General features: G+C 72.4%; 50 protein-coding genes (2 of these 50 cut by a window edge). 17 read left to right on the forward strand and 33 right to left on the reverse strand.

Going from position 1 to position 56993, the window contains the following annotated elements; all coding sequences use genetic code 11:
* The 3 genes in view from ACZ5NW_RS30940 to ACZ5NW_RS30950 are tightly spaced (at most 49 nt apart) and all read right to left on the reverse strand, a layout consistent with a single transcriptional unit that may run on beyond the window.
* On the reverse strand, nucleotides 1-518 hold the 5' portion of the coding sequence (locus ACZ5NW_RS30940) for a Zn-dependent alcohol dehydrogenase (RefSeq protein ID WP_468747352.1). Its footprint begins 532 nt before the window's first position; 518 of the gene's 1050 nt are visible here — the first part of the coding sequence; its start codon is at nucleotides 516-518; the stop codon falls past the left edge of the window.
* Nucleotides 519-532: 14 nt separating this feature from the next.
* On the reverse strand, nucleotides 533-1672 hold the full coding sequence (locus ACZ5NW_RS30945) for an acyl-CoA dehydrogenase family protein (protein ID WP_468747271.1): 1140 nt from the start codon (nucleotides 1670-1672) through the stop codon (nucleotides 533-535).
* Between the two features lie 49 nt (nucleotides 1673-1721).
* Complete coding sequence (locus ACZ5NW_RS30950; RefSeq protein ID WP_468747272.1) at nucleotides 1722-2639, reverse strand: SDR family oxidoreductase; 918 nt, start codon at nucleotides 2637-2639, stop codon at nucleotides 1722-1724.
* Nucleotides 2640-2725: 86 nt separating this feature from the next.
* Between ACZ5NW_RS30950 and ACZ5NW_RS30955 the strand changes: the two genes are divergently transcribed.
* Entirely contained in the window at nucleotides 2726-3652 is a 927-nt protein-coding gene (locus tag ACZ5NW_RS30955) for a cyclase family protein (RefSeq protein WP_468747273.1), read from the forward strand.
* Nucleotides 3653-4062: 410 nt separating this feature from the next.
* On the opposite strand, the gene ACZ5NW_RS30960 is transcribed toward ACZ5NW_RS30955, so the two are convergent.
* From ACZ5NW_RS30960 to ACZ5NW_RS30975, 4 genes are all read right to left on the reverse strand, one after another.
* Nucleotides 4063-4572 carry an ATP-binding protein gene (locus ACZ5NW_RS30960; protein ID WP_468747274.1) on the reverse strand — a complete coding sequence of 170 codons (510 nt, stop codon included), beginning with the start codon at nucleotides 4570-4572 and terminating at the stop codon, nucleotides 4063-4065.
* A 430-nt stretch (nucleotides 4573-5002) separates the two neighbouring features.
* Nucleotides 5003-5881, reverse strand: coding sequence for an acyl-CoA dehydrogenase family protein (locus ACZ5NW_RS30965; protein WP_468747275.1), 879 nt, complete (start codon nucleotides 5879-5881; stop codon nucleotides 5003-5005).
* A gap of 6 nt (nucleotides 5882-5887) precedes the next feature.
* Nucleotides 5888-7006: an acyl-CoA dehydrogenase family protein gene (locus ACZ5NW_RS30970; protein WP_468747276.1), complete on the reverse strand. Its 1119-nt coding sequence runs from the start codon at nucleotides 7004-7006 to the stop codon at nucleotides 5888-5890.
* Entirely contained in the window at nucleotides 7006-8202 is a 1197-nt protein-coding gene (locus tag ACZ5NW_RS30975; protein WP_468747277.1) for an amidohydrolase family protein, read from the reverse strand. Before ACZ5NW_RS30975 ends, ACZ5NW_RS30970 begins: the two co-directional genes overlap by 1 nt.
* 110 nt (nucleotides 8203-8312) lie before the next feature.
* Between ACZ5NW_RS30975 and ACZ5NW_RS30980 the strand changes: the two genes are divergently transcribed.
* Nucleotides 8313-9824 carry a class I adenylate-forming enzyme family protein gene (locus ACZ5NW_RS30980; protein ID WP_468747278.1) on the forward strand — a complete coding sequence of 504 codons (1512 nt, stop codon included), beginning with the start codon at nucleotides 8313-8315 and terminating at the stop codon, nucleotides 9822-9824.
* On the opposite strand, the gene ACZ5NW_RS30985 is transcribed toward ACZ5NW_RS30980, so the two are convergent.
* Complete coding sequence (locus ACZ5NW_RS30985; RefSeq protein WP_468747279.1) at nucleotides 9803-10315, reverse strand: EF-hand domain-containing protein; 513 nt, start codon at nucleotides 10313-10315, stop codon at nucleotides 9803-9805. The genes ACZ5NW_RS30980 and ACZ5NW_RS30985 overlap by 22 nt on opposite strands.
* 129 nt (nucleotides 10316-10444) lie before the next feature.
* Nucleotides 10445-10819, reverse strand: a complete 375-nt coding sequence (locus ACZ5NW_RS30990; RefSeq protein WP_468747280.1) for an STAS domain-containing protein — start codon at nucleotides 10817-10819, stop codon at nucleotides 10445-10447.
* Between the two features lie 291 nt (nucleotides 10820-11110).
* On the opposite strand from ACZ5NW_RS30990, the gene ACZ5NW_RS30995 reads away from it, so the two are divergent.
* Both ACZ5NW_RS30995 and ACZ5NW_RS31000 read left to right on the forward strand, forming a co-directional pair.
* Nucleotides 11111-11692, forward strand: coding sequence for a sigma-70 family RNA polymerase sigma factor (locus tag ACZ5NW_RS30995; protein ID WP_468747281.1), 582 nt, complete (start codon nucleotides 11111-11113; stop codon nucleotides 11690-11692).
* Nucleotides 11689-13128, forward strand: coding sequence for a zf-HC2 domain-containing protein (locus ACZ5NW_RS31000; protein WP_468747282.1), 1440 nt, complete (start codon nucleotides 11689-11691; stop codon nucleotides 13126-13128). The genes ACZ5NW_RS30995 and ACZ5NW_RS31000 overlap by 4 nt, the downstream gene beginning before the upstream one ends.
* Before the next feature lie 158 nt (nucleotides 13129-13286).
* On the opposite strand, the gene purU is transcribed toward ACZ5NW_RS31000, so the two are convergent.
* Together purU and ACZ5NW_RS31010 are read right to left on the reverse strand one after the other, a co-directional pair.
* Complete coding sequence (gene purU, locus ACZ5NW_RS31005) at nucleotides 13287-14171, reverse strand: formyltetrahydrofolate deformylase (protein WP_468747283.1); 885 nt, start codon at nucleotides 14169-14171, stop codon at nucleotides 13287-13289.
* Nucleotides 14172-14218: 47 nt separating this feature from the next.
* Nucleotides 14219-14719, reverse strand: coding sequence for an SCO4402 family protein (locus tag ACZ5NW_RS31010; RefSeq protein ID WP_468747284.1), 501 nt, complete (start codon nucleotides 14717-14719; stop codon nucleotides 14219-14221).
* Between the two features lie 117 nt (nucleotides 14720-14836).
* Between ACZ5NW_RS31010 and ACZ5NW_RS31015 the strand changes: the two genes are divergently transcribed.
* Nucleotides 14837-16153, forward strand: a complete 1317-nt coding sequence (locus tag ACZ5NW_RS31015; RefSeq protein WP_468747285.1) for an ABC transporter substrate-binding protein — start codon at nucleotides 14837-14839, stop codon at nucleotides 16151-16153.
* Between the two features lie 12 nt (nucleotides 16154-16165).
* Here ACZ5NW_RS31015 and ACZ5NW_RS31020 read toward each other — a convergent pair whose 3' ends face one another.
* Both ACZ5NW_RS31020 and ACZ5NW_RS31025 read right to left on the reverse strand, forming a co-directional pair.
* Nucleotides 16166-17947, reverse strand: a complete 1782-nt coding sequence (locus ACZ5NW_RS31020; protein WP_468747286.1) for a hypothetical protein — start codon at nucleotides 17945-17947, stop codon at nucleotides 16166-16168.
* A 167-nt stretch (nucleotides 17948-18114) separates the two neighbouring features.
* Nucleotides 18115-19500, reverse strand: a complete 1386-nt coding sequence (locus ACZ5NW_RS31025) for a transcriptional regulator (RefSeq protein WP_468747287.1) — start codon at nucleotides 19498-19500, stop codon at nucleotides 18115-18117.
* Nucleotides 19501-19754: 254 nt separating this feature from the next.
* On the opposite strand from ACZ5NW_RS31025, the gene ACZ5NW_RS31030 reads away from it, so the two are divergent.
* From ACZ5NW_RS31030 to ACZ5NW_RS31040, 3 genes are all read left to right on the forward strand, one after another.
* On the forward strand, nucleotides 19755-20417 hold the full coding sequence (locus tag ACZ5NW_RS31030; protein WP_468747353.1) for a bifunctional DNA primase/polymerase: 663 nt from the start codon (nucleotides 19755-19757) through the stop codon (nucleotides 20415-20417).
* A gap of 93 nt (nucleotides 20418-20510) precedes the next feature.
* Nucleotides 20511-21281 carry an ABC transporter ATP-binding protein gene (locus ACZ5NW_RS31035; RefSeq protein ID WP_468747288.1) on the forward strand — a complete coding sequence of 257 codons (771 nt, stop codon included), beginning with the start codon at nucleotides 20511-20513 and terminating at the stop codon, nucleotides 21279-21281.
* Nucleotides 21278-22867 (forward strand): transporter, encoded by a 1590-nt coding sequence (locus ACZ5NW_RS31040; protein WP_468747289.1) that lies wholly within the window; start codon nucleotides 21278-21280, stop codon nucleotides 22865-22867. Before ACZ5NW_RS31035 ends, ACZ5NW_RS31040 begins: the two co-directional genes overlap by 4 nt.
* A gap of 61 nt (nucleotides 22868-22928) precedes the next feature.
* On the opposite strand, the gene ACZ5NW_RS31045 is transcribed toward ACZ5NW_RS31040, so the two are convergent.
* Nucleotides 22929-23897, reverse strand: coding sequence for an alpha/beta fold hydrolase (locus ACZ5NW_RS31045; protein WP_468747290.1), 969 nt, complete (start codon nucleotides 23895-23897; stop codon nucleotides 22929-22931).
* A gap of 432 nt (nucleotides 23898-24329) precedes the next feature.
* Nucleotides 24330-25022 (reverse strand): metal-dependent transcriptional regulator, encoded by a 693-nt coding sequence (locus ACZ5NW_RS31050; RefSeq protein WP_468747291.1) that lies wholly within the window; start codon nucleotides 25020-25022, stop codon nucleotides 24330-24332.
* 288 nt (nucleotides 25023-25310) lie between these two features.
* Here ACZ5NW_RS31050 and ACZ5NW_RS31055 point away from each other — a divergent pair, with 288 nt between their 5' ends.
* Nucleotides 25311-26066, forward strand: a complete 756-nt coding sequence (locus ACZ5NW_RS31055) for an SIS domain-containing protein (protein ID WP_468747292.1) — start codon at nucleotides 25311-25313, stop codon at nucleotides 26064-26066.
* Nucleotides 26067-26092: 26 nt separating this feature from the next.
* On the opposite strand, the gene ACZ5NW_RS31060 is transcribed toward ACZ5NW_RS31055, so the two are convergent.
* Genes ACZ5NW_RS31060 through ACZ5NW_RS31070 form a run of 3 tightly spaced genes read right to left on the reverse strand, consistent with a single transcriptional unit; the run spans nucleotide 26093 to nucleotide 28538 of the window.
* Nucleotides 26093-27529, reverse strand: a complete 1437-nt coding sequence (locus tag ACZ5NW_RS31060) for a PAS domain-containing protein (protein ID WP_468747293.1) — start codon at nucleotides 27527-27529, stop codon at nucleotides 26093-26095.
* A gap of 21 nt (nucleotides 27530-27550) precedes the next feature.
* Complete coding sequence (locus tag ACZ5NW_RS31065) at nucleotides 27551-28087, reverse strand: GNAT family N-acetyltransferase (protein ID WP_468747294.1); 537 nt, start codon at nucleotides 28085-28087, stop codon at nucleotides 27551-27553.
* Nucleotides 28088-28136: 49 nt separating this feature from the next.
* Entirely contained in the window at nucleotides 28137-28538 is a 402-nt protein-coding gene (locus ACZ5NW_RS31070) for a RidA family protein (RefSeq protein WP_468747295.1), read from the reverse strand.
* 83 nt (nucleotides 28539-28621) lie between these two features.
* Here ACZ5NW_RS31070 and ACZ5NW_RS31075 point away from each other — a divergent pair, with 83 nt between their 5' ends.
* Both ACZ5NW_RS31075 and ACZ5NW_RS31080 read left to right on the forward strand, forming a co-directional pair.
* Nucleotides 28622-29536: a LysR family transcriptional regulator gene (locus ACZ5NW_RS31075; RefSeq protein ID WP_468747296.1), complete on the forward strand. Its 915-nt coding sequence runs from the start codon at nucleotides 28622-28624 to the stop codon at nucleotides 29534-29536.
* A gap of 511 nt (nucleotides 29537-30047) precedes the next feature.
* The gene (locus ACZ5NW_RS31080; RefSeq protein ID WP_468747297.1) at nucleotides 30048-31076 is read left to right on the forward strand and encodes an isopenicillin N synthase family dioxygenase; all 1029 of its coding nucleotides are present in this window, start codon (nucleotides 30048-30050) and stop codon (nucleotides 31074-31076) included.
* A gap of 79 nt (nucleotides 31077-31155) precedes the next feature.
* Here the strand turns inward: ACZ5NW_RS31080 and ACZ5NW_RS31085 are convergent, their stop codons facing one another.
* The gene (locus ACZ5NW_RS31085; RefSeq protein ID WP_468747298.1) at nucleotides 31156-32256 is read right to left on the reverse strand and encodes a citrate synthase 2; all 1101 of its coding nucleotides are present in this window, start codon (nucleotides 32254-32256) and stop codon (nucleotides 31156-31158) included.
* Nucleotides 32257-32590: 334 nt separating this feature from the next.
* Here ACZ5NW_RS31085 and pdxH point away from each other — a divergent pair, with 334 nt between their 5' ends.
* Complete coding sequence (gene pdxH / locus ACZ5NW_RS31090; RefSeq protein ID WP_468747299.1) at nucleotides 32591-33283, forward strand: pyridoxamine 5'-phosphate oxidase; 693 nt, start codon at nucleotides 32591-32593, stop codon at nucleotides 33281-33283.
* A gap of 9 nt (nucleotides 33284-33292) precedes the next feature.
* Here the strand turns inward: pdxH and ACZ5NW_RS31095 are convergent, their stop codons facing one another.
* From ACZ5NW_RS31095 to ACZ5NW_RS31140, 10 genes are all read right to left on the reverse strand, one after another.
* Nucleotides 33293-33922 carry a TetR/AcrR family transcriptional regulator gene (locus ACZ5NW_RS31095; RefSeq protein WP_468747300.1) on the reverse strand — a complete coding sequence of 210 codons (630 nt, stop codon included), beginning with the start codon at nucleotides 33920-33922 and terminating at the stop codon, nucleotides 33293-33295.
* Entirely contained in the window at nucleotides 33910-34644 is a 735-nt protein-coding gene (locus ACZ5NW_RS31100) for an enoyl-CoA hydratase family protein (RefSeq protein ID WP_468747301.1), read from the reverse strand. Before ACZ5NW_RS31100 ends, ACZ5NW_RS31095 begins: the two co-directional genes overlap by 13 nt.
* On the reverse strand, nucleotides 34641-36206 hold the full coding sequence (locus tag ACZ5NW_RS31105; RefSeq protein ID WP_468747302.1) for a 4-coumarate--CoA ligase family protein: 1566 nt from the start codon (nucleotides 36204-36206) through the stop codon (nucleotides 34641-34643). The genes ACZ5NW_RS31100 and ACZ5NW_RS31105 overlap by 4 nt, the downstream gene beginning before the upstream one ends.
* A gap of 30 nt (nucleotides 36207-36236) precedes the next feature.
* The gene (locus ACZ5NW_RS31110) at nucleotides 36237-37367 is read right to left on the reverse strand and encodes an acyl-CoA dehydrogenase family protein (protein ID WP_468747303.1); all 1131 of its coding nucleotides are present in this window, start codon (nucleotides 37365-37367) and stop codon (nucleotides 36237-36239) included.
* 82 nt (nucleotides 37368-37449) lie between these two features.
* The gene (locus ACZ5NW_RS31115; RefSeq protein WP_468747304.1) at nucleotides 37450-39294 is read right to left on the reverse strand and encodes an acetyl/propionyl/methylcrotonyl-CoA carboxylase subunit alpha; all 1845 of its coding nucleotides are present in this window, start codon (nucleotides 39292-39294) and stop codon (nucleotides 37450-37452) included.
* Between the two features lie 11 nt (nucleotides 39295-39305).
* Entirely contained in the window at nucleotides 39306-40904 is a 1599-nt protein-coding gene (locus ACZ5NW_RS31120; RefSeq protein ID WP_468747305.1) for an acyl-CoA carboxylase subunit beta, read from the reverse strand.
* A complete protein-coding gene (locus ACZ5NW_RS31125) occupies nucleotides 40901-42661 on the reverse strand; it encodes an acyclic terpene utilization AtuA family protein (protein ID WP_468747306.1) in 1761 nt (586 codons plus the stop codon). The genes ACZ5NW_RS31120 and ACZ5NW_RS31125 overlap by 4 nt, the downstream gene beginning before the upstream one ends.
* The gene (locus tag ACZ5NW_RS31130; RefSeq protein ID WP_468747307.1) at nucleotides 42658-43452 is read right to left on the reverse strand and encodes a TIGR03084 family metal-binding protein; all 795 of its coding nucleotides are present in this window, start codon (nucleotides 43450-43452) and stop codon (nucleotides 42658-42660) included. Before ACZ5NW_RS31130 ends, ACZ5NW_RS31125 begins: the two co-directional genes overlap by 4 nt.
* Nucleotides 43453-43621: 169 nt before the next feature.
* On the reverse strand, nucleotides 43622-44560 hold the full coding sequence (locus ACZ5NW_RS31135; RefSeq protein ID WP_468747308.1) for an EamA family transporter: 939 nt from the start codon (nucleotides 44558-44560) through the stop codon (nucleotides 43622-43624).
* A gap of 165 nt (nucleotides 44561-44725) precedes the next feature.
* The gene (locus ACZ5NW_RS31140; protein ID WP_468747309.1) at nucleotides 44726-47605 is read right to left on the reverse strand and encodes an FAD-binding and (Fe-S)-binding domain-containing protein; all 2880 of its coding nucleotides are present in this window, start codon (nucleotides 47603-47605) and stop codon (nucleotides 44726-44728) included.
* Nucleotides 47606-47718: 113 nt separating this feature from the next.
* Here ACZ5NW_RS31140 and serC point away from each other — a divergent pair, with 113 nt between their 5' ends.
* Nucleotides 47719-48837, forward strand: coding sequence for a phosphoserine transaminase (serC, locus tag ACZ5NW_RS31145; protein ID WP_468747310.1), 1119 nt, complete (start codon nucleotides 47719-47721; stop codon nucleotides 48835-48837).
* 51 nt (nucleotides 48838-48888) lie between these two features.
* Here serC and ACZ5NW_RS31150 read toward each other — a convergent pair whose 3' ends face one another.
* Both ACZ5NW_RS31150 and ACZ5NW_RS31155 read right to left on the reverse strand, forming a co-directional pair.
* Nucleotides 48889-50409, reverse strand: coding sequence for a cellulase family glycosylhydrolase (locus ACZ5NW_RS31150; protein ID WP_468747311.1), 1521 nt, complete (start codon nucleotides 50407-50409; stop codon nucleotides 48889-48891).
* A 186-nt stretch (nucleotides 50410-50595) separates the two neighbouring features.
* Nucleotides 50596-51579: a WD40 repeat domain-containing protein gene (locus tag ACZ5NW_RS31155; RefSeq protein ID WP_468747312.1), complete on the reverse strand. Its 984-nt coding sequence runs from the start codon at nucleotides 51577-51579 to the stop codon at nucleotides 50596-50598.
* 76 nt (nucleotides 51580-51655) lie between these two features.
* On the opposite strand from ACZ5NW_RS31155, the gene ACZ5NW_RS31160 reads away from it, so the two are divergent.
* The 4 genes from ACZ5NW_RS31160 (at nucleotide 51656) to ACZ5NW_RS31175 (ending at nucleotide 54701) form a co-directional block, all read left to right on the forward strand.
* A complete protein-coding gene (locus ACZ5NW_RS31160; protein ID WP_468747313.1) occupies nucleotides 51656-52333 on the forward strand; it encodes a GDSL-type esterase/lipase family protein in 678 nt (225 codons plus the stop codon).
* 96 nt (nucleotides 52334-52429) lie between these two features.
* Entirely contained in the window at nucleotides 52430-53017 is a 588-nt protein-coding gene (locus ACZ5NW_RS31165; protein ID WP_468747314.1) for a Uma2 family endonuclease, read from the forward strand.
* A gap of 17 nt (nucleotides 53018-53034) precedes the next feature.
* Complete coding sequence (locus tag ACZ5NW_RS31170) at nucleotides 53035-53706, forward strand: maltokinase N-terminal cap-like domain-containing protein (RefSeq protein ID WP_468747315.1); 672 nt, start codon at nucleotides 53035-53037, stop codon at nucleotides 53704-53706.
* 5 nt (nucleotides 53707-53711) lie between these two features.
* Nucleotides 53712-54701: an aldo/keto reductase gene (locus ACZ5NW_RS31175; protein ID WP_468747316.1), complete on the forward strand. Its 990-nt coding sequence runs from the start codon at nucleotides 53712-53714 to the stop codon at nucleotides 54699-54701.
* 199 nt (nucleotides 54702-54900) lie between these two features.
* Here the strand turns inward: ACZ5NW_RS31175 and thpR are convergent, their stop codons facing one another.
* Both thpR and ACZ5NW_RS31185 read right to left on the reverse strand, forming a co-directional pair.
* Nucleotides 54901-55473 carry an RNA 2',3'-cyclic phosphodiesterase gene (gene thpR, locus ACZ5NW_RS31180; RefSeq protein ID WP_468747317.1) on the reverse strand — a complete coding sequence of 191 codons (573 nt, stop codon included), beginning with the start codon at nucleotides 55471-55473 and terminating at the stop codon, nucleotides 54901-54903.
* A gap of 305 nt (nucleotides 55474-55778) precedes the next feature.
* Nucleotides 55779-56993: the 3' portion of an MFS transporter gene (locus tag ACZ5NW_RS31185; protein ID WP_468747318.1), read on the reverse strand. The gene runs 156 nt beyond the window's last position; only the last 1215 of its 1371 coding nucleotides appear in the window; its start codon lies off the right edge, out of view — the gene reads right to left on this strand; the stop codon is at nucleotides 55779-55781.

A 56993-nucleotide genomic window follows, 5' to 3' on the forward strand; every position in this document is an offset into this window, starting at 1 on the left:
CCGACCCGCGCCCGGTTGAGCACGGCCCCGACCCCCGTCAGCACCCCGCACCCGATGAGCGCGGCGGACGGCAGCGGGATGTCCTTCGGTATCCGCACGGCCTGTACGGCCTTGACAAGGGTCCGTTCGGCGAAGGCGGAGTTCGCGGCGAACTGGTACAGCGGCCGCCCCGCCCGGGAGAACGGCTGCCCGGGCCGCCCGATGGACCGCCGGCACATGGTCGGCCGCCCCCGGTCGCACTCCGGGCACGCCCCGCAGTTGGCGAGCGTGGACATCGCGACATGGTCGCCGGGCGCGACATGCGTGACCCCGGCCCCGACGGCCTCCACGACGCCCGCGCCCTCGTGCCCGAGCACGACGGGCACGGGGAAGGGGATCGTCCCGTCGACGACCGACAGATCGCTGTGGCACAGCCCGGCCGCGACGACGGCGACGAGCACCTCCCCGGGCCCCGGCTCCCGTACGTCGAGATCGGCCGCGACCTCGACCCGCCGCCCGTCGAACACCACGCCTCGCATCACGGCCTACTCCCTCATCTCCTGGGCTGTCTGGGCAGACCGAGCACGCGCTCGGCGATGATCGTGCGCTGGATCTGGTCCGAGCCGCCGTAGATGGTGTCGGCCCGGGAGAACAGGAACAGGTGCTGCGCGTCGTCGAGTTCGTACGGTGCCGAGGTCCCCCAGTCCACCGGTCCGACCGCGCCGGCGGCCCCGCGCACCCGCAGGGCGACCTCTCCGAGCCGCTGATGCCACCCGCCCCACAGCAGCTTGGCGACACTGGAGGCGCCGCCGGCGTCCTGCGCCCCACCCAGGGTCCGCAGCGCGTTCCACCGCATGACGCGCAACTCGGCCCACAGCCGCACGAGTTCGTCCCGCAGAAGCGGATCCCGGTCGACCCCCGTCTCCACGGCGAGGCGGACGACCCGGCCCAACTCCTCTGCGAATCCCACCTGTTGGGCGAGCGTCGACACGCCGCGCTCGAACCCCAGCAGACTCATGGCGACCCGCCACCCGTCCCCCTCCGCCCCGACGACCTCCTCCGCGCGGGCGCCGTCGAAGAAGACCTCGTTGAAGTCACTGGTGCCCGTCATCTGCCGGATCGGCCGTACGTCGATCCGTCCCGGCTGGTCCATGGGCACGAGCAGGAAACTCAGCCCGTGATGACGTACGGACTCCGGATCGGTCCGGGCCAGCACGAAACACCAGTCGGCCTCATGGGCGAGGGAGGTCCAGATCTTCTGCCCGGTCACCCGGAACCCGTCCGCCCCCCGCTCGGCACGCGTCCGCACCCCGGCGAGATCGGACCCCGCCCCGGGCTCGCTGTACCCCTGACACCACAGCTCGGCCCCGGCGGCGATGGGCGGCAGATAGCGGGCCTTCTGTTCGGCTGTGCCGTGGACGAGCAGGGTGGGCGCGAGCAGGTTCTCCCCGATGTGCCCGGAGCGGGCGGGCGCCCCGGACCGCGCGTACTCCTCGGCCCAGACGACCTGCTGGGTGAGCGACCCGACCCGATTCCCGTAGCCGCCCTCCGACCACCCGAGCCCGATCCATCCGGCGGCCCCCAGCACCCGCTCCCACGCCCGCCGGTCGCAACCCTGGGACGCGTGAGCCCCGAGCCACTCCCGGACTTCGGCACGGAACAGGTCGTCGTCGGGGCTGTCACCGAAGTCCACGGCCACTCCTCACCACGAACCCGCGCCCGACCACGCCACAACGCCCTGCTCATCCCTGGGCATTCGGCCGCTCCCCACTCCGCGCGGCCCTCTCCATCGCCGCCAACTCCCGCAGCATCGGCATCGGATCGACCCCCACCGCCCCCGGCAGGAACTCCGCGATCGCATCCGGCGTCCACCCCCCGGGGGCGTACATCGCCCGCAGTTCCCTGGGCTGCGCCCACACCGCGATCTTCGGCCCCGCGACCGTGTAGACCTGCCCGGTGATCTCCCGCGCCCGCTCGGAGAGCAGGTAGACGACCATCGCGGCCACGTCCTCCGGCTCCCCCATCTCGGCGAGCTGCATCGGCACGCCCGCCGACATCCGCGTACGGGCCACGGGGGCGACCGCGTTCGCCGTGACGCCGTACTTGTGCAGCCCGAGCGCCGCGCTCCGGACGAGCGAGATGATCCCGCCCTTGGCGGCGCTGTAGTTGGCCTGTGCGACGGATCCCTGGTGATTGCCGCTGGTGAACCCGATCAGGGTTCCGGCGCGCTGCCGGCGCATGACGGCCGAAGCGGCGCGGAACACGGTGAACGTTCCCTTCAGATGAGTGGCGACCACCGGATCCCACTCCTCCTCGGTCATGTTGAACAGCATCCGCTCCCGCAGGATCCCGGCGACGCACACCACCCCGTCGAGCCGCCCGTACGCCGAGAGCGCCGCGTCCACGACGCGCTGTCCGCCGGCCATCGTGGAGATGTCGTCGGCGACGGCGACGGCCCGGCCGCCCGCCGCCTCGATCTCCTTCACGACGCCCTCGGCGATCTCACTGGTGGGCGAGGCCCCGTCCACGGAGACCCCGTAGTCGTTGACGACGACGGCCGCCCCCTCGGCGGCGGCCGCGAGCGCGACCGCCCGCCCGATGCCGCGTCCCGCGCCGGTCACGGCCACCACCCGCCCGGCCAAGAAGTTCCCGTTCCCCACGTCCGGCCCCTTCCCGGAGAATCTGACGGACCGTTAGATTTTATGACCGGGCAGACGGGCGAGGACAAGCCCCGGGGAGGCACGGGATGGCACTTCCGGACGAGTTCCACGAGCGGGCCAAGCGCGTCAACAACTGGGGGCGCTGGGGAGCCGACGACGAGATCGGCACCCTGAACCTCATCACGGACGAGGTGGTCCGGCGGGCGGCGGCCGAGATCCGCACGGGCCGCCGCGTCCCCCTCGCGCTGCCGCTCCAACAGGACGGCGTGCAGACGGGGATGATCCCGGGCCGGGTGAACCCGCTGCACGCGATGGTGCAGATCAACCAGGAGCTGTTCGGCCCGGGCACGGTCGCGTGCAGCGACGACGTCGTGACCATGGGCCTCCAGGCGGGCACCCACTGGGACGCCCTGCCCCATGTCTCGCACTCGGGCAAGCTCTACAACGGCCGCCCGGCGACCAGCGTCACGGCGCACGGCGGCGCCGCGTTCAGCGGCATCGACAAGCCCCGTCACATCGTCTCGCGCGGTGTCCTGCTGGACGTGGCCCGCGCGCGGAACGTGGACCGGCTGGACGGCGGCCACGCGGTGACGCCGGAGGACCTGGAGGCGGCGGAGGAACTGGCGGGAACGCGGGTCCGGGCCGGCGACATCGTCCTGGTCCGCACCGGCCAGATCCAGCTCTGCCTGTCAGGGGACCGGCACGCCTACGGCTATCCGTCCCCAGGGCTGTCGATCCGCACCCCGGAGTGGTTCCACGCGCGCGACGTCGCGGCGGTCGCCAATGACACCCTCACCTTCGAGATCTTCCCGCCCGAGATCGAGGACCTGTGGCTTCCCGTGCACGCCCTCGACCTGGTGGAGATGGGCATGCCGCAGGGGCAGAACTGGAACCTCGAAGACTTGTCCACAGCCTGTGGAGAAACAGCCCACTACGCCTTCCTCCTCTCGGCGACCCCCGAGCCCTTCACCGGCGCCACGGGCAGCCCGGTGGCACCGGTGGCGGTTCTGTAGGGGCCCTCTGCAGGGAGTCCTCGGTTGGGAGTCCTCTGTAGGAGGCCGACCGAATCCCCCCGTCGAGCAATCCGGTTGGCGGCGCGCCGCTGTCCGCCCCGAGCGCGGCACCGCGCGCCGCCATCCGGCTCCGGCGCAACGTCCCCGACCCCCCTCGGCCCTTGACGGGGAACGGCCGCCGAATCCGCGACCCACACTCGGCGAGGGCTTCCGTCACCGCCCTCGTCGTCCCCTCGCGGCGAATCGCTGACCACAAGCGTGATCAAACGGACACCTCACGTCAACACCTGATCGGGGATTTATTACTTACGCCCCTTTTGCGATGGGCGCGCACGGAAGCACACCCCGGGGCACGGAGCTGACCGACCGACAGGGACGAGAGCGCTTTCTGCCTCCGTGCACCGGCCTCGTCACACCGCCTCGTAGGCGAACCCCTCGTACGACTCGTACGCCCCGTACCCCGCGCCCTGGCGCCCCGTGCTGTCCGCCACGGCCGCCTCGGGCTCCGTACAGCGGTCGAGTTCGCACCAGATGCGCTTGCCCGCACCCTCGACGCTCCAGCCCCAGCGGTCCGCGAGGCCGTCGACGAGGGCGAGGCCCCGGCCGCCGGTCGCGTCACCGTCCGCGCACCGGGGCACCGGCACCCGCTCGCTGCGGTCGGCCACCTCCAGCCGGACGGTGAGGGGACCGGCCGCCGGTTCCACGGCCGCCGCCGGCAGGGTCAGCAGGAGCACGGCCGGGCGGCCGGTGTGCACCACCGCGTTGGTGACCAGTTCGGACACGAGCAGGACGAGCGTCTCGGCCAGCGGCTCGTCGCGCTCTATCCCGGACCCGGCCAGGCGCGAACGGGCCCACCTCCGGGCGCGCCCCACTTCAGCGGGGTCGGGCCGGATCTCCAGCTGCACTTGAAGCACCTGCACCGCTCACACCATCCGAACCGGCGGACACATGGCCGCACGCCACGCGGACACCGCGCGACACGCGAGCACCATGACGACGAGGGCCACGATCGTAGCCATTTTCCGCATGACCAGAACAACAGCCATGGGCAGGGTGACGGACCGTGAATCCGTTACAGGACAGCTTGATTGACGTACAGTCACCTCAACAAGCGCTTCGGGCATATTCCAGCGCGAAGGAGTACCCGTGCGGCATACTGTGCGACGCTCTTCAGGGGGAGTCGAACAGGCAACAGCCGCATCGCGGTCACCGCTTTCCACTCCCATTCCCCAGACGGTACCGGAGCGATTCGCCGACTCCGGGCCGTGACGGGGCGGGGGAAAGACACAACCCGATATCAACGCTCCGTGACAGCCGAATGCCACGATCCGCGACACCGTTGGCCCGAGCTCAGGCCGCTCCCCCGGTCCCGGCGAGATCGGCGGCGAGCAGCTCCTCACTCCCCGCGCCCCCACCCGTACGCCGTGCGCGCACCCAGGCCCGCTTGAGGTGCAGGTGCACCTCGGCCTCCCAGGTGAACCCCATCCCCCCGTGCACCTGCACACAGTCCCGGGCACCGCGCACGGCCGCCTCGTCGGCGAGGAGCCTGGCGGCGGCGATGTCGGCGGGGTCCTCGGTGAGGGCGGCGGCGTACACGGCCACGCGGGCGAGCTCCACGCGCGCGTACAGGTCGGCGCAGAGGTGCTGGACCGCCTGGAAGGACCCCACCGGCCGACCGAACTGCTCCCGCGTGCACGCGTGTTGCACCGCGAGCTCGCACACCCGCCCGGCGGACCCGAGCTGCTCGGCGGCGGTGAGGAGGGACGCGACGGCGCCGGGGACGGAAACGGGACCCTGCCCGGGCGGCACCGGCACCCGATGCAGCGGCGTCAGCGGATCCACCGACCGTACGGGTACGGCCCCCGAGGCGTCTCCGAGCACCACGTCCGCCTCCGCGAGCCACTCCACGAGGCCCCCGTCGACCGCCGCCACGACGACCTCCCCGCTCGCCGCGCCCGGCACGGTCCCCGCCGCGAGATGCGTGGCCACGAGCGGCCCCGGGACGAGGGCTCGTCCCGTCTCCTCGAACGCCAACACGGCCTCGGCCGGCCCCAGTCCGACCCCACCGTCCGCCTCGGCCAGCCGGAGCGAGAAGAAGCCCAGCTTCCCGAGCGCCCCCCACAGCTCCCGATCCAGACGGGACGCGTCCGCCGTCGGACGACGACGCCCCACAACACCCCGCACCGCCGCCCGCAACGCCCGCTGCTCCTCGGTCAGTCGGAACCGCACCGCAGCTCACCTCCCCTTCGGCAGTCCCATGATCCGTTCCGCGACGATCGTCCGCTGGATCTGGGAGGTCCCCGCCGCGATCGTGTACGAGAGCGACGACAGCCGGTCCAGCACCCACGGCCGGTCCAGGTCCAGTGACGCGTCCCCCGCGACCTCCGCGGCCGTGTCGTAGAGGTCCTGGCGGGCGTGCGAGTAGCGGAGTTTGAAGACCGAGCCGCCGACCCCGGGCGCCCCGCCGCTGACGTTCCACTGCGTGAGCCGCCACAGGGCGCGGAACTCGGCGTTCAGACGGCCCAGCCGGCGGCGCAGCGCCGGGTCGTCCCAGCGGCCGTTGCGCCGGGCCTCGGCGGCGAGTTCGGTCAGCACGCGGCGGCAGGCGACCACCTCGCCGGCGAACGCCGTCCCCCGCTCGAAGGACAGCGTCACCATCGTCACCCGCCAGCCGTCGTTCTCCTCGCCGACCCGGTTGGCCACCGGCACCGGCACCTCGTCGAGGAACACCTCGGCGAACTCGGCCGACCCGGCGAGCGTCCGCAGCGGTCGTACGGTGATGCCGGGCGCGTCCATGGGCATCGCGAGCCAGCTGATCCCCCGGTGCTTGGGTGCAGCCGGGTCGGTCCGCACCAACAGCTCGCACCAGTCGGCGACTTCGGCGTGCGAGGTCCAGATCTTCGAGCCGGACACGACATAGACGTCGCCCTCCCGTCGCGCGCGCGTGCGCAGGGAGGCGAGGTCCGATCCGGCCTCGGGCTCGCTGAAGCCCTGGCACCACACCTCCTCCCCGCGCAGGATCGGCGGCAGCCAGCGCGCCCGCTGTTCCTCGGTGCCCTCGGCGGCGATGGTGGGCCCGGCGTGCAGCAGCCCGACGAATCCGGCGCCCACGTAGGGTGCGCCGGCCTTCTCCGTCTCCTCCAGGAAGATCAGCCGTACGGTCGGCGAGGCGCCCCAGTGGACGTCCCCGTACCCGGCGTCGTACAGCGTCCGCTGCCAGCCGAGGTCGTACGCGCGCCGCCCGGGCCAGTCCTCGGGCGAGGGCTTGGGCGGCAGCGTCGGCAGTGTCTTGCCGAGCCACTCCCGCAGCCGCGCCCGGAATTCCTCCTCCTCGGGGGTGAGGGCGAGGTCCATCACCTGTCGAGGTCCAGGTCCAGCATGCGGATGGCGTTGCCCCGCATCAGCTTGTAGACCGTCTCGTCGTCGAGGCCCTTCACATGGTCGAGGGCGACCTCCTTGGTGTGCGGGAAGGTCGAGTCGACGTGCGGATAGTCGGTCTCGAAGGTCGCGTTGTCGCGGCCGACCACGTCCAGGGACGCGACGCCGTGCTTGTCGCGGAAGAAGCAGCAGAAGATCTGCCGGTAGTAGTACGTCGACGGCGGCTCGGGGATCAGGTCCCGCACCCCGCCCCACGCGCGGTGCTCCTCCCAGACGTCGTCGGCGCGCTCCAGGGCGTACGGGATCCAGCCCATCTGGCCTTCGGAGTAGGCGAGTTTGAGCGTCGGGTGGCGCACGAGGACCCCGCTGAAGAGGAAGTCCATCATCGAGGCCATGGCGTTGTTGAAGCTGAGCGAGGCCTGGACGGCGGGCGGTGCGTCGGGGGAGGCGGCCGGCATCTGGGAGCTGGACCCGATGTGCATGTTGATCACCGTGCCGGTCTCCTGACAGACCGCGAAGAAGGGGTCCCAGTAGCCGGAGTGGATGGACGGCAGTCCGAGGTGGGTGGGGATCTCGGAGAAGGTGACGGCCTTCACCCCGCGAGCGGCGTTGCGGCGGATCTCCGCGACGGCGAGGTCGATGTCCCACAGCGGGATCAGGCACAGCGGGATGAGCCGGCCGCCGCTGTCGCCGCACCACTCCTCGACCATCCAGTCGTTGTAGGCGCGCACGCAGGCGAGCGCGACCTCCTTGTCGTGCGCCTCGGCGAAGGTCTGGCCGCAGAAGCGGGGGAAGGAGGGGAAGCACAGGGACGCCTCGACGTGGTTGAGGTCCATGTCCTCCAGGCGGGCCTTGGGGTCCCAGCACCCGCGCCGCATCTCCTCGCGGGTGATGCCCTCCAGGGTCATCTCGTCCCGGTCGAAGCCGACGGCGGCGATGTTGCGCTTGTACGGGAACTTCAGGTCCTCGTAGATCCACCAGTCGGTGGGCGGCCCCTCGGGGTCCATCGTGATCTGGTATTTGCCGCCGATGTAGGCGAGTTCGCCGATGCCGGCGGTGAGCGGCTGGGGTCCCCGGTCGCGGTACTTGGCGGGCAGCCAGGTCGAGAAGAGGTGCGCGGGTTCGATCACATGGTCGTCGACGCTGATGACGCGCGGCAGTTCGGTCTCCATGGTGGCCTCCTGGTGGCCCTCCGCCGGACGGTGTGCATCTGATGGGTGTATCTGATGGGTCGTCAGATAGCATGTCACCTGACGAGTCGTCAGCCAAGCAGGGGGCACCCGTGAACGAGACCCCGCACTCCCTGAGCTCCGCCCGCACGCTGTGGGAACTCCTCGACCGCCGCGCCGCGCTCACCCCCGACCGCCCCGTCCTCCTCCAGGGCGACCGCTCCCTGAGCTTCGGCGGGCTGCGCGAGCGCGCCGAGCGCGTGGCGGCCGGTCTGTACGACCGGGGCGTACGCCCCGGCACGGTCGTCGCCTGGCAGCTGCCCACCCGCATCGAGACGGCCGTCCTGGCCTTCGCCCTGGCCCGCCTGGGCGCGGTCCAGTCGCCGGTCATCCCCTTCTACCGGGACCGCGAGGTCGGCTTCGCGCTGCGGGAGTCCAGGGCCGAGTTCTTCGCGACACCGGGCGTGTGGCGGGGCTTCGACCACTCCGAGATGGCCCGGCGTCTGGGCGCCAAGGGCGTCTTCGAGGCGTACGACGACCTGCCCGAGGGCGACCCGCACCGGCTGCCGCCCCCGCCCGCCGACGGCACCTCGGTGCGCTGGATCTACTGGACCTCCGGGACCACCTCGAACCCCAAGGGCGTTCTGCACACCGACCGTTCGCTGATCGCGGGCGGCTCCTGCCTCGCGCACGCGCTCCACCTGTCCGCCGACGACGTGGGCTCGATGGCCTTCCCCTACGCCCACATCGCCGGCCCCGACTACACGGTGATGCTGCTGCTGTACGGCTTCCCGGCGGTGATGTTCGAGCACTTCGCGCTGCCGGACGCGCTCACGGAGTACCGGCGGCACGGGGTGACGGTCGCGGGCGGCTCCACCGCCTTCTACTCGATGTTCCTGGCCGAGCAGCGGGCCCTGCCGGACGGCGAACGGCTCATTCCCTCGCTACGGCTCCTCGCGGGCGGCGGAGCGCCCAAGCCACCGGAGCTGTACCACGCCGTCGTACGGGAAATGGGCGTGCGGCTCACCCATGGATACGGCATGACCGAGGTGCCGATGATCACCATGGGCGCCCCCGACGACACGGCCGAGAACCTGGCGACGACCGAGGGCCGCCCGCCGGACGGCATGGAGATACGGATCGTGGACGGCGAGGTCCGGCTGCGCGGAGAGGCGGTGTGCCGGGGCTATCTGGACCCGGCGCAGACGGCCGAGGCGTTCGACGCGGACGGCTTCCTGCGCACCGGCGACCTGGGGTTCGTGAAGGACAGCGGCCATCTGGTGCTCACCGGACGGCTCAAGGACGTCATCATCCGCAAGGGCGAGAACGTGTCGGCGAAGGAGATCGAGGATCTGCTGGCCGCCCACCCGGACGTCGGGGACGTGGCGGTGATCGGCCTGCCGGACCCCGAACGCGGGGAGCGCGTCTGCGCGGTGGTCGAACAGCCGCCGGGGGCGCGCGAGCTGACGCTGGCGGCGCTGACGTCGTATCTGCGCGCGGAAGGGCTGTCCGTGCACAAGCTGCCGGAGCAGCTGGAGGTGGTGGACGCCCTTCCGCGCAACGAGACCCTGCGCAAGGTGCTCAAGTACAAGCTGCGCGAGCGCTACTCGGGGACGGTGAAGTAGCGGGCGAACGCCGGCACGACGTCCTGCTCGCCCACCTGGCCGTCGCCGTCGGCGTCCAGCGCGGCGGCCGTCGTGGAGGCGACGCCCTCGGGGACGCCGAGCGCCCGCAACGCGCGCGCCGTGTCATCGACGGTGGCCGCTCCGTCCCCGTCGCCGTCGGCGATGGCGAGGGCCGCATGCAGGAAGGGCCGGGCGATCTCCGCGAACCGCTCCGGATTGTCCCGCAGCCGCTTGACGGCGCCGCCCACGAACTCGTCCCGGGTGATGCGCTGATCGCCGTCCCGGTCCGCTATCCCCGCCATGCCCTGCCAGAACGCCTCGGCGCCGGCGTACAGCGCCTGCCCCTTGTCCGACCGGGCCGCGACGGCGAACTCGGCGAGCAGCGCCTTGGCCGCGCCGCTGAAGTCCTCCCGGTCGATCCAGCCGTTGTGATCCTGGTCGAAGGTGGCGAAGCGGTCCGCGATCCGCCGCTCGTACTCACTGCTGACCATGTGCCTCGGTCCGCCTTACATCATCACGTGGGGGTATGTCTGCGAGGAGCGTACGACGCCGATGACGCGGGGGAAGCCAGAAGACGAACCTGGGGCAACGAAAGGGAGCGGGGCGGTATCGCCATCGCGCTACGCGGACAACGGCTCGGAACTAACCGCGTCCTCGAGGTCCCCGTACACATCGAACAACCGCCGCACCCCGAGCGCCCCGAACACCCGGTTCACATGAGACTCCTCCACGGCTCCCCGAGCGGGCAGCACCAGCCGCAGCCGCCCCTGGCAGCTCCGCAGCAACCGCCGCGCGGCGATCAGCACCCCCACCCCGCTGGAGTCGCAGAACCTCACCTCGGAGAGGTCGAGGACGAGCAACCGCCTCCCGTCGGCGACCGCATCGTGCACCCGTTGTCGCAGCGCGGGCGAGGTCACCAGGTCCAGTTCCCCCGACACCTGGAGCACGGCCCACTCCCCGCGCTCGCCGCCGGTCACTTTGAACGCCACCACCACGCCCTTCGCTCGCTGGAACGGAAGCCGGCCCTTCGCTTCCTTGCAGCGCGGCTGCCCAGCGGCCGTTCCCCGAAACACCGGCCCAAAAACAGAAAGCAAAGGAAAGAGGCTTGTTTCGGTCGCATTCGATCCGATTCGATCGTGGTGCGTGTGTCCGGCCGCCAATACCACCCTGGGTTCCGCCGGGGGCGCACATTGCGACAAAGGAGCGTGCGGTGTCAGACATGCCGACTACATTCGATGAGACGGTGGACGCAGGCTGGACTCGGACACAGGGGTGAGGGGGCCCATATGGCGAAGAAGGACGCACCGCCCCGCTGGGACCGCAGGATGCAGCAGCGGCTGGCCCGCGGCGAGGCGGCGGCCCTCGGCGAGCTCTACGACCGTTTCGCTTCGCTCGTGCACGGACTCGCCCACCGCGTGCTCGGGGACGAACGGGCCGCCGACGGCATCACCCGCGAGGTCTTCACCCACGTCTGGGAACACCCCGACGCCTACGACCCGAAGACCGGACCCCTGCGCACCTGGGTCGCCACCCTCACCCACCGCCTCGCCGTCCAGCGACTGCGCGCCACCGAGACCGCCGCGCTCGCCCGGGGCGGCCCCGGCACCACCGAGGACCTGGAGCTGAAGGTGCGGCACGCCGCGGTCGCCGCCCGCGCCGACTACATCGTCCAGCAGATGCCGTCCCCGCTGCGGGCCGCCCTGGAGCTGGCCTACTTCCAGCGCCGCGACTACCGGCAGGCCGCCACCGACCTCAGCATCACCGAGGACGAGGCCCGCCGCCGGCTCCGCCTCGGCCTCCAGCTGCTGTCCACGGCCCACGACACGGCCGCACCGGGCGCCCCGCCCGGATACGGGGGTGCGGCGTGAGCGACGCGCACCGGTCCGAGGCGTTCGACGACGGAGAGGAGCCCGAGGAGCAGAGCGAAGCACCCACGGGCCACGGAGAGTACGACGGCGGTGCTTTCGGGGACGACGGTCCCCGGGGCCCGCGCGGAGGCGACGGAAGCGGCCCCGACCAGCCGCCCCGGCCGCCCCGCATACCGATGCCGCGTACGTCCGTGGAGGACAGCGGGCTGCCGCTGCCCGAGCCGCACGACGACCAGGGGGAGGACGCGCCCGGCGTGAACGACCAGGGGGACAAGACAGACAGAGGGGACACACAAGCCAAGGTGGACGAGGCGGACACCGCCGAGCCGCCGGCGCTGGACCACCGGGTGCTCAAGTCACTGCTGGGCGCCTGGGCCCTCGCGGCCTGCTCGGCGCGGGAGACCGCCGCCGTCGAGGAGCACCTGGGCGGCTGCGGCGCCTGCGCGGAGGAGGCACGCCGGCTGCGCGAGGCGGTCGGCCTGCTCCAGAAACCGGAGAGCCTCGACCTCGACCCGGGCCTGCGCACCCGCGTCCTGGACGCCTGCCTGGACCGGCGCGCGCCGCGCATCCCGGTACCCGAGTGGGCGGCGCCGTACGACGCGGAGACGGCCCGCCTGGACGCGCTGCTCCAGGACTTCGGGGACGCCGAGTGGCACGCCCCGGTGCGGCTGCGGTGGTTCGAGGGCGAGGCCACGCGGAACCGCCGTACGACCGTCGCCGGGGTGATCGCCCATCTACTCGCCGTCGACGGACTCGTCGCCCTGGCACTGGGCCTGGAGGATCCGCTCGGCGAGGCCGGGGACGCGCCGAGGGGCCCGGCCGACCGCACCGACCGGTACTGGCGCGACGCCCGCTTCCCGCCCACCCGGACCGTACGGGCGCCCTGGCGGGAGCAGAGCCACGGCATCGTACGGAGCGTGTCCTTCACGGGCGGCACCGGACGGCTGGGCGTACCGTACGGCGACGGCGTGGAGCTGCCGCTGCGGGACGCGATGCTGGACCGGGCGTTCGAGTGCTGGGTGCACGCGGAGGACATAGCGGACGCCGTGAACTATCCCTACACGCCGCCCGCGCCCCGCCACCTCCACCAGATGATCGACCTGGCGGTGCGGATGCTGCCGGACGCCCTGGCGAACCGCCGGCAGGCGGGCCTGGCCGCGCCGGTGCAGGAGCTGGTGGCGGCGGGCCGACCCGGCCGCACCCTGCGCCTGGAGATCGAGGGCACGGGCGGCGGCGAGTGGCTGATCCCCCTGGACTCCCCGGCGGCGGTGGGCTCCGCCGCGCACGAGGTGGCCCACGTCGCCCTGGACGACGTGGAGTTCTGCCAGCTGGCGGCGGGCCACGTGGCTCCTGCGGAGGCGGCAGCGGGGCAGGTCGGTGATCGTGAGGCGATTGGTGATGTGCTGTTGGCGGTGGCGTCGATGAGCCGTATGTAGGGGGCGGTGGCGGATTCGCGGGCGGCTGCGGGTAGTCGTTGGCTTGTCGCGCAGTTCCCCGCGCCCCTTAATCTCACGGTGAGATCAAGGGGCGCGGGGAACTGCGCGAGCAACCACGAACCACCCGCAGCCGCCCTCGAACCGAACCCCCCGTGCTCCTAGGCGAACACCACCGTCCGCCGCCCATTGAGAAGAATCCGCCGCTCCGCATGCCACTTCACGGCCCGCGCCAGCGCCTGGCACTCCACATCCCGGCCTATCGCGACGAGCTGATCCGGCGTCACACCGTGCCCGACCCGCTCGACCTCCTGCTCGATGATCGGCCCCTCATCGAGATCCGCGGTCACGTAATGCGCCGTCGCCCCGATGAGCTTCACCCCTCGCGCATGCGCCTGGTGATACGGCTTCGCACCCTTGAAGCTCGGCAGGAACGAGTGGTGGATGTTGATGATCCGCCCGCTCAGCTGCTTGCACAGGTCGTCGGAGAGGACCTGCATGTAGCGGGCCAGCACGACCAGCTCGACGTCGTTCTCCCGGACGATGTCGAGAAGCCGCGCCTCGGCCTCCGCCTTGGTGTCCTTCGTCACCGGGATGTGGTGGAAGGGGACGTTGTACGACCCCACCAGCTCGGCGAAGTCGGTGTGGTTGGACACCACCGCCGCGATCTCCACCGGCAGCGCGCCGATCCGGGCGCGGAAGAGCAGGTCGTTGAGGCAGTGCCCGAACTTGCTGACCATCAGGACGATGCGCATCCTGTCGTCGGCCCGGTTGAGCTGCCAGTCCATCTGGAACGAGTCACCGATCGCCGCGAAGCTCGCCCGCAGCTTCTCCACGGTCAGCGGCGCCTCGGCCGAGAAATGGACGCGCATGAAGAACAGCCCGGTGTCGTGATCACCGAACTGCTGACTGTCCTCGATGTTGCATCCGGTCATGAACAGGTAGCTCGACACGGCGTGCACGATGCCCTGCTTGTCCGGGCAGGACAGGGTGAGGACGTACTGATCGGCGGGGTTCGCCGCGGCTCGCTTGGTCTGCTCGGTCATGCACCACAGCGTCCCATACGGACCCCCTCCCCCGGCAGGCCGTCCCGCTACGCGGACCTCGTCAGGATCCGCAGCACCTCCAGGGTGCGCGGCGCCGCCTCCGGGTCCTCACCGTCGCTCACGGCCATCCGCACATGCGCGTCCCGCGCCGCCCGCACCGCCTCGGGCCACGCCTCGTGGTCGAGGTAGGCGGAGACCGGCGCGTCCGGGCCGACCTGGTGCATGATCCGCAGCACCCGCAGCACCGCGGTGTCCACCAGGGCCGCCTCCTGGGAGTCCCGGAAGATCGTGCCGACGTACTTCTCGGCGGACCAGTTGTCCAGCCAGGTGTCCTCGACCAGGCGGTACACGGCGTCGGTGACGTCCCCGTACCCGTCGAGGCCGGCCAGCCAGACGTCCCGCTGGAACACCGGGTCGGAGAGCATGTGCAGCGCGGAGCGCACATTGCTGCGCCAGCGCCACCACGGCATGTCGTTGAGTGGCATGCCGCCCATGGTGGATGAGCGACGGGCACGACGTGAAGAGTTCTCCGGAGCTTGCACGGTCATTGATCGTACGATCCGCGTCACATCGGTCGCACCGGACCCCGCAATTCACCTCCCCGTCACCGTTCGTTGACCAGGGGTCACTTTCGGGTTAGTGGTGTGACGGAATCGTGCATGTCCATGACCGGCAGGCGACGTACACGAAGCGACCTCCTCCCCCTGTACACCCGCTTCACCCGGCAGGCCAGAGCCCATGCCCTGCGGGCAGGGGTGCTGGCGGCCTGTTCGTCGCTCGCTGTCGGTTGCGGGGTCCTCCCCGGTACCACGGGGGGTTCCGGGGACTCCCCGATCGTCGTCATGACCTGGGCGCCCGAGGACACGGCCGCCACCAACAAGCCCGGCATGCCCGCCTTCGCCCGCGCCTACGCCCGCTGGATCAACGACCACGGCGGGATCAACGGCCGCGATCTGAAGGTCCTGACCTGCAACGACCGCAATGACACGGTGGGCGCCGCGACCTGCGCCCGGCGCGCGGTCAAGGAGGGCGCCGTCGCCGTCGTCGGCTCCTACAGCCAGTACTCCGACTCCTTCCTCCCGCACCTGGAGGGCTCCGGCGTCCCCTACATCGGGGGCTACGGCGTCACCAACCAGGAGTTCACCAGCCCGCTGTCCTACCCGGTCAACGGCGGCCAGCCCGCGCTGCTGGCCGGCCTCGGGCGGGAGCTCGCCGAGGTCTGCGGCAAGGTCGCCCTGGTCCGCCCGGACACCATCGCGGGCGACGCCCTGCCCAGCATGCTGGACTCGGGCCTCACGGCGGGCGGCCACGACGCCGCGTCCGACCAGCGCGCCGCCGAGGACGCCACCGAGTACTCCGCGCAGGCCGCGCGGGCCTTGGACGCGGCCGACGGCCACGGCAAGGGCAAGGGCTGTGTGGTGCCCGCGCTCGGCGACCGCACCAGCACCTTCATGGACTCCTTCCGGCGCAGCGGCGAGGACACCGGCGCCGTGCGCACCGCGACCGTCCTCGGCAGCGTCGACCAGACGGTGATCAACTCCACCGGCGGGGCGAGCAGCCCGTACGAGGGCTCGTACGTCACCGGCTGGTACCCGGTCTCCAGCGACGGCCGCTGGAAGGAGATGAAGCAGATCATCAAGGAGGAGGCGTTCACCGACAACCGGATCGACGCCGACGACACGGGTGTGCAGACGACGTACATCGCGTACACCGTCTTCAAGAAGGCCGTGGAGTCGCTCGGGGGCGGCGAGGTGAGCGCCGACACGGTGCGCGGCGCCCTCGACGACGGGCTGAAGGTCACCACGGGCGGGCTCACGCCGACGCTGCGCTGGCAGTTCGCCGACCGTCTCGGCTCGGTCGGCCTGCCCCGTCTGGTCAACGCCGACGTGACCCTCCAGGTGGTCCGCAAGGGCCGGCTGGTGGCGGCCAAGAACGGCTTCGTCGACGTGACGAAGACCCTGGAGTCCGCCAACCTCGACTGAGCCGGGGCCCGGCTACAGCTGGGTCGGCTGGCGCTCCGTCAGTTCGTACTTGCGCGCGATGGAGTTCCACAGCGGCGCGGCCTTCGCCTTCTGGTTGCTGGCGGTGCCGCTGGAGCGGTTGCCTGCCTGGGTCTCCGGCGTGTTGCGCGCCTGGCCCTTCTTGCAGAACGCCTTGCGGTTGCCGGCGACCTGGTCGGCCCAGGCCGCGTAGTGGTTGTCGGCCGCCGCGGACGCCTGCCACGCCTTGGTGAGGGCGGCGGTGAGCGCGCCGTGGTCGGGCAGCTTGTCGACGCTCAGACCGGACAGCCGGGTGACGAGCTCCGTGCGCTGCTGGGCCGCGGCCCGCAGGTCGGTCGCGGCCTGCGCGAGGTTGCCGCACGACTTCACGTCGGCCACCGCGCTGATCACGCTGGCCCGGCTGTCGCCGCTGTCCGCGAGCAGCTTGTCCAGCTCGACGGCCTGCGCCTTGGCGGCGTCGGCCGAGGCCGGGGAGGAACCGGAGGTGGCGGGCTCGGAGGCGGCGACGGTCTTGTTGTCGTCCCCGCCGTCACCACCGCCGCCGAGGAGGGCTCCGGCGCCGATGCCCACGACGGCGAGGGCCACGCCGATCGCCGCGAACAGCGGCACGCGCGAGCCGCTCCGGCCGCTGCCGCGGCGTCCGTGATCGTCGGCGTCGTCGTGCACGGCGCGGCCGGCGCCGGGCGGTATGAAGGAGGACTGCGCCGGCCGCCCGACCCCCTGAGCCCCGTGCGCCCCATGCGTGCCATGCGTGCCATGGGTGCCGTGGAGCCCCTGCACCTGCGGTCCGTCGATGCGGGGCAGCTGCTGGGTGGAGCCGGCGGGCTGATCGGCACCGGTGCGGAAGAGGTTGTCGAACTCGGCGGGCGTGTGCCGCGCCTCACCGCCCGGGCCGCCGTACGGCCCCTGCGCGCCGGTCACCGGCGGGATGTACTGGGTGGCCTCGGCGTCGGAGCCACCGGCGCCGGGCATCGGCCCCGGGCCCGCCGGGGCGGCCTGCGCGTGCGGGGCGGTGCGGCCGAGGAACCGCGTGGCCTCGGCCGGGCTCTCGGGCGGCAGCGCACCGGGCACGACCGGCGGGATCAGCTGCGTCGCGCCGTCGTCCGTCCCCGGCGCGGGGGCGGTCACCGGCGGTATGTACTGCGTGGCCCCGTCGTCCATGGTCGGCGCGGCGGCGACCGGGGGGATCAGCTGCGTCGCGCCGTCGTCGACGGGCGGCAGGGCACCTCCGTACGTCGGCGGCTGCGCGGTCTCCGGGGGCAGGGGGCCGGGGCCCGGCTGCGCGGGGATGCCGTTCGCGGGCTGCGGTACGGAGCCCTGCTGCGGGCCGCTCCACGGGTCCGGCGCGGCCGAGCGGGACGCGTCCCACCGCTGGTCCGGGGGCAGCGGCCAGGCGCTCTGCTCCGGCTGCGGCGCGGGGGCCTGGTGCGGCGCGGGGGCCTGCTGCTGGGCCGAGCCCTGCTGCGGGTCCGGGCCCCAGGGCTGGCCCCAGGTCTGGCCGGCGGCCGGCTGAGGGCCGGGGCCGGCGTAGGAGCCGCCGGGCTGCGGGCCGCCGTACGGGCCGGGCTGCGGGGCGTTGCCGTACGCGCCGTCGTACCCGCCGGGGGCGCCCGGGGCGCCGTAGGAGCCGTGGCCCGTCGCGTCACCGCCGTAGGAGCCCGCCGCGGGGGCGCCTGTCATGCCCGGCAGCAGCGGTTCGCCGCCGTCGGAGGGCAGCACGATGCCTTCGCGCGCGGGTCGCGCCGAGGGCTCCTCGCCCTGTCCACTCTGCGTCACCAGGACTCCTACTAATGGGGGACCTTCGGAATCGTCGGCTCACGCTACCGGGTACCCGGAACCCCGTGCTACGCAGCTCAGGACGTGACCTCCTTCCCTGTGACCTCCCTAACAGATCGTCGGCCCGTCCGGAGCGCCGTCCATCGGCCTAACGGCGCCCCGGTGTCTCACGCGGCGGCCTGGAGTTCCAGCCGCGCCCCGAACTCCCGCACCACCGCCTCCTCCCGGAAGGGTTCGAGCCGCTGCTGGAGGTCCTCCAGATAGTCCGCGCCGCGGTTGGAGCGCAGTGTCTCCAGGAGCTCGACCGCCTTCAGGCCGGTATGGCAGGCCTGTTCGATCTCCCGCTGCTGGACCTGCGCCGTGGCCAGCAGGACGTACCCGATGGCCCGCCTGCGCGCCCTGGACGGCGGATGCCCGGCCAGCGACTGTTCCGCGCAGCGCGCCGCCGCCTCGGCCTGCCCCAGGTCGCGGTGGCAGTGCGCCAACTCGTCCGCGAGATACGCCTCGTCGAAGTGCGCGATCCACGCCGGATCGTCCCCGGCCGCCGGATCGGCCGACTCCAGCGCGGACACCGCCCGCCCGGACGCGGCCTGCGCGGCCCGTACGTCCCCCATGAGGGCGTGCCCGCGAGCCTCGGCCGCGTAGAACATCGCCTCCGCGCGCGGGGTCACGCGCCCACGCGCCCCCTCCTGCGCCGCGCGCGCCAACTGCGCGATCTCCCGCGGGTTTCCGAGCTGCGCGGCGAGATGGCTCATGGACGCGGCGAGGACATAGCCGCCGTAGCCGCGGTCCCCGGCCGCCTGCGCGAGCCGCAGCGCCTGGATGTAGTACCGCTGGGCCAGGCCCGGTTGACCGGTGTCGACCGCCATGTACCCGGCGAGCTCGGTCAGCCGGGACACCGCGGCGAACAGATCGCGGCCCACCGCCTCCCGGTAGGACCCGGCGAGCAGCCCCGAGACGACGCTGTTGAGGTAGTGCACGACGACCGGGCGCACATGCCCGCTGCCGTACTGGTGGTCGAGGTCGACGAGCGCCTGCGTCATGGCCCGTACGGCCGCCACGTCGGACTGCCCGACCCGGGGACCCGCCGAGCGTGCCACCTGGGCGTCCGGCGACGAGATCAGCCAGTCCCGGCTCGGCTCGACCAGCGCGGACGCGGCCACGGACGAACCGGAGAGGAAGTCGCGGCGCCCCACGTCGCTGCGCCACAGCTCGCAGACCTGCTCGATGGCCCCCAGTACCGTCGGCGAGAACTGGAGACCGACCCCGGACGCGAGGTTCTTGCCGTTGGCCATGCCGATCTCGTCGATCGTGACCGTACGGCCGAGTTTGCGGCCCAGCGCCTCGGCGATGATCGCCGGTGCGCGGCCCCGGGGCTGCTGGCCGCGCAGCCAGCGGGCCACGGACGTCTTGTCGTAGCGCAGATCGAGGCCGTGTTCGGCGCCGCACATGTTGACGCGGCGCGCGAGCCCGGCGTTCGAGCAGCCCGCTTCCTGGATGAGCGCCTGCAACCGTTCGTTCGGCTGCCGCGCGACGAGAGGCCTTGCGGCCATGGCATAACCCCCTGCGAACCCCTTGAGCGAAAAGATCCGGCCGTGAAGATCAATGCCCCGCGGACATAACGAAAATGCGAGGCATGCGAACTTTGCCGGGGTAAAGGCGGGAGCCGACCCCACCCCTGCCTACCCGCTCCCGCTCCCGTTCCTGCCGCGCGCCCCCGCCCGTGCACCCATGCGCCCCGGACGCCGAATCGATGCTCCTCCCCCGCGCACGCGCGCGGGCGTAACCCCTGGTGATCGCCAGAGTTGTGCTGGGCGTGGAAGAGACGATCCAGAGCACCGAAGCCGCTCACATCCCGAAGCAGCGCGGGGAATCGCTGCAGGAAACCGCCGTCCGCTACGCCGAGGAGCGCCACTGGGACGTCTTCCCCGGCACCTGGCTGGAACCCGTCGACGGCGTGCAGCGCTGCTCGTGCGAGGACGCCGAGTGTGCCGCGCCGGGGGCGCATCCCGCGCGGCCCGACTGGGCGACGCAGGCCACCGGCAGCGCGACCGTCGCGCGCCGGATGTGGCAGAAGCAGCCGACCGCGTCGATCCTGCTGCCGACGGGGCGTACGTTCGACGCGATCTCCGTACCGGAGACGGCCGGGTTCCTCGCGCTGGCGCGCATGGAGCGGATGGAACTGACGCTGGGGCCCGTCACGTTGACGCCGGACCGGCGGATGATGTTCTTCGTGCTGCCGGGGGCGTCGGTGAAGGTGCCGGAGCTGGTGCGCAAGCTGGGGTGGTCGCTGGGGTCGCTGGATCTGGTGGCGCTGGGCGAGGGGGCGTATGTGGCTGCGCCGCCCACGCGGTTCGGGTCGCGGGGGGCCGTGCAGTGGGCCTGCCGGCCTACGCCCGCGAATCGGTGGTTGCCGGATGCGGAGGAATTGATCTCGCCGTTGGCCTATGCGTGCGGTCGGGATCGGTAGCGCATTCCCGTCTGCCTCGTCATCGTTGTCGGCGGGTGCGGGTTCGTGGTGGCTGGTCGCGCAGTTCCCCGCGCCCCTCTTAGGTTGGCTTACATGACGTCGGCCGTATGTGTACGTGGTCTCTGGAAGCGGTTCGGGCAGCATGTTGCCGTGGCTGGGATCGATCTCGAGTTGCCCGCCGGGAAGTTCATCGGGCTCGTCGGGCCCAACGGGGCGGGGAAGACCACCACCCTGTCCATGGTGACCGGGCTGCTCCGGCCCGACGCGGGGGACGTCGAGGTCGTCGGGCACGACGTGTGGCGGGACCCCGTCGCCGTGAAGGCGCGGATCGGGGTGCTGCCGGAGGGGCTGCGGCTCTTCGAGCGGCTGTCGGGACGGGAACTGCTCGGCTACACCGGGCGATTGCGCGGCCTGCCGGGAGCCGAGGTCGACAAACGGGCCACCCAACTGCTCGACGTCCTCGACCTCGCCGGCGCCCAGCACAAGCTCGTCGTCGACTACTCCACCGGCATGCGCAAGAAGATCGGGCTCGCGGCGGCGCTGCTGCACAACCCCGAGGTGCTGTTCCTCGACGAGCCGTTCGAGGGCGTCGACCCGGTGTCCGCGCAGACCATCCGGGGCGTCCTGGAGCGGTACACGGCCTCCGGCGCGACCGTCGTCTTCTCCTCCCACGTCATGGAGCTCGTCGAATCGCTGTGCGACTGGGTGGCCGTGATGGCGGCCGGCCGGATCCGCGCCCACGGCACGCTCGCACAGGTGCGCGGCGACGCGCCCTCGCTCCAGCGGGCCTTCCTCGAACTGGTCGGCGCGCAGGGCCGGGACGGCGGCACCGACCTCGACTGGCTGGGCGGCGGCGCCCGATGAGCGCCGTGACCGCGACCGTCGTACGGCTGAAACTGTCGCTGCTGCGCAACGGACTGCGGCAGTCCGGCGGACGGCGGGCCGCCTACGTCGCCTCCGCGGCCCTCGTGCTGCTGTTCGCCGCGCTCCAGCTGATCGGGCTGATCGCGCTGCGCGGGCACGCCCACGCCGCGTCCCTGGTGGTGCTGCTCGCCGCCGTGCTGGGGCTGGGGTGGGCGGTGATGCCGCTGTTCTTCCCCGGCGGCGACGAGACGCTGGACCCCACCCGGCTGGTGATGCTGCCGCTGCGCCCGCGCCCCCTGGTCCGGGCCCTGCTGGCGGCCTCCCTCGTCGGCATCGGGCCGCTGTTCACGCTGCTGATGCTCGTCGGGTCGGTGGTGGCCGTCGCGCACGGGGCGGCCGCGTACGCCGTCGGCGCCGTCGCCGTCCCCCTCGGGCTGCTGGTGTGCGTGGCCCTCGCCCGGGCCGTGGCCGCCGCCAACATCCGTCTGCTGACCAGCCGCAGGGGGCGCGATCTGGCCGTGCTGAGCGGACTGGTCGTCGCGATCGGCGCGCAGGTCGTCAACTTCGGTGCGCAGCGGCTCGGTTCGTCGGGCCTCGGGCAGCTGGATCCGGCGGCGGACGTGCTGCGGTGGGTGCCGCCGGCGTCGGCGATCGGCGCGGTCGACGCCGCGAGCCGGGGGTCGTACGGCGTCTCGGTGCTCCAACTGCTCCTGACCGCCGGGGCGGTGGCGGCGCTGGTGGCGGTGTGGGCGCGGAGCCTGACGCGGCTGATGACCTCGCCCGACGGCTCCACCCTCCAGGCCGCCGAGCCGGGCCCACGGGAGCGGCGCGGCGCGCACGGGCTCGGGCGGCTGCTGCCCGGCGGGCGCACCGGGACCGTCATGGAACGCAGCCTGCGCTATGTGTGGCGGGACCCGAAGACCAAGGCGGCCTGGGTGACCTCCCTGGCCATCGGTCTGATCGTGCCGGTCTTCAACGCCCTCCAGGGCACCGGCTCGATCTATTTCGCCTGCTTCGCCGCCGGGATGCTCGGCATCCAGATGTACAACCAGTTCGGGCAGGACACCTCGGCGTTCTGGATGGTCGCCACGACCATCTCCTCGACCCGGGACGCCTACGTCGAACTGCGCGGGCGCGCGCTGGCCCTCCTGGTGATCACCCTGCCTTACGCGGCTCTGGTCACCGTGCTCACGACGGCCCTGCTCGGTGACTGGCCGAAACTGCCGGAGGTGCTGGGCCTGTCCTTCGCGCTGCTGGGCGCGATGCTGGCGACGGGCGCGTGGACCTCGGCCCGCTTCCCGTACTCCATCCCCCAGGAGGGCTACAAGAACGTGGCCCCCGGCCAGGCCGGCCTCGCCTGGATCGCCATCTTCGGCGGCATGGTCGCGGCGGCCCTGCTGTGCGCCCCGGTCATCGCGGCCACGATCTGGCTGAACGTCAGCGAGGGCGGGCGGGCGTGGGGTTGGCTGCTGCTGCCGGTGGGAGCGGCGTACGGGACGGCGATCACCTATGTCGGCCTACGCCTGGCGGCCCCGAGGACGGCGTCCAGACTCCCGGAGATCCTGTCGGCGGTGAGCAGGGGCTGAGGGGGCTTCTCGGGCAGGGATCAGCCCCCGAAAGGGGCGCCTCGCTTCTGGAGGCGCGCGCTCACACCGCTCGCACGGACTCGAGAAACGGCTCGACAGCCGCCCGCCACGCCTCGGGCTGGTCGTAATGGACAAGGTGCCCGGCGTCACCCACCTCGGCGTACTCCCCTCGCGGCAGCACCCGCACCATCTCCTGCGCCTCCGCCCGCCCCAGCTCCCCGTCCAGCCCCCGCAGCACCAGCGTCGGGCACTGGACCTGCGCCAGCTCCTCCCAGTGCGCGTCGTACACCCACGTCTCCCGGCTCCGCAGCATCTGCTCGGGCTCGAAGACGGGCCGCCAGCCGTCGGCGGACTCCTGCATGACCTCGGCGTAGAACGCGCCGCGTGAGGGGGTCGGCCGCTCCACCCAGGGGTCGTCCTCGCCGAACCACTTGCGGACGTCGGCCAGCGTGGCGAAGGGGACGGGCCAGGACTTGAACCAGTCGGCCCACTCGCGCTGAGAGGCCGCTCCGAGGGCGGAGGCCCGCATGTCGCAGATGACGAGGCCGCTGACGAGGTCGGGGCGCTTCGCGGCGAGCTGCCAGGCGGTGAGCGCGCCCATGGCGTGGCCGATGAGGACGGCGGGGGCGAGTCCGAGCTGTTCGAGGGCGGCCTCGGCGTCGTCGACGTAGGCCTCGCGGGTGAACGCGGCCTGTGGGGGCTTCTCGCTCTGGCCGTGGCCTCGCTGGTCGAGAGCGACGGCGCGATGCCGCTCGGAGAGCCAGCGGGCGGTGGCGGCCCAGTGGGAGGCGCGGCCCATCAGGCCGTGCAGTAACAGGACACCGGGGGTGCCGGGCTCCTGCGGGGTGATGTCGCCGTGCGGGGCGGGGTGGTCGAGGGGGCCGGGCGTGGCGGACGGGCCGGGCGTGACGGACGGGCCGGGCTCGTCGTACGGGCCGGGCTGGTCGGGGACGAGTTTGGGCGGGTCGCCGAACTCCCAGGCCGCCAGGCGTACACCGCCCGCCCCGGTCACGTCGATGCGTCGCGCCATTGGTTCTGGCACCCCCTGGCTTCGCTCGGCCGCTGCCCACTCATGAGTGTCCCGCGTTGACTCGCGCTCACCCGCAGACTATCGAACCCACATTCGAAAAACGCCTTCGCGGCAGGTAACACCCCTCGTTCGAGTGACGGCGCTCAAGGAATGATCGGCGCTGCCGAGGGGAGATCTTCTGCGGGAGGCGGACCGCTCGGGGAAACCGGTCCGAGGGGAATGACTCTGAGAGCTCGGGGCTCCGGGTCAGCACAGGGGAGGACAGGCCCCGGCGCCGCAAGGCGCCGGGGCCCTCCGCTCGTCTGCGGCACATCTTCCCGCCCCCCTCAGGTCATATGCCTCACGCGACAGCCTGGCACGAGACGCGGCGCGGCGCTGCGAATTCCCACGGACGAGACGCGGCTTCCTCCGCAGGAATCACGGGGGAGCAGGTCAGCGCTTGGCGACGAAGACGTGGGATGCGATCTCGGCCTCCAGCTCGGCGGCCTCACCGCCGCTGCCGACCAGCACCCCGCCGGCCGACTCCGTCACGCTGACCACCGAGCCGGGCTGCACGCCGGCGCGGCGCAGGGTGTACATCAGCTGGGCGTCGGTCTGGATGGGCTCGCCGATCCTGCGGACGACGACCGTCTTGCCCTCCAGGCCCGGGTCGAGCTCGGCGAGGGAGACCATGCCCTCGTCCAGGAAGGGGTCGGCGCCGTCCTTCTCGCCGAGCTCCTCCAGGCCGGGGATCGGGTTGCCGTACGGCGATTCGGTGGGGTGGCGCAGGAGCTCCAGGACGCGGCGCTCGACGGCCTCGCTCATCACGTGCTCCCAGCGGCAGGCCTCGGCGTGGACCTGCTCCCACTCCAGGCCGATGACGTCGACGAGGAGGCACTCGGCGAGGCGGTGCTTGCGCATGACGCGGGTGGCCAGGCGGCGGCCCTCGTCGGTCAGCTCCAGATGGCGGTCGCTGGCGACGGAGACGAGGCCGTCCCGCTCCATCCGCGCGACCGTCTGGCTGACCGTGGGGCCGCTCTGGTCGAGTCGCTCGGCGATACGGGCGCGCATGGGGACGACACCCTCCTCTTCGAGTTCGAGGATGGTGCGGAGATACATCTCCGTCGTGTCGATCAGTCCGGACATACGTGCCCCTCGATGAGATCTCGCTGCGCTGGCCCTGGCCTTGTTTCAATTCTGCCGGATGCCGGTGACAACCGGTGCGGGGCGGAGGAAACGACCGGATTTCGTGGGGGGTGGCGCCTTGCCTCGCCGGGTGCGGCTCGCCGGACGCCGGCCTCGACCTCGACCTGGAGCTCGGCCTCGGCCTCGTCTCAGGGTGGCCGTATTGACAGGGCATTGGTCCAGACCGCACCGTGATCCGCGACACGGCACGGGAACACGGACACCGGACACGGCTAAGGGGTCTCTCGGATGAGTGACGGCAAGCTCGGCGGACAGTTCTTCGACGCGGCGATCGGGCTGCTCCAGCGGGTCCGCGACGAGGAGGCCGAGGCCGTCGTGGCCGCCGGTACCGCGCTCGCCGACACCGTCGTCTCCGGCGGCCGGCTCTTCGCCTTCGGCGCCGGGCACTCCTCCCTCGCCGCCCAGGACGTCGTCTACCGCGCGGGCGGCCTCGCGCTCATGAACCTGCTCGCCGTCCCGGGTGTCGTCGGCGTCGACGTCGTCCCGGCCACCCTGGGCTCCGCCCTGGAGCGCGTCGACGGCCTGGCGGGTGCCGTCCTCGACACCTCGCCCCTGCGCGCCGGGGACGCCCTGGTGATCATCTCCCTGTCGGGGCGCAACGCCCTGCCCGTCGAGATGGCCCTCGGGGCGCGCGCCCTCGGCGTCACGGTCATCGGCGTGACCTCGGTGGCGTACGCGACGGAGACGACGTCACGGCACTCCTCCGGGACCTTCCTGAAGGACCACTGCGACATCGTCCTCGACTCGAAGATCGCCGTCGGGGACGCCGAGCTGACCCTGGACTCCGTACCCGCCCCGTTCGCGCCCGCCTCCACCGTCGTCACCACGGCCCTCCTCCAGGCCGTGCTGGCCACCGCCGCCGGCGTCCTCGCCGAGCGCGGCGTCGAGCCGCCCCTCCTGCGCTCCGGCAACGTCGACGGCGGCCTGGAGTGGAACGACAGGATCATGGAGCAGTACCGGGACCGGATCTTCTACCGCCGCTGAGCCATCTCAGTGGCCATGCGTCCGCCTCAGTCCCCCGTCGCCGTCCCCGCCAGGTCCAGCGCCGTCGCGATGCGCAGGGCCACGTCCTCCGCGTACATGGTGTCCGAGCGCTCGAACGGGGCTCTGCCGCGCCCCCGCAGGAACGTCACGACGCCCAGCGTGCGGCCCCTGCTGCGCAGCACCGTGCACAGGGCGTGGACGGTGTCCTCGGGCCACTGACGGGTGCGCGCCCATGCGCGGGCCTGGTCCGGCGGGACACTGCCGCTGCCCGCGCGCACGGAGCCGGCCCGGGCCACGCATTGCAGCGCGGGGTGACCGTCGGCGTAGTGCACGGGCAGGCCGGCCTGGTTGGTGAGCGCGGCGGGGCCCGGTCCGCCGGACGGGGTCTCGGCGATCCGGGACAGCCGCAGCGGGCTCGTCCCCATCCCGCCGTCGGCCGGTTCGGCGCCCGCGAGGCGGTCGATCAGCGCGTGGTCGGCGAACCCGGCCAGCGCGAAGTCGAGATGGACGGTGACCGCCTCGGCCGGGTCCTCGCACTCGGCGGCCGCGCGGGCGGCCCGGTGCAGCTGGTTGGTGCGGAAGCGCAGCACCGACGCCTCCTGCTCGCCCTGCTTGGCCTCGGTGACGTCCTGGAACAGCCAGCCGACGCCGAGCGGCACGGGCTCCTCGGCGAGCGGTGAGGCCAGCCGCAGGAAGCCGCTGCGCCAGCAACGCCGCTTCTCGCCGTCCGCCGTGCGCACCCCGACCCACATCTCGGCGGGCGCGGGCGGCGCGCCCTCGGCCAGGACGTGCGTGAGCGCGTTCTCCACCTCCTCGACGCCCTGGGTGAGCAGCTCGCCCAGGGGGCGCCCGAGAGCGGCCGTACGCCCCGTGCCGAGCGCCCGCGCGGCGTGCGCGTTGACGACGGCGGGACGCAGGTCGGCGTCGACCAGGACGACCCCCCAGGAGGCGTCCTCCAGCAGCGCCTCGCTCAGCGCGATGGACCGCTCCAGGTCGATCTGCGTGTGTACCTCGCTGAACGCGCAGTACAGGCCGGCCGGCTTGCCTTCCGGGCCTCGTACGGCGGCGGACTGGGTGCGTACGAGGACCCGGCCGCCGTCCTTGGTGAGCAGCGCGAACTCGTGCACCTGGCGGCCGGGGGCGTGCATGGCGGCCATCAGCCGGCCCTCGACCTCCTCGGCGTCCGCCTCGCGCACCGCCCAGCCGGCGAACCCGCGCCGGCCCACCGCCTCGGCGGCGCTCCAGCCGAGGATGCGCTCGGCCTCGCGGTTCCAGTGCGTGACCACACCGTCCGCGTCGAAGGCGCACAGCGCGGCGTCCATGCCGTCGAGCAGCGCCGCGAGCAGATCGGCGCCGTCGTGTCCCTCGGAGCCGACCGGACCCCCGGAACCGCTCCGCCGCGGCGGCTCGGGCTCGTCCGGCCCCAGCTCGTCCGTGGCCCCACTACGCCGGGAAGCACTCACCTGGACCCCCTGCAGGCTGCGTCACTGGCCTTCATTCAACTCGAACGTGACGCAGCCCACACAGGGTTCCCGCAATATTGCAGAGGAATCGTTGTAGATCGGCGGGTGCCCGGTGGGAGCCTCCAGCCGCAGGTCGATCCACAGATCGCTCTCGCCGTCCAGGACGTATCGGTCGGTCTCGGCGAACCCGCGCGCGAGGGCGAACGCGAGGCCCTCCTCGTTGACCGCCAGCACGCACGTCTCGATCGCCCGCGCCTTCAGCACGCGCGCGTGCGCGAGGCCGTCCTCGTACAGGGCGGTGCCGTGGCCGCGTCGGCGGAAGCCGGGCAGCACCCGCGCGATGACGGTCGCCACGCCCTCCTCGGGGTCCGGCGGGCGCACGGTGGAGCAGCCGACGAGGACGTCACCGGCGTAGGCGTTGCACAGCCGGTAGCGGCCGGCGCGGTCGCGCGCCTCGTCGAGGGACATCGCGGCCGGGGGCACGATCACGTTGTGGACGTGCCGCCACTGCTCCAGCATCGCGTCGCCGACGACCGGTTCGATACGAAGATCAGTCACGACGGCAGACAAACGCACGACCGTGCACACGTCAACGGGATTGCCGTGGTCAGCCGGTGGGACCCTGGGTCCGGCGCCGGGCGTCGACCTCGATCTCGATCCGCATCCGGGGGTCGGCCAGACCGCACTCCAGCATCGTCGCGGCCGGGCGCACCTCGCCGAAGGTGCGGCGCAGCACCGGCCAGCACGGCTCGAAGTCGGCGCGGTCGGGCAGCAGGTAGCGCACCCGCACCACATCCTCGAACCCGGCACCGGCCTCGGCGAGCGCCGCACCGATATTGCGCAGACACTGCTCGGCCTGTTCGACGACGTCGTCGGAGATGGTCATGGTCGCGTAGTCGTACCCGGTCGTCCCCGACACATGCACCCACTCACCGTCGACAACGGCACGGGCATACCCGATCTGCTCCTCGAACACGGACCCACTGAGAACACGCCGTCGCTCTGTCATGCGCGGAACGCTAGGTGAGCTGCTGTTATACGTCCAATAGCGAGAAGTGGACCATCTCATATCTCCGGCGATATAGCTGGAGCATGGAACGTCGTCCACCACTGCCGCCCCTCCCCCAGCTGCACGCCTTCGTCGTCCTCGCCCAGGAGCTGCACTTCGGTCGGGCGGCCGAGCGGCTGGGGATCGCTCAACCGCCGCTGAGCCAGCAGATCCGCCGTCTGGAGGACCGTGTGGGGCACCCGTTGTTCAGCCGGGAGCCGGGCCGCGTCGCCCTCACTCCGGCCGGCCGGGAACTGCTGCCCGCCGCCCGCCGCGCCCTGACCGGTCTGGGCGACGGGCTGGCGGCCGCGCGGGCCGCCGGGGAGGGCCGCAGCGGGCGGCTGCGCATCGGCTTCGCGGCGTCGCTGGCGTTGACCCTGCTGCCGGGACTGCTGAACGCGCACCGGGAGCGACTGCCGGACGTCCACCTCGACATCCGCGAGATGACGACGGCCCCTCAACTGGACGCGCTGCGCGAGGGCGCGATCGATGTCGGGCTGGTCCGGGAGCCGCCGGACCAGGATCCGGAGCTGTCCTTCCGCACGATCGACAGGGAGCCGTTCGTGGCGGTCCTGCCGGACGCCCATCCGCTGGCCGCGCGCCGCACGGTCGCCCTGGCCGACCTCGCCGACGCGCCCTTCGTCCTGCTGCCGCGCGAGATGGGGCCCGGCCTTCACCACCGGATCACCTCCCTGTGCTCCGGGGCGGGCTTCCTCCCCCGGGTCGTCCAGGAGGCCGTCGAGTGGCAGACGGTGTGCGCGCTCGTCGAGACCGGCCTGGGGGTGTCCCTCGCGCCTGCCGGCATCCGCCGCATCCGGCTGGAGGGCGTGGCCTTCCGGGCCGTGGACCCATCGACCGCCGATACGGCCGTCGCGGTCGCCTGGCGGACCGGCGATACGAATCCGCTGGTGGGACGCCTACTGGCGACAATCACGCGAGGTTTGTCAAAAACCGGTTGAACGGGCGCCGAGACGGTTCTTAAAGTGTCGACTACTTCGGAAAGGAGGTGGTTCGGCAGATGTATGCATACCGGACGGAAGAGGTGACTGCGGGCTAGCAGCCCGTCGTCGTACTCGGTTCGGCGCCGGACCGGCGTGTTCTTGGAGCGCGCAGCCGGCCAATTCCAACGCAGTCACCCGACCCGCGAGTCGCCGGTACGTCCGGCCGGCTCCTCCGCTGGAGGACCAGGCTCGCGGGTCGCCTGCGTTTTCGGGATCTTTTGCGGCAGTGAGCCCCGCCACACACGAAATCTTCGGCGGGCAGTACTCTTGTCGCATGCTTTCGCTCGTCAGGCGCCGCCACGTGGACTACGTCCGCGTCACGAGCATGGGCTGTCGACGCTCCATCTGAGCCGTCCGGCCCGTTTTTCCGAGCTTTCGCGTTTCTCGCACTGCTTCCCGCCTGCCGGCACCTCGCGCGGTCACCGCCGCCTTCCCCCACCCGTACCCGTACACCCACGCGGACGCATCCATGACTCTCACGTCGACGAACCCGTCGTACCAGCAACTGCCGATCATCGACCTCTCGGCCGCCGACTCCGGCCCCCAGGCGCGCGCCCTGCTGCACGCGCAGCTGCACAGCGCCGCGCACGACGTGGGCTTCTTCCAGCTCGTGGGGCACGGGGTGACCGAGCGGGAGACCGAGCGGCTCCTGACCGCCATGCGGGCCTTCTTCGCACTGCCGGAAGCCGAGCGGCTGGCGATCGACAACGTCAACTCGCCCCACTTCCGCGGCTACACGCGCACCGGCGACGAGCGGACCGGAGGCCGGCAGGACTGGCGCGACCAGCTCGACATCGGCGCCGAGCGCCCCGCGCACGTGCCGGGGGCCGACGAGCCCGCGTACTGGTGGCTGGAGGGCCCGAACCAGTGGCCCGCCTCCCTGCCCGAGCTGCGCGCCGCCGCGCTCGCCTGGATCGAGCGGCTCAGCGGCGTCGCCGAGAAGCTGCTGCGCGAGCTGCTCACGGCCATCGGCGCGCCGGCCGACTTCTACGACCCGATCTTCGGCGAGCGGGCGCATCCGCATCTGAAGCTGGTGCGCTACCCGGGCAGCGCCGGTAACGGCGCCGACCAGGGCGTCGGCGCCCACAAGGACTACGGATTCCTGACCCTGCTGCTCCAGGACCAGGTGGGCGGGCTCCAGGTGCAGCGCGAGGACGGCCTCTTCCACGACGTGCCGCCGCTGCCGGGCGCGTTCGTCGTCAACCTCGGCGAGCTGCTGGAGGTCGCGACCAACGGCTATCTGGTGGCCACCAACCACCGGGTCGTATCGCCGCCGAGCGCCGTGGAGCGCTTCTCCGTCCCGTTCTTCTACAACCCGCGCCTGGACGCCCGGGTGGAGCCGCTGCCCTTCCCGCACGCCTCCGCGGCCCCCGGCGTGACGGCCGATCCGTCGAACCCCTTGTTCGCCGAGTACGGCTACAACGAGCTGAAGGGCAAGCTGAGGGCCCACCCGCTGGTCGCGGAACGCCACCACGCGAGCCTTCTCACTCCGGCTTAGGGGTCACCGAAAGGGGCGCGGGGAACTGCGCGACCAGCCCACAAGGGCCCGCAGTCGCCCGCGCTCCTCAATCCACTCCTCAGTGGGCGATCTCGTCGTACCCCTCGATGTCCTGCGGACGCCGGGGCCCCGGCCCCACATACCTCGCAGAGGGCCGCACCAGCCGCCCCGTCCGCTTCTGCTCCAGGATGTGCGCCGACCAGCCGGCGGTCCGCGCACAGGTGAACATCGAGGTGAACATGTGCGCCGGCACCTGGGCGAAGTCGAGCATGATCGCCGCCCAGAACTCCACGTTGGTGGCGAGCACGCGGTCGGGCCGGCGGTTGTGCAGCTCCTCCAGCGCGGCCTTCTCCAGGGCCTCGGCGATCTCGTAGCGCGGCGCGCCCAGCTCGCGCGCGGTGCGTCGCAGCACGCGCGCGCGGGGGTCCTCGGCCCGGTACACCCGGTGCCCGAAGCCCATCAGGCGCTCGCCCCTGTCCAGGGCCTGCTTCACGTACGCCTCGGCGTCGCCCGTGCGTTCGATCTCCTCGATCATGTGCAGGACGCGCGAGGGGGCGCCGCCGTGCAGGGGGCCGGACATCGCTCCGACGGCGCCGGAGAGGGCGGCGGCCACGTCCGCTCCGGTGGAGGCGATGACGCGGGCGGTGAAGGTGGACGCGTTCATGCCGTGCTCGGCGGCGGACGTCCAGTAGGCGTCGACGGCGGCCACGTGCTTGGGGTCGGGCTCGCCGCGCCAGCGGATCATGAAGCGTTCGACGACGGACTGCGCCTTGTCGATCTCCCGCTGCGGCACCATCGGCAGACCCTGGCCGCGCGCCGACTGGGCGACGTACGACAGGGCCATGACGGCGGCGCGGGCGAGGTCCGCGCGGGCCTGCTCGGCATCGATGTCGAGGAGGGGTTTGAGGCCCCACACGGGGGCGAGCATGGCGAGCGCGGACTGGACGTCGACGCGGATGTCTCCGGAGTGGACGGGGATCGGGAACGGCTCGGCGGGCGGCAGGCCGGGGTTGAACGCGCCGTCGACGAGCAGGCCCCAGACGTTGCCGAAGGAGACATGGCCGACCAGGTCCTCGATGTCGACGCCGCGATACCTGAGCGCGCCGCCTTCCTTGTCCGGTTCGGCGATCTCCGTCTCGAACGCGACGACTCCCTCGAGTCCGGGTACGAAGTCGGACATCAGGCGGCTCCTCGTGATGTGTGCGACGGGTCTGTGGGGGTGGGGGTGGGGGTGGTGCGGGTGCGGTCTTTCTGTGGTGCGGGTGCGGTCTGTTTCTGGTGCGGGGCGCGGCTGGGACGGTCTGCGGTCCCCGGGGGCGGCTCGCGGTCCCTGGCGGTCGCCCCGGGTGGTGCCCCGTGCGGTGGTCATGCCCCGTGCGGATGGCGGTCACCCAACAGGGGCCGCATCAGCACGATATCTCCGAGTGCCACCTTTGGGGAGTGCTTACGGCACTCAGTGCCATGCGGGGTGGCGTGGCGTTCGCGGGTACGCGGCCGTACGGCAAGATGACCGCGTGACCGACCGAGACGCCGTGCCCTTCGATCCCGACGCCGATCCGCTGCCCGATCCCGCGTCGATGCGCAAGCAGTACCGGGCCGAGGGCCTCGACGAGGACGAGCTGGCCGGGACGCCCGTGGAGCAGTTCGCGCGCTGGTTCCGGGAGGCCGCCACGCAGGCGCATCTCTTCGAGCCGAACGCGATGATCGTCTCCACGGCGGACGCGGAGGGGCGGCCCAGCTCGCGTACGGTGCTGCTGAAGCAGTTCGACGAGCGCGGCTTCGTCTTCTACACCAACTACGACTCCCGCAAGGGCCGCGACCTCTCCGAGAATCCCTATGTCTCGTTGCTCTTTCCGTGGCATCCGATGGCCCGGCAGGTCATCGTGCGGGGCGTGGCGCGGCGCACCGGGCGGGACGAGACGGCGGCGTACTTCCGGACCCGGCCGCACGGCTCGCAGCTGGGCGCCTGGGCCAGCGCCCAGTCGTCGGTCATCCTCTCCCGCGCCGAACTGGACGCCTCCTACGCCGAACTCGCCGCCCGCTACCCGGAGGGCGAGCAGGTCCCGGTCCCCCCGCACTGGGGCGGGTTCCGGGTGGCCCCCCAGGCCGTGGAGTTCTGGCAGGGCCGCCTGAACCGTCTCCACGACCGCCTGATCTACGTGGCGGAGCCGGACGGCAGCTGGCGTGTGGAGCGCCTGAGCCCGTGAGGGCCGCGCTCAGCCCAGTGCCGACTCCAGGAGTTCTCCCCATTGGGCCACCACTCTTTCCCGGCGCTGGGTGTCGTCGGTGAGGAGGGTGGCCAGGCCCAGGCCGCGGGCCATGTCGAGGAGGCCCTGGACGGTTTCGCGGACGCCGGGGCGGGATTCGTCGGCGCCCAGGAGGTCGACGGCCACGCGGTGGGACTCGCGGCCCACTCGGGCCTCCAACTCGGTTACGCGGGCGCGCAGTTGTTCCTCGTTGGAGGCGGCCACCCAGAGGTGGAGGGCGGCGCGGAAGAGGGGGCCGGTGTAGAGGTCGACCAGGGCCGCGACCACCGCGCGGCGGTCGCCTGCCGCGCCCTGCGGGAACAGGGCGCGCAGGGCGGTGGAGCGCTCCTCGGCGACGTATTCGACCGCCGCCGTGAACAGGTCCTCGCGGGTGCGGAAGTGGTGTTGGGCGGCGCCCCGGGAGACGCCGGCGCGCTCGGCGACGACCGACACCGTGGAGCCCGCCCAGCCGTGCTCGGCGAGGCAGGCCACGGCGGCCTCCAGGAGCCGCTGCCGGGTGGCCCGGCTGCGGTCCTGCTTGGGGAAGCGGTCGGTGTCGCCACGGTCGTGGGTGGTCGCGGCACCAGTCACAGCACCCATGGTGGATCCCGTCGTTCTAGGAAGGCCGTCATCCCCTCGCGGGCGGGTGCGGAGGAGAAGAGGCGCGCCGAGAGCGCGGTGAGGTGGTCCGCGTCCCGGTCGAATGCCTCCAGCACCCTAGCCGTGAGCAGCCGTTTCGTCTCGGCCAGCGCCTCGGGTTCCGCTCTGCGCAGGCCGTCGAGGACGGGGGCGAGGACGGCGTCGACGTCGTCGCCGGTCGCGGTGAGCAGGCCGAGGCCGGCCGCCTGGGCGGCGTCGAAGCGCTCTCCGGTGAGGTAGTAGCGGGCGAGGGCGCGCGGGTCGGTGCGGGGGAGCAGCGGCAGGGTGATGACGGCGGGTGCCACGCCGATCCGTACCTCCGTGAAGGCGAACGACGCCGTGCCGCTCGCGGCCGCGATGTCGCAGGCGGCGAGGAGGCCGAGGCCGCCCGCGCGGACGTGCCCGGTGACGCGGGCGACGACGGGTCTGGGCAGCTCGACGATCTGTCGCAGCAGCCCGACGAAGGCGTCCGGGTCGGGCGGGTCGCGCAGGTCGGCGCCCGCGCAGAACGTGCCGCCGCTGTGGGTGAGGACGACGGCCCGCAGATCGGGGTCCTTGCCGCAGTCGGCGAGCGCGCCGGTCAGGGCGTCGACGAGGGCCGACGAGAGGGCGTTGCGGGTGTCGGTGGCGTCGAGGCTGAGGGTCTCCACGCCCCGCGCGCGGGTGCGTCCGAGGAGGGTCATGGGCGCTCCTTGAGCCGGCGGCGCAGGATCTTGCCGGAGGCCGCGCGGGGCACGGCGTCGATGAAGGTGATCCGGCGGACCCGCTTGTAGGGGGCGACGCGCTCGGCGACATACATCATGATCTCTCCTTCGGAGAGATCGGCGGCGGGCCGGCGGACCACGTACGCGTGGGGCACTTCGTTGCCGTCGTCGTTGTACGTGCCGACGACCGCCGCGTCCTCTATGCCGGGGTGGGTGAGCAGCAGGGCCTCCAGTTCGGCCGGGGCCACCTGGAAGCCCTTGTACTTGATGAGTTCCTTGACCCTGTCGACGACGAACAGCCAGCCGTCGGCGTCGACATGGCCGACGTCACCGGTGTGCAGCCAGCCGTCGGGGTCGATCATCGCGGCGGTGGCGTCGGGCCGGCCGAGGTAGCCCTTCATGACCTGCGGGCCCCGGATGAGGATCTCGCCGGGCTCGCCGACGCCGAGGTCCTTGTCGGGGTCGGTGAGGGAGACGATGCGCATCTCGGTGCCGGCGATGAGCTTGCCGACGGTGCCGGGCGGGGCCTGGCGCATGGCGTCCAGGGGGACGACGTGGGTGCCCGGGGACAGCTCCGTCATGCCGTACGCCTGGCCGAGCGGGGGCAGGTCCAGGCGCTGCGCGCAGGCGGCGGCGAGGTCGGCGTCCAGGGGGGCGGCGGCGCTGATGACGTGCCGCAGCGACGACAGGTCGTAGCCGGTGACCGCGGGGTGCTTGGCGAGGGCCAGGACGATCGGCGGGGCCACGTAGAGGTCGGTGATGCGGTGTCTCTGGATGGCGGCGAGGAAGGTCTCCAGCTCGAAGCGGGGCAGGACGACCACGGTGGCGCCCTGTCGCAGCGGGGCGTTCATCAGGGCGGTCAGGCCGTAGATGTGGAAGAACGGCAGCACGGCCAGGATGCGGTCGCCCGGGCCGGCGGGGATGGCCGGTTCGAGCTGGGCGAGGTTGGTGGCGATCTGCCGGTGGGTGAGCATCACGCCCTTGGGGATACCGGTGGTGCCCGAGGAGTACGGCAGGACGGCGACGTCGGCCGACGGGTCGATGTCGGGCCGCGGCTCGGGGGCGCGGGTGCCCAGCATGTCGATCAGTGAGCGGTGTCCGGGCGCGCTGTCGCAGAGGAAGATCTCCTCGACGCCGCCGGACAGTTCGCAGGCGCGGCGGGCGGTCTCCAGCAGCGGGGAGACGGTGACGATCCAGCGGGCGGCCGAGTCGCGCAGTTGCTTGGCGAACTCCTCGGCCGTGGCGAGGGGATGCACGGTGGTGACGGTGGCGCCCGCGCGCGTGGCCGCGTAGAACGCGGTGGGGAAGGCGATGGTGTTGGGGCTGTGCAGGGCCAGCACATCGCCCTTGCGGACGCCGGCGTCGGCGAGGCCGGCGGCGATGCGCCGGTGGAACCGGTCCACCTGCTCGTACGTGAGCGTGGTGCCGTCGGTGCCGTCGATCAGCGCCGGGAGGTCGCCGAACTCGGCGGCGCGGCCCAGGACGGCGTCGTGGATGGGCAGTTCTACGGCGGGAACGTCTGCGTACTCACTGCGGAACACGGTTCCTCCTCGCGCACGGCACTGTGCTGGTCAGTACGACTTGGGCAGGCCCAGGCTCTGGTGGGAGACGTAGTTGAGAATCATCTCCCTGCTCACCGGGGCAATACGAGCCACGCGCGAGGCCGTTATCAGTGAGGCGAGGCCGAATTCTCGGGTGAGGCCGTTGCCGCCGAGGGTCTGCACGGCCTGGTCGACGGCCTTCACGCAGGCCTCCCCCGCCGCGTACTTCGCCATGTTCGCCGCCTCGCCGGCGCCGGTGTCGTCCCCCGCGTCGTACAGATGGGCCGCCTTCTGCATCATCAGGCGGGCCAGTTCCAGTTCGATGTGGGCCTGGGCGAGGGGGTGGGCGATGGCCTGGTGGGCGCCGATGGGGGTGGTCCACACCGTGCGGTCGCGGGCGTACTCGACGGCGCGCGCGAGGGCGTAGCGGCCCATGCCGATCGCGAAGGCGGCGGTCATGATCCGCTCGGGGTTGAGTCCGGCGAAGAGCTGGAGCAGGCCCGCGTCCTCGTCGCCGACGAGGGCCTCGGCGGGCAGCCGCACGTCGTCGAGGACCAGCTCGAACTGCTTCTCCTCACTGCGCAGTTCCATGTCGATGCGGCGGCGGGAGAAGCCGGGGGCGTCGCGCGGGACGATGAACAGGCAGGGCTTGAGGCGGCCGGTGCGGGCGTCCTCGGTGCGGCCGACGATGAGTGTCGCGTCCGCGATGTCCACGCCGGAGACGAACACCTTGCGGCCGGTGAGCAGCCAGTCGGTGCCGTCGCGGCGGGCCGTGGTGGTGATGCGGTGGCTGTTGGAGCCGGCGTCGGGCTCGGTGATGCCGAAGGCCATGAGGCGGGAGCCGTCCGCCAGGGCGGGGAGCCACTCCCGCTTCTGGGCGTCCGTGCCGAAGCGGGCGATCACCGTGCCGCAGATCGCCGGGGAGACGATCATCATGAGCAGCGGGTTGCCGGCGGTGCCCAGTTCTTCGAGCACGAGGGAGAGTTCGGTGATGCCGCCGCCTCCTCCGCCGTATGCCTCCGGGAGGTTGACGCCGATGTAGCCGAGCTCGGCCGCTTTCTGCCAGAGGTCCAGGTGGCCGAGGCCGGTGTGGGCCTTGGCGAAGGACGAGACTGCTTCTCGGAGGGCCTGGTGCTCTTCCGGTTCCCTGTAGGTGGTCATCGGTCTCCTTCGGGCTTTCCGTCGTCCGTGGTTGCTCGCGCTCGCGCGGCGGAGCCGCGTATCGATACGGCCCCGCGCCCCGTCAGGTCGCTTCCTCGACCACTGCCAGGAGCGCCCCTACCTCCACCTGCTGTCCTGTCGTCACCGGCAACGCGGTCAGGACGCCGGTCACCGGGGCCGTGATGCGGTGTTGCATCTTCATCGCTTCGAGCCACATCAGCGGTTCGCCCTCGCGGACACTCGATCCGGTGATGAGACCGTCCGCGATCTTGACGACCGTGCCCGGCATCGGGGCCAGCAGGGAGCCGGGGGCCCGCTGGGTCGCCGGGTCCGGGAAGCGGGGGAGGACCGTCAGGGCGGTGGCGCCGACGTGGACGCGGTCGCCGTAGCGGGCGACCTCGTAGCGGCGGCGCACGCCGTCGATCTCCAGGACGACCAGGGAGCCGTCGACGTGGATCACCTGCACCCCGTCGGCGCGCAGGCCCTCCCGGGTGTGCCGGTAGCGGACCTCGTGTTCCTGACCCGCCATCGCGTACCGCTTGGTCTGCGGCTGCGAGGGAACGTTGCGCCAGCCGCCGAAGCGGGAGCGGCCGTGGGCGTCGGCGAGGGCGGCGGCGAGCGGGGCGAGCGGGTCGGGGGCCGCCTCGGTCAGTTCCGTGAGGTGGCGGTCGTAGAAGCCCGTGTCCATGCGGGCCGAGGTGAACTCCTCGTGCCGCAGTGAGCGGATCAGCAGGTCCCGGTTGGTGACCGGGCCGTGCAGGCGCATCCGCTCCAGGGCGCCGGAGAGCCGGCGGATCGCCTCCTGGCGGGTCGGGGCGTGGGCGATCACTTTGGCCAGCAGGGGGTCGTAGTGGACGCCGATCTCGTCGCCGTCGGTGTAACCCGTGTCCAGGCGGATGCCGTCGGGGGCGGTGAGGCGGTGCAGGGTGCCGGTCTGCGGGGCCCAGTCGCGGGCGGGGTCCTCCGCGTACAGGCGGGCCTCGACGGCGTGGCCGCGCGCGCGGGGCGGAGTGTCGGGCAGGGCGCCGCCCTCGGCGATCCTGATCTGCTCGGCCACCAGGTCGACGCCGAACACGGCCTCGGTGACGGGGTGTTCCACCTGGAGGCGGGTGTTCATCTCCAGGAAGTGCGCCCTGCCGTCCGCGACGAGGAACTCGACGGTGCCCGCGCCCACGTAGTCCACGGCCCGCGCGGCGCGCACGGCCAGCGCGCGCAGCTCCTCCGTGAGCGCCTCCGCGAGCCCGGGCGCCGGCGCCTCCTCGATCACCTTCTGGTGGCGGCGTTGCAGGGAGCAGTCGCGCGTGCCCAGCGCCCACACCGTGCCGTGCGTGTCCGCGAGCACCTGCACCTCGACGTGGCGCCCGCGCTCGATGTACGGCTCGACGAACACCTCGCCGTCACCGAAGGCGCTCGCGGCCTCGGCGCGCGCCCCCTCCAGCGCGGCGCTCAAGTCCTCGAGACGGCGCACGATCCGCATCCCGCGCCCCCCGCCGCCGGCGGCCGCCTTCACCAGCACCGGCAGATCCGCCTCGGTGACCTCGCCCAGCGGCGCGAGGCCCATCAGCTCCTTGGCGCGCGTCTTGGACGCCATCGCCTCGATGGCCTCGGGGGGCGGGCCGATCCACACCAGGCCCGCGTCGAGCACCGCGCGCGCGAAGCCGGGGTTCTCGGAGAGGAACCCGTAGCCGGGGTGCACGGCGTCCGCGCCGGCCGCGAGGGCCGCCTTCACGATCAGATCGCCGCGCAGATACGTCTCGGCGGGCGCCGAACCCGGCAGTCGTACCGCCCGGTCCGCCACGCGCGCGTGGAGGGCGTTCTCGTCCGCGTCCGAGTGCACGGCGACCGTGCGGATGCCCGACTCCCGGCAGGTACGGAAGACACGGCACGCGATCTCGCCCCGGTTGGCGACGAGCACAGAAGCAATCACCGAAGAGCCCCTCACATCCGGAAGACGCCGAAGCCGCCCCGCGCTCCCTCATAGGGCGCGGTGTGGATCGCGGACAGACACAGGCCGAGGACGGTGCGGGTGTCGCGCGGGTCGATGACACCGTCGTCGTACAGCCGCCCGGACAGGAACATCGGCAGGGACTCGGACTCGATCTGCTGCTCCACCAGGGCGCGCAGGGCGGCGTCCGCGTCCTCGTCGTAGGGCTGTCCCTTGGCCGCCGCCGACTGCCGGGCCACGATCGACAGGACGCCCGCGAGCTGCTGCGGTCCCATCACGGCCGACTTGGCGCTGGGCCAGGCGAACAGGAAGCGCGGGTCGTAGGCGCGCCCGCACATGCCGTAGTGCCCGGCGCCGTAGGAGGCGCCCAGGAGCACGGACAGGTGCGGCACGCGCGAGTTCGAGACGGCGTTGATCATCATCGCGCCGTGCTTGATGATGCCGCCCTGCTCGTACTCCTTGCCGACCATGTAGCCGGTGGTGTTGTGCAGGAACAGCAGCGGGATGTCGCGCTGGTTGGCGAGCTGGATGAACTGGGCGGCCTTCTGCGACTCCGCGCTGAACAGCACCCCCTGGGCGTTGGCCAGGATGCCGACCGGGTAGCCGTGCAGGCGTGCCCAGCCGGTCGTCAGGCTCGGCCCGTACAGGGGCTTGAACTCGTCGAAGTCGGATCCGTCGACGATGCGGGCGATGACCTCGCGGGGGTCGAAGGGGATCTTCAGATCGCCGGGAACGATGCCGAGGAGTTCGTCGTTGGAGTACTTGGGCGGCTCGACGGGGCCCGGATCGTCGTACGCCTTGCGGTGGTTCAGGCGTGCCACCACTCTTCGCGCCTGCCGCAGCGCATCGCGCTCGTCGACGGCGAAGTAGTCGGCGAGGCCGGACACGCGCGCGTGCATCTCCGCGCCGCCCAGGGACTCGTCGTCGCTCTCCTCCCCGGTGGCCATCTTCACGAGCGGCGGCCCGCCGAGGAACACCTTCGCGCGTTCCTTGACCATGATCACGTGGTCGGACATGCCGGGGATGTAGGCACCCCCGGCGGTCGAGTTCCCGAAGACGACGGCGACGGTCGGGATCCCGGCGGCGGACAGCCGGGTCAGGTCGCGGAAGATCGCCCCGCCGGGGATGAAGATCTCCTTCTGGGAGGGCAGATCGGCGCCCCCGGACTCCACCAGGCTGATGCAGGGCAGCCGGTTGGCGAGCGCGATGTCGTTGGCGCGCAGGGCCTTCTTCAGCGACCAGGGGTTGCTGGCGCCCCCGCGCACGGTCGGGTCGTTGGCGGTGATCAGGCACTCGACGCCCTCGACGACCCCGATGCCGGTGACGAGGGACGCGCCGACGGGGTAGTCGCTGCCCCACGCGGCCAGCGGGGACAGCTCCAGGAACGGGGTGTCCGGGTCGAGGAGCAGTTCGACGCGCTCACGCGCGAGGAGCTTGCCGCGCTCGCGGTGCCGCTCCACGTACTTCTCCCCGCCGCCGGCCAGCGCCTTGGCGTGCTCGGCGTCGAGGGCGGCGAGCCTGGCGAGCATCGCCTCGCGGTGGGCCCGGTAGTCGGGGCCGGTGACGTCCAGGGCGGACGGCAGGACCGTCACAGCAGAACCTCCGGGATGTCCAGGTGGCGGGAGCGCAGCCATTCGCCGAGCGCCTTGGCCTGCGGGTCGAAGCGGTGCTGGGCTGCGACGCCCTCGCCGAGGATCCCCTCGACGACGAAGTTCAGGGCGCGCAGGCGGGGCAGGACGTGCCGGGTGACGGGCAGGTCGCGGCTCTCCGGGATCAGTTCGCGGAACCGGTCCGCCGTCAGCTCGTGGGCGAGCCACCGCCAGGCGTCGTCCGTGCGCGCCCACACGCCGACGTTGGCGTCCCCGCCCTTGTCCCCGCTGCGGGCCCCGGCGACGAGCCCGAGCGCCGCCCTGCGCGTCGGCCCCGCCGGCAACGGCTCGGGCAGCGGGGGCTCGGGGACGGCGTCCAGCACGGGCGCGTGACCGGGCGACAGCGGCGGTACGTCCTCGGGCACACGCGGGTGCCCCGGTGACAGCGACGGCGCGTCCTCGGCCACGCGCGTGTGCGGCGGCGACGCTACGGGGACGCGGTGGCCGTCGGCCAGGACCGCCGTGTGGTCGACGTCGTCCTGGGGGACGTGGGCGGTCTCGAAGACGCCGTACGGGGTGCCCTTCCCGGGTGGGGCGAGGACGTGGAAGCCGGGGTAACTGGCGAGGGCCAGTTCCACGGCGGCCGCCGTCAACGCCCGCCCGACGGCCTCCTCGCGAGGATCGCGGACGACGAGCCGCAGCAGGGCGCTCGCGGTCTCCTCGGTGTCGGCGTCGGGCCGGTCGGTGCGCACGAGCTCCCACTCCGCGCGCGCGGGACGGGACTTCGTGAGGGCGTCGGCCATCTGCTCGCGCACGAGCGCCGCCTTGGCCTCGATGTCGAGGCCGGTGAGGACGAAGACCACCTCGTTGCGGAAGCCGCCCAGGCGGCACAGGCCGGCCTTGAGGGTGGGCGGCGGGGCCTCGCCGCGCACGCCCTCGATCCGCACCCGGTCGGGTCCCTCCTGGGTGAGCCGCACGGTGTCCAGGCGGGCGGTGACATCCGGTCCCGCGTAACGGGCGCCGGCCGTCTCGTAGAGGAGCTGAGCGGTGACCGTGCCGATGTCGACGAGACCGCCGGTGCCGGGGTGCTTGGTGATGACACTGCCGCCGTCGGCGTGGATCTCGGCGAGCGGGAAGCCGGGGCGGCGCAGGTCGTGGCCCGCGAAGAAGGCGTAGTTGCCGCCGGTGGCCTGGGTGCCGCACTCCAGGACGTGCCCGGCGACGACCGCGCCCGCGAGCCGGTCGTGATCGGTGGGCGTCCAGCCGAAGTGGGCGGCGGCGGGCCCGGTGACCAGGGCCGCGTCGGTGACCCGGCCGGTGACGACGATGTCCGCGCCGGCGTCCAGGCAGGCGGCGATGCCGAAGCCGCCCAGGTAGGCGTTGGCGGTGAGGTGGTCCGGGAAGCGGGCGCTCAGGTCGTCGCCCTCGACATGGGCGACGCGCGCGGGGATGCCGAGACGGTCGGCCAACTCCCTGATGCGGGAGGCCAGTCCGGCGGGGTTGAGGCCGCCGGCGTTGGTGACGATCCGCACCCCGCGCGCGTGGGCGAGGCCGAGGCACTCCTCCAGTTGCCGCAGGAAGGTGCGGGCGTATCCGGCGCCGGGGTCCTTGAGGCGGTCGCGGCCGAGGATCAGCATGGTCAGTTCGGCGAGGTAGTCGCCGGTGAGGACGTCCAGTTCGCCGCCGGTGAGCATCTCGCGCAGGGCGTCGAAGCGGTCGCCGTAGAACCCGGAGGCGTTGCCGATGCGCAGGACGGTCACGGGGTGGCCCCCTTCGGCGCGCGTCCCGCTCCCGGCGGTCCCGCGAACGCCTGGGCGATGTCCAGCCAGCGGTCGGCGTCCGGACCCTCGGCGCGGACCCCGACGTCGGTGCGATGCGCGCGCTGGGTGACGAGGAGGCAGAAGTCGAGCGCCGGGCCGGTGACGCGCTGGGCGGCGCCCTCCGGGCCGTAGGACCACGTCTCGCCGCCGGGAGCGGTGAGTTCGACGCGGAACTCCTCGTTCGGCGGGGTCAGTCCGTGCACGGTGAACGCGAAGTCACGGGCCCGTACCCCGATGCGGACCACATGCCGGAGCCGGTCGGTGGGTGGGCGCACCACACCCAGCGCGTCCGCCACGTCCTGGCCGTGGGCCCAGGTCTCCATCAGGCGGCCGGTGGCCATGGCGGCGGCGGACATGGGCGGGCCGTACCAGGGGAAGCGGGCGCCGGGCGGGGCCGCGCGCAGCGCCTCGTCCAGGGCGGTACGGCCCTGTCGCCAGCGGGCGAGCAGTTCGCCGGGGGGCAGCAGCGCCCCCTCGTCGGCACCGTCGTCGACGAAGGAGTCCGGCGCCTGTACGGCCTTGTCCACCAGCGTGCGGAACGCCTCCGCGTCGGTCACGGCGAGCAGGGCCGAGCGGTCGGTCCAGGCGAGGTGCGCGATCTGGTGGGCGACGGTCCAGCGGGGCGCGGGGGTGGGCCGGGCCCACCGGTCCGGCTCCAGCTCGGCCACGAGCCGGTCGAGTTCCTCGCTCTCGGCACGCAGGTCGTCGAACACGGGCGTCGGATCGGACACGGGGCGCTCCCCTCGGGGCACGGCGGTGTGCGGCGCGATGTGCTGAGGAGCATGGCAGCGCACCCAGAAACAATCAAGCACGCTTGCATGATTTCCGCGCTCCAGCACCGCAACACCCTGGAACCCCTACCCGGCGACCCCCCTCACGGGGCGACCCCGCACGCCCCCTTCAGGAAGCCGCCGCGTCCCGGCGTCCCCCCACCTGGGTCCGTACGGCCCCCATGCTCGCGCCGATGACCAGGGCGATCGCCGTCGCCTCCAGCGGGGAGAGGGACTGGCCCAGGATCAGGAAGCCCGCCGTGGCCGCGATCGCCGGTTCCAGGCTCATCAGGATCGCGAACGTGGGGGCGGGCAGGCGGCGCAGGGCGAGCAGTTCGAGGGTGTACGGCAGGACCGAGGAGAGCAGGGCCACCGCCGCGCCGAGGCCCAGGGTCACCGGGTCGGCCAGCTTCGCCCCCGACTCCGCGAGGCCCAGCGGCAGGAACAGCACCGCGCCCACCGCCATCGCCAGGGCCAGCCCGTCGGCCTGGGGGAAGCGGCGGCCGGTGCGCGCGCTGAAGACGATGTACGCCGCCCACATCGCGCCCGCCCCGAGCGCGAAGGCCGCGCCCCACGGGTCCAGGGAGCCGAAGCCTCCGCCGCCCAGCAGGAAGACTCCGGCGAGGGCCAGTCCGGCCCAGATCAGGTTCACCGCGCGGCGCGAGGTCAGCACGGACAGCGCCAGGGGGCCGAGGACCTCCAGGGTGACGGCGGGGCCCAGCGGGATGCGGTCCACGGCCTGGTAGAAGAGGCCGTTCATCGCGGCCATGGTGACGCCGAAGGCGGTCACCGTGCCCCAGTCGGCGCGCGAGTGGCCGCGCAGCCGGGGCCGGCAGACCAGCAGCAGGACCAGCGCGGCCACGGCGAGCCGCAGCGCGACGACACCGAGCGCGCCCGCCCTCGGCATCAGGGTGACCGCCAGCGCGCCGCCGAACTGCACGGAGACGCCGCCGGCCAGCACCAGGCCGACGGGCCCGAGGGAGCCGAAGCGGCGCGCGGCGGCGACCGGGGCGGCGGTGGTCGTCGACGGGGCCGGTGTCGCGGTCGCGGCGGCTTCGGAGGTGGTCACGGGCGGTCCAAGTGGCTCGGCGCGGCGCGGAGTTGGGGTCGCGGTTCGTTCATCGCGATGTACTTCCAAGTCCAGGGTAATGGACTGCGTCAGCAGTGTGAATCCCTTTTGCCGCTGTCCCGAACGGTGAGACGCCTCAGTGTCCCGAAGGTGGGGTCCCCGGCCTCACCCGTCCAGCCGCTCCACCACGACCTCCGCCAGGACCTCCGCCAGATGTCTGCCCCGCACGCCGCCCAGCTGGGCCAGCTGGGTCCGGCAGGAGTAGCCGTCCGCCAGGATCACCGCGCCGTGCGGCGCCTCCCGCAGCGACGGCAGCAGCTGTTCCTCGGCGCAGGCCGCCGACACCTCGAAGTGGCCCCTGGTGAAGCCGAAGTCGCCCGCCAGGCCGCAGCAGCCGCCGCTCAGCTCGCCGGTGAGGCCGGCGGCCTCGCGCAGGCGCCGGTCGGCGGCGTCGCCGAGCACCGCGTGCTGGTGGCAGTGGGTCTGGCCGGCCACCGGGCGGTCCAGGCGCGGGGGCACCCAGTCGGGCGCGTGCCGCTCCAGGGTCTCCGCGAAGGTCAGGACCCGGGCGGCCAGCCGGGCGGCGCGCGGGTCGTCGGGCAGCAGCTCGGGCAGGTCCGACCGCAGGGCGGCGGCGCAGCTCGGCTCCAGGACGACGACCGGCGCGGCCGTCTCCAGCACCGGCTCCATCAGGTCGAGCGTGCGCAGCAGCACCGTACGGGCGTGGTCGAGCTGGCCGGTGGAGACGTAGGTGAGTCCGCAGCAGACGCGGGTGCGGCCCCGGAGCACGGACACGGGGTCGAGGGCGACGGTCCGGCCGTCGCCCACCGGCGCCTTCGCGAGGTGCAGCGTCGGCGGGAGCGCGACCCGCAGCCCCGCCGCCTCCAGGACGCGGACGGCGTCCCGGCCGACGGACGGGGCGAGATGCTCGGTGAAGGTGTCGGGCCAGAGGATGACCAGGTCACCGCCCCCACCCGGGCCGCCCCGCCCGCCCCTCCCGCGCCACCAGCGGCTGAACGTCCGCGTCGCCAGCCTCGGCAGGTCACGCTCCGGCGCGATCCCGGCCACCCGTTTCGCCACCCGCGCCAGCGGTCGTACGGCGGCCAGGGCGTTCACCGCCCACGCGGTACGCGTGCGTGCCACCGCGCTCAGCCACCGCGGCAGCCGCCCCATGCTGTAGTGGGCGGCCGGGCGGCGGCGGCCCGCGTAGTGGTGGTGCAGGAACTCCGCCTTGTACGTGGCCATGTCGACGCCGACCGGGCAGTCCGTGCGGCATCCCTTGCACGACAGGCACAGGTCCAGGGCGTCCCGCACCTCGGTGGAGCGCCAGCCGTCGGTGACCAGCTCGCCCGCCAGCATCTCGTGCAGCAGCCGGGCACGCCCGCGCGTGGAGTGCTCCTCCTCGCCGGTCGCCCGGAACGACGGGCACATGACGGCGGACCCCGACACCGACGTCGTACGGCATGCGGCGACGCCCACACAGCGTCGTACGGCCGCCGAGAAGTCACCGCCGTCGGCCGGGTAGCCGAAGGCGACCGGCACCGGCTCCCTCGGCAGGACGGAGAAGCGGAGGTCGGTGTCCAGGGGCGCGGGGCGGACCAGCGTCCCGGGGTTGAGCAGATCGTCCGGGTCCCAGACCCCCTTGACCCGCTCGAACAGCCGTACCATCTCGGGCCCGTACATCACCGGAAGCAGCTCGGCCCGCGCGCGGCCGTCACCGTGCTCCCCGGAGAGGGAGCCGCCGTGGGACACGACCAGCCCGGCCAGTTCCTCCGAGAAGCGCCGGAAGCGGGCGATGCCGGCGTCGGTGAGCAGGTCGAAGTCGATCCGGACGTGGACGCAGCCGTCCCCGAAGTGGCCGTACGGGGTGCCGCGCAGGCCGTGCTCGGCGAGCAGGGCGCGGAAGCCGCGCAGATATGCGCCGAGGCGGGCGGGCGGCACCGCGCAGTCCTCCCAGCCGGGCCATGCCTCGGCGCCGTCCGGCATCCGGGTGGCGGTGCCGCTGGCGTGCTCCCGGACCCGCCACAGCGCGCGCTGCCCCGCCGGGTCGGTCACCACGCGCGCGTCGACGACGTCCGCGCCCCGGACGACCGCCTCCGCACGCGCGCGTGCCTCCGCGTCGGACGCCCCGCCGGTCTCCACGAACAGCCAGGCCGAGCCCCTGGGGAGCCCGTCGGTGGAGGGGACGAGGTCGGCCGCCATGCCCTCCACGGTCAGCGGACCGTACGCGAGCAGTCCGGCCGCCGCCTCCGCCGCGGCGCTCTCGTCGGCGTAGCCCAGCACGGCGAGCGCCCGCGCGCGGGGCGCCTCGACGAGCCGTACGACCGCCTCGGTCAGTACGCCCAGCGTCCCCTCGGAGCCGCAGAAGGAGCGCGCGACATCGGCGCCCCGCTCGGGCAGCAGGGCGTCCAGGGCGTAGCCGGAGATACGGCGGGGCAGGTCGGGGAAACCGGTGCGCAGACGCGCCAGGTCCCCCTCCACCAGCGCCCGCAGTCCCTCCGGCGCCCCGGCCCACCGCGGCCCGAGCCGCAGCCGCCGCCCGCGCGCGGTGAGCACCTCCAGCTCGCGCACGTTGTCCGCGGTGGTCCCCCAGGCCACCGAGTGGGAGCCGCACGAGTTGTTGCCGATCATGCCGCCGAGGGTGCAGCGGCTGTGGGTGGACGGGTCCGGCCCGAAGCGCAGCCCGTGCGGGGCGGCGGCCTCCTGGAGGCGGTCGAGGACGAGCCCCGGCTGGACGACGGCCGTACGGGACTCGGGGTCGAGGGCGACGAGCCGGTTCAGATAGCGGGTGAAGTCCAGCACGACGCCGGTGCCGGTGGCCTGGCCCGCGATGGAGGTGCCGCCGCCGCGCGCGACGACCGGCACGCCATGGGTCCGGCACACCTCCAGTACGGCGGCCACGTCGTCGGCGTCCCGGGGGGCGACGACGCCGAGCGGGACGCGCCGGTAGTTGGAGGCGTCCATGGTGACGAGCGCCCGGGAGGTGACATCGAAGCGGACGTCACCCCGGACGGCACCGCGCAGCTCGACCGCGAGATCCGACATGCGTCCAGCAAATCAGTACGCGTCCCGAACGACATCAGGCACGCGTCCGAAACCGCGTCTCACCCGACGGACGAGGTTGCGCCCAGGTTTCCCCCACCGGCTAACCTCACTGCGTGGCTGAGATCCAGATTCCCGCTGACATCAAGCCCGCCGACGGACGATTCGGCGCGGGCCCCTCCAAGGTGCGGACGGAAGCGCTGGACGCGCTGGCCGCGACCGGTACCTCTCTGCTCGGCACCTCCCATCGCCAGGCCCCCGTCAAGAACCTGGTCGGCAAGGTGCGCGAGGGCATCTCCGAGCTGTTCTCCCTCCCCGAGGGCTACGAGGTGATCCTCGGCAACGGCGGCTCGACGGCCTTCTGGGACATCGCGACCCACGGTCTGATCGAGAACAAGTCGCAGCACCTCGCCTTCGGCGAGTTCAGCTCGAAGTTCGCCAAGGCCGCCAAGCTCGCGCCCTGGCTGGCCGACCCGTCCATCGTCTCCACCGACCCGGGCACGCACCCCGAGCCGGTCGCCGAGGCGGGCGTCGACGTCTACGCGTTCACGCACAACGAGACCTCGACCGGTGTCGCCATGCCGATCAACCGGGTCGCGGGCGCGGACTCCGGGTCCCTCGTCCTGGTCGACGCCACGTCCGGCGCCGGCGGCCTGCCCGTCGACATCGCCGAGACGGACGTCTACTACTTCGCCCCGCAGAAGTCCTTCGCCTCCGACGGCGGCCTGTGGATCGGCGTCTTCTCGCCGGCGGCGATCGAGCGGGCCGAGCGCGTCCACGCGTCCGGCCGCCACATCCCGGAGTTCTTCAGCCTCCCCACGGCGATCGACAACTCCCGCAAGAACCAGACGTACAACACCCCGGCCCTCGCCACCCTCTTCCTGCTCAACCAGCAGCTGGAGTGGCTGAACGGGCAGGGTGGCCTGGACTGGTCGGTGCGCCGCACCGCGACCTCCGCGCGCACGCTGTACGGCTGGGCCGAGGACGTCAAGTACGCCACCCCGTTCGTCGCCGACCCGGCCAAGCGCTCCGCGGTCATCGGCACGATCGACTTCACGGACGACGTGGACGCCGCCGCGGTCGCCAAGGTCCTGCGCGCCAACGGCATCGTCGACACCGAGCCCTACCGCAAGCTGGGCCGCAACCAGCTGCGCGTGGCCATGTTCCCGGCGATCGACCCGGCGGACGTCGAGGCTCTGACGAAGTGCATCGACTACGTGATCGAGAAGCTCTGATCTCTCGGGTACGAGCAGAAGGGCGCCCGGTGCCGCACCGGGCGCCCTCTCTCAAGCCGCCGTGCAGCTCACGCTCGGGGCAGTCCCGCCGCCGGGTGCGCCGCCGAAGCCGAAGCTCGTCGAACCGCCCGCCGGGACCGTGCCGTTGTGCGCGGCGTTCACGGCCGTCACCGCCGCACCCGTCTGGGTGTACGACGCGTTCCACAGGCTGGTGATCCGCTGGGAGCCGGACCAGGTCCAGGTGACCTTCCAGGAACTGATCGCCGCCGTACCGGTGTTGGTGACCTTCACCTCGGCGTTGAAGCCGCTCCCCCAGTCGCTGCTCACCGTGTACGTCGCGGCGCAGGACGCGGTCGATCCGCCCCCGCCACCGCCGCCTCCGCCGCCTCCGCCGCCCGTGCCCGGGAAGCCCGGCGCCTTGATGCTCGCGAGGTAGCCGTCCTTCACCGTGTCCACGGTCTGCCAGTCGTCCTTCAGGATGCCGCCCGTGTCACCGGAGTTGGGGTTCCACGACCAGAAGGTCCAGTGGAAGGAGTCCGCGCCGTACGTCGACGTCGGCCGCAGGTAACTCACCAGCGCCGCCAGCCACTTCTGGTCGATTGTCGAGGAGAGCGTCGTGCCGAACTCGCCGACCCACACCGGGGCGATGTTCTGCTTGAAGATGTACCCCCAGTACTTGTCCCAGATCCCGGGCATGTTGGCCGGGAAGGACGGGTCGCTGAACCAGTCCTGCTGGGCCACGCTCGTCGCGTAGTCGTGGGCGGAGTACACGACCCGGTTCGGGACGTCCAGCGTCACCGGGTACTGGCCCACGCCCATCAGGTTGCCGCCCCACCAGCCCGACACCCCGTTGAAGGTCTGCACGCCCTCCACGAAGATCAGCAGCTGGGGGTTGACGGACAGGACCGCGTTGCCCGCGCGCTGGGCGGCCAGCCGCCAGTCCTTCGTCGTGTCGCCGCAGCCCCAGCAGGCGGGATCGTGCGGCTCGTTGTGGAGGTCGATGCCGACGACGGCCGGATTGCCGGCGTAACGCGACGCCATGGCCTTGAGGTTGGCGATCCAGGTCGACTCGGGCACGGACGCCGTGTACCAGAGCGCCGACTGGCCACCCGAGTCCGGACGGTGCCGGTCCAGGATGACCTTCAGCCCGTCCTGGCCGGCGTAGGCGACGATCTTGTCGAGCACGCCCAGCGAGTTGAGCCCTTGCAGGTCGGCGTTCTTGCCGCTGGAGAAGTCGATGCTGTTCGGGACGGTCCCGGACTTGAAGATGTCGTCGCTGTAGGGGATGCGGATCGTGTTGTACCCCAGCGACTTCATCTGGTCGATCATGCTCTTGTAGTCGCGGGACCACAGCCCGTGGACGACGTAGTTGCCGGTCTCGAAGCCGAACCAGTTGATCCCGGCGACGCGCACCGGCTGCCCGGCCGCGTCCAGGATCTGACGGCCGCTGGTGTGCCAGTACCCGGCGCCGGCCGCCTCCGCCGCGTGGGCCGGCTGGACACCGGCCGCCCCCAGCGGCAGTAACAGCGCGGCGGCCAGGGCGCACAGCCCTTTTCGCAAGCTGCGGAACATGTGCGGGTTCCTCTCGGGGTGACGCGGCCCGGAACAGATGGGAGCGCTCCCATGCACCGCGCACCACCCAGGTAACTGGGGCCCCAGCATCGCGTCAAGAGCTTGAGCACGGCGGCGTTCGACGGCCGCGTTCGATGGCCGCATTCGGTGGCGGCATTCGGCGCGTGGCCGCGAGTCCAGCAGGGGCTACCGCCTGCGGAACAGCCGCCGGGCGCCGAACAGGGCCGCGCACACGACGGCGAAGGCGAGCGCGCCGGTCTTCACGCCGCCACCGATCCCCCCGCCGCCCCCGCCGGACGCCTCACCCGAACTGCCGCCCCGCGACGGCGACTTACCGGCCGACCCGGAGGAAGCCCCCTCGGGCGGGTCCTCGGCGACGACCGTGCTGCCGGTGCCCTCGGTGCCGTACATCAGCTTGCGGCCGTCGGCGGTGTAGGTGACGGACTCGCCCTGCCGCTGGAGGGGCACGTCGAGGCGCCCGATGCGCTTGATGGCGCCGCCGTTCCAGTCGTAGGCGATACCGCCGAAGTAGCCGCGCACGACGAGCTGTTCGCCGTTCGGGGAGAAGGCCGCGTCGGTGGCCCACAGGTCGACGGGGGCGACGGGCTTGAAGACGTTGGGCCCGGTGGTGGAGAGCTTGGCGGGCCCCGCGTACAGATGGCCCCCGTCCTCCTGCTTGTCGATGATGTAGACCCGCCCGGTCTTCGGGTGGACGACCATCGACTCGGCGTCGCGCGAGCCGTCCGCGTACTTCACCACGTACTGCGTGGCGCGGATCGTCTGGTCCTTGAGCTCCTTGGGCTCGGGCAGCCGGTAGATCCACACGTAAGGCCAGGTCACGCCGTCGTTGTCGCCGATGTCACCCACATAGATCTGGTTGTCCGGCCCGATCGAGATGGCCTCGACGTCCCGCTGGGTGCCCACGCCGGCGAGGGTGATCCGGGCGACGGTCTCGCCGGTGGCGCTGTCGACGGCGTAGAGGTAGCTGCCGCTGTCCTGGTCGTTGTGGGTCCAGTAGATGCCCGGGTGGAGGCGGGAGGCGGCGAGGCCGCTGGACTCGGTGATACGGGCGTCCTTGATGGTGAACCCGTCGTCGCCGGCGGCGGACGCGGGCACGGCGAACGCACCGGTGAGGAGGACCCCGGCGAGGATGGCGAGCGGTCGGCGCATGCCCCCAAGCGTGCCACCCCCCGCGCGTGGCGGGGCTCACACCCCGTGCGGAGCGCTGATCATCCATCATGAGCGGATGCTCAGGTTCATGCCCGTCGGGGACTCGATGACGATCGGCAGCGCGGGCGAACACACATGGCGGTACCGCATGTGGCAGCACCTGCGCACCACCTACGGCGGCCCGTTCGCGCTGGTCGGCCCGCGCGAGACGCTGTACGACAAGGCCACGGACACGCCGACGTCCTACGAGTACGCCGACCCCGACTTCCCCCGCGCCCATCTGGCGGGCTGGGGCGAGGGCTGGCTGCACATGGCTCCGCTGATCGGCGAGGCGGTACGCACGTACCGGGCCGACGTGCTGCTGGTGTCCCTGGGCCTGATCGACCTGGGCTTCTACACCAACGCCGAGCAGACGGCGGAGAACGTACGGGAGTTCGTGGCGGCGGCGCGGGAGGCGCGGGCGCGGGTCCGGATGGTCGTCCTGCCGGTGATCCCGAACGTCCGGGCGGTGTCGGACGCGGCGTTCGCCGCCGAGGTGACCGCCTTCAACGAACTGCTGGCCAAGACGATCACCGACCTGGACGAGCCCCGCTCCCCGCTGCTGCTGGCGTCACCGCCGGAGTCGTACGACATCAACCTGGACACCTACGACGGCACACACCCGAACGCGAGCGGCGAACACAAGATCGCGCAGGCGTTCGCGGGGGCGATGTACCAGGCCTGGGACCTCGGCCGGCCGTACGAGACCGCCTGAACGGGTTGGCTCGATCCCGCCGCCACCGGTCACCGTGCGTATCGTTGTACCGCGCGGCTGTACTCGTCCGGGGGGCAGCCGGGGAGGAGCGCCACGATGACCGTCCTTGAAGACAGGATTGAGATGGCCGAGGAAGACGGCGAGCTGACTCTGGACGTCATGTTCGAGTGGCTTGAGAAGATGCCCATCCCCGAGGGAACCAAGGTCGAGATCGTCGGGGGAAACATCTTCATGTCACCGCAGCGGCACACTCACTTCCAGATCATCCTCGACATCCTGGAGCAGCTGCGCACCACGTACCCGCGAAAGCGGCTGGCGTCGGACGTGAGGATCGACTTCCCGGGACATCTGAACGGCTTCGCCTGTGATGTGGCGGCGGTGTCCGAGCGCTCGGTGAAGGACGACAAGGGGCGCTGGCGCTACCAGGACATCGAGTTCGTGGCCGAGGTCATCTCCAAGGACACCGCCGCCAACGACTACGGCCCCAAAAGGGCCGCCTACGCCGCCGCCGAGGTCCCCGTCTACCTCATCGCCGATCCCTACCAGGGCAAGTGCCACCTCTACACCCAGCCCAAGAGCGGCGAATACCTCACCGAACTGTCCGTCACCTTCGGATCGGACGTGGACATGACCGGCACCCCCGTCGGTCTCACCCTGAAAACCGATGAGTTCCCCCGCGACTGACTGACAGAATCCGGTGCATGGCGATCATTCACCACACCACCGTGAAGCCCACCAAGGTCGAGCTGCTCACCGCCTGGCTGCCCAGCCGTCCGTGGTATGTCGGCGACGGGACACCGGAGTTGAGCAAGGCCGGCGGGTTCCGGCTGGATGATCCGGCGGGCGAGGTGGGGATCGAGTTCATGGTGGCCGTCGACACCTCCGGCCCCGAACCCGTCGCCTATCAGGTCCCCCTCACCTATCGCGGCGCCCCGCTCCCCGGCGCCGAACACGCCCTCGTCGGCACGATGGAACACGGCGTCCTCGGACCCCGCTGGGCCTACGACGGCACCCATGACCCCGTCCTGTACGGCGAACTGCTCGCCCTCATCGAGGGCCGCGCCCAGGCCCAGGCCCAGAGCATCACCGACACCCCCGACCACGAGGTCACCCGCTCCTACTCGGGCGCCGCCTTCCCCGCCGGCGACTGGCCCGTCGCCGTCCTCGACGACGAGACCGGCACCGAACTGCCCGCCCCGGACGGCACCACGATCCGCCTCCACCGCGTCCTGCGGCCCGCGCTCCCCGACACCCCTCCCCAGGACGCGACCGGGCACATCGCCGGCGCCTGGCAGGCCCCGGACGGCACCCGCGCCCGGGCCCTCTTCGCCACCCTGCACTTGCCTGGAGCGGACTCGAAGACGTTGGCTTGACCGACATGAAGTACACGCAGCTCGGACGCACGGGACTCAAGGTCAGCCGACTTGTCCTCGGCACCATGAACTTCGGTCCGCAGACCGACGAGGCCGACTCCCACGCCATCATGGACTCGGCCCTCGCAGCGGGCATCAACTTCTTCGACACCGCCAACGTGTACGGCTGGGGCGAGAACAAGGGCCGTACCGAGGAGATCATCGGCAGCTGGTTCGCCCAGGGCGGCGGACGGCGCGACAAGGTCGTCCTCGCCACCAAGGTCTACGGCAACATGGGCCCCGACGGCGAGGCGTGGCCCAACCACGACAAGCTCTCCGCCCTCAACATCCGCCGCGCCGTCGACGCCTCGCTCAAGCGGCTCGGCACCGACTACATCGACGTCTACCAGTTCCACCACGTCGACCGCGCCACGCCGTTCGAGGAGATCTGGCAGGCCATCGACACCCTGGTCCAGCAGGGCAAGATCCTCTACGCCGGCTCCAGCAACTTCCCCGGCTACAAGATCGCCCAGGCCAACGAGGTCGCCGCCCACCGCGGCTCCCTCGGCCTGGTCAGCGAGCAGTGCCTCTACAACCTCTACGAGCGCCGCGCCGAGATGGAGGTCATCCCGGCCGCCCAGGAGTACGGCCTCGGCGTCATCCCCTGGTCCCCGCTGCACGGCGGACTGCTCGGCGGGGTCATCAAGAAGGAGGCCCAGGGCGGCCGCCGCGCCTCGGGCCGCGCCGCCGACACCCTCGCCGACCCGGCCGCACGGGGCCGGCTCCAGGCGTACGAGGACCTCCTCGACAAGCACGGCCTGGAACCCGGCGAGGCGGCCCTGGCCTGGCTCCTCACCCGCCCCGGCGTGACGGGCCCGATCGTCGGCCCGAGGACCGCCGAACAGCTGGAGGGCGCGCTGAGGGCCGTCGAGCTGGAGCTGAGCACGGAACTGCTGGCGGGCCTCGACGAGATCTTCCCGGGCCCCGGGCCCGCACCGGAGGCCTTCGCCTGGTGACCGACGCCGGTATCACCGGTATCAGGTAGGGGCGCGGGGAACCGCGCGGAACGCCACGACCGGCCCCCGGCCGAAGGCACCGCGCGGCCCCCGCCCCTGCCTACCTGCCGACCGCCGCAGCGACGGCCACCACAACGAACATCAGAACGAGCGCACCGGCCATAATCCGGTTCCGGGTCTTCGGATCCACGTATCGAGCCTAACCGGCCCCGCCCAGCGCCCACCGCCCGACCGCCTCGTAGCGCGGCTGCTCCCCCGCCACCCCCGACACCGGCAGCTCGCTCCGCATCAGCACCAGCTCACCCACCGTCCACGGCCGCCCGGCGAACGCCCGCAGCGCCTCGACGAGCGGCCGTACGTTCCCCGGGTGCCGGCTGCGGGCCAGCGTCAGGTGGGCCTTGTAGCGGCGATGCTCCCCCATGTCGATCCCCGCGTGGCGGGCGGCCGCCTCGCCGCGGTCGGCCAGGTGCCCGAGCGCCGTCAGGTCGCCCTCCGCCCCCGCCCACACCACCTGCCCGTGCCCGAACTGCCCGCCGCCGCTCACCGCGAGCTCGAAGGGTTCGCCGCGACGGGCCGCCCGCTCCAGCCGGGCCGACAGATCCGGTACGACGTCCTCGCCGACCTCTCCGTAGAACGCGAGGGTGAAGTGCCAGCCGGGCCGGTAGGTCCAGCGCAGCCGCTCCGCCCCCGGCAGCCCCTTCAGCCGCGCCACCTCGGCGGCGAGCTCGTCGACCACGTCCTCGGGGGGCAGCACGGCGGCGAAGAGTCTCATGCGGATCACGATAAGACGGGGGCCGGAGCGGAGGACCGGGTTCGCGCCGGCTCCTCCGGGCAGTCCGGCCCGTCCGGGCAGTCCAGACAGTCCGGGCAGTCCGGTAGGGGCCGGACAGGCGACCCGGCGGACCGGCCCCGCACCGGCTCCATCCGAGCAGTCCGACACGGTCCGGCACAGTCCGGTCAGGCGACCGGCGGGCCGGTCCCGCACCGGCCCCGTCCGGGCAGTCCGACACGGTCCGGCACAGTCCGGTCAGGCGACCGGCGGGCCGGTCCCGCACCGGCTCCCTCCAGACGATCCGGTCAGGCGACCGCCGGCTCCTCCTGTTGCCGTCCCTCCGGCTCCTCCGGCTCAGCCCGCGGCACGAAGCGCACCGTCGGGTGACCCGCGTGCCAGCCCAGGGAGAGGCGGAGGCCGCCGACGCGGGCCAGGACCAGGCCGACGCCCACCGCGGCGACCGCCGACACCGCGCCGCCCACCGCGAGGCCCGCCCGGACGCCGTACGCGTCGGTGATCCAGCCGGCGATCGGCGCGCCCACCGGGGAGCCGCCGAGGAAGACCATCATGTAGAGGGACATCACCCGGCCGCGCATGGCCGGGTCGGTGGCCATCTGGATGGCGGTGTTGGCGGTGACGTTGATGGTCATGCCGAACATGCCGATCGGGGCCATGAGCAGGGCGAACAGCCAGAGGGACGGGGCTGTCGCGGCGATCAGCTCCAGAGCGCCGAACAGGCCCGCCGCGGCCACCATCACCCGTAGCTTGGCGGTGCCGCGCCGGGCGGCGAGGAGGGCGCCGGCCAGGGAGCCGACCGCCATCAGGGTGTTGAAGAGGCTGTAGGAGCCGGCGCCGACGTGGAAGACGTCGTCCGCGAAGGCCGACAGGTACACCGGGAAGTTGAAGCCGAAGGTGCCGATGAAGCCGACCAGGACGATCGGCCAGATCAGCTCGGGGCGCCCGGCGACATGCCGCAGGCCCTCCCGCAGCTGGCCCTTGCCGCGCGGGGCGCGTTCGACGACGTGGAGCTCGCGGGCGCGCATCAGGAGCAGACCGGCGATGGGGGCGACGAACGACAGGCCGTTGAAGAGGAACGCCCATCCGGTGCCCACGCCGGTGATCATCAGTCCGGCGACGGCGGGGCCGACGAGGCGGGCGGACTGGAAGTTCGCGGAGTTCAGGCTGACCGCGTTCTGCAGCTGGCCCGGGCCGACCATCTCGGTGACGAAGGACTGCCGGGCCGGGTTGTCGACGACGGTGGCCATGCCGACGGCGAAGGCGGCGAGGTAGACGTGCCAGACCTCGACGTGCCCGGACAGCGTCAGGGCGGCGAGCGCGATGCCGGTGAGGGCCATCGACAGCTGGGTGACGAGCAGCGTCCCCCGCTTGGGCAGGCGGTCGACGAGGAGACCCCCGTAGAGGCCGAAGAGGAGCATCGGCAGGAACTGGAGGGCCGTGGTGACGCCGACGGCGGTCGCGGAGCCGGTGAGGCCGAGGACCAGCCAGTCCTGGGCGATGCG

Source organism: Streptomyces sp. NPDC032126 (assembly GCF_055580085.1).

Bases quoted from the DNA above. Each gene is read 5' to 3' on its own strand.
- ACZ5NW_RS30955 (WP_468747273.1), top strand. From the start codon at position 2,726: ATGGCACTTCCGGACGAGTTCCACGAGCGGGCCAAGCGCGTCAACAAC.
- ACZ5NW_RS30970 (WP_468747276.1), bottom strand. From the start codon at position 7,006: ATGGACCTCGCCCTCACCCCCGAGGAGGAGGAATTCCGGGCGCGGCTG.
- ACZ5NW_RS30975 (WP_468747277.1), bottom strand. From the start codon at position 8,202: ATGGAGACCGAACTGCCGCGCGTCATCAGCGTCGACGACCATGTGATC.
- ACZ5NW_RS30985 (WP_468747279.1), bottom strand. From the start codon at position 10,315: ATGGTCAGCAGTGAGTACGAGCGGCGGATCGCGGACCGCTTCGCCACC.
- ACZ5NW_RS30995 (WP_468747281.1), top strand. From the start codon at position 11,111: ATGGCGAAGAAGGACGCACCGCCCCGCTGGGACCGCAGGATGCAGCAG.
- purU (WP_468747283.1), bottom strand. From the start codon at position 14,171: ATGACCGAGCAGACCAAGCGAGCCGCGGCGAACCCCGCCGATCAGTAC.
- ACZ5NW_RS31010 (WP_468747284.1), bottom strand. From the start codon at position 14,719: ATGACCGTGCAAGCTCCGGAGAACTCTTCACGTCGTGCCCGTCGCTCA.
- ACZ5NW_RS31015 (WP_468747285.1), top strand. From the start codon at position 14,837: ATGACCGGCAGGCGACGTACACGAAGCGACCTCCTCCCCCTGTACACC.
- ACZ5NW_RS31025 (WP_468747287.1), bottom strand. From the start codon at position 19,500: ATGGCCGCAAGGCCTCTCGTCGCGCGGCAGCCGAACGAACGGTTGCAG.
- ACZ5NW_RS31035 (WP_468747288.1), top strand. From the start codon at position 20,511: ATGACGTCGGCCGTATGTGTACGTGGTCTCTGGAAGCGGTTCGGGCAG.
- ACZ5NW_RS31040 (WP_468747289.1), top strand. From the start codon at position 21,278: ATGAGCGCCGTGACCGCGACCGTCGTACGGCTGAAACTGTCGCTGCTG.
- ACZ5NW_RS31045 (WP_468747290.1), bottom strand. From the start codon at position 23,897: ATGGCGCGACGCATCGACGTGACCGGGGCGGGCGGTGTACGCCTGGCG.
- ACZ5NW_RS31050 (WP_468747291.1), bottom strand. From the start codon at position 25,022: ATGTCCGGACTGATCGACACGACGGAGATGTATCTCCGCACCATCCTC.
- ACZ5NW_RS31055 (WP_468747292.1), top strand. From the start codon at position 25,311: ATGAGTGACGGCAAGCTCGGCGGACAGTTCTTCGACGCGGCGATCGGG.
- ACZ5NW_RS31070 (WP_468747295.1), bottom strand. From the start codon at position 28,538: ATGACAGAGCGACGGCGTGTTCTCAGTGGGTCCGTGTTCGAGGAGCAG.
- ACZ5NW_RS31075 (WP_468747296.1), top strand. From the start codon at position 28,622: ATGGAACGTCGTCCACCACTGCCGCCCCTCCCCCAGCTGCACGCCTTC.
- ACZ5NW_RS31080 (WP_468747297.1), top strand. From the start codon at position 30,048: ATGACTCTCACGTCGACGAACCCGTCGTACCAGCAACTGCCGATCATC.
- ACZ5NW_RS31085 (WP_468747298.1), bottom strand. From the start codon at position 32,256: ATGTCCGACTTCGTACCCGGACTCGAGGGAGTCGTCGCGTTCGAGACG.
- ACZ5NW_RS31095 (WP_468747300.1), bottom strand. From the start codon at position 33,922: ATGGGTGCTGTGACTGGTGCCGCGACCACCCACGACCGTGGCGACACC.
- ACZ5NW_RS31100 (WP_468747301.1), bottom strand. From the start codon at position 34,644: ATGACCCTCCTCGGACGCACCCGCGCGCGGGGCGTGGAGACCCTCAGC.
- ACZ5NW_RS31110 (WP_468747303.1), bottom strand. From the start codon at position 37,367: ATGACCACCTACAGGGAACCGGAAGAGCACCAGGCCCTCCGAGAAGCA.
- ACZ5NW_RS31140 (WP_468747309.1), bottom strand. From the start codon at position 47,605: ATGTCGGATCTCGCGGTCGAGCTGCGCGGTGCCGTCCGGGGTGACGTC.
- ACZ5NW_RS31150 (WP_468747311.1), bottom strand. From the start codon at position 50,409: ATGTTCCGCAGCTTGCGAAAAGGGCTGTGCGCCCTGGCCGCCGCGCTG.
- ACZ5NW_RS31155 (WP_468747312.1), bottom strand. From the start codon at position 51,579: ATGCGCCGACCGCTCGCCATCCTCGCCGGGGTCCTCCTCACCGGTGCG.
- ACZ5NW_RS31160 (WP_468747313.1), top strand. From the start codon at position 51,656: ATGCTCAGGTTCATGCCCGTCGGGGACTCGATGACGATCGGCAGCGCG.
- ACZ5NW_RS31165 (WP_468747314.1), top strand. From the start codon at position 52,430: ATGACCGTCCTTGAAGACAGGATTGAGATGGCCGAGGAAGACGGCGAG.
- ACZ5NW_RS31170 (WP_468747315.1), top strand. From the start codon at position 53,035: ATGGCGATCATTCACCACACCACCGTGAAGCCCACCAAGGTCGAGCTG.
- ACZ5NW_RS31175 (WP_468747316.1), top strand. From the start codon at position 53,712: ATGAAGTACACGCAGCTCGGACGCACGGGACTCAAGGTCAGCCGACTT.
- thpR (WP_468747317.1), bottom strand. From the start codon at position 55,473: ATGAGACTCTTCGCCGCCGTGCTGCCCCCCGAGGACGTGGTCGACGAG.